Origin of the sequence: Stieleria magnilauensis (assembly GCA_007753675.1) — a bacterium.
Lineage (GTDB): Bacteria > Planctomycetota > Planctomycetia > Pirellulales > Pirellulaceae > Stieleria > Stieleria magnilauensis.
On sequence record CP036432.1, the window covers coordinates 395,408 to 453,078 of the forward strand.

The following is a 57,671-nucleotide window of genomic DNA, read 5'->3' on the forward strand; positions in this document are numbered from 1 at the left end:
GCTACCAGGATCTGGTCCTGGGGTTTGAAATTGTCACGACCGGCGAAGACGGCACACCGCAAACCAACACGAACTGGTACGCCGAACGCTCCTGGCCGGTTTTTCTGTTGAACGTCCTACGACATCTCGCCGGTGCGGCCGACGCGACCGCCGCACCGTCATTCTTGCCCGGCGACACGGTCCGGTTGCGAGTGGAGAGCCAGATCGAAGCGGTCGATATCTCCCGTGGCAGCGGGACTCCGGAATCGATCCGAACGGGAAACTCCGGCAGCGTGGAATTCGTTGATTCCGAGATGCCGGGGTCTTACCGGGTGACGGCGGGAGAGAAACTGGTGGACCTGTTCAGCATCAACTTGTTCAGCCGGCTGGAAAGTCAAATTCAACCGCGGGAGACGTTTGAACTGGGGTACGAGACCATTGAAACCGCCGGGATGATCGAGACCCGCAAGGAGTATTGGCGTTGGCTCTTGGGTGCCGTCTTGTTGATCCTGGCCGTCGAATGGTGGCTGTACAATCGACGCATCGCGTAGTGCGTCGCTGCCTCGAAGCTGGTGGCATCACCGGTAGGTGATGCTGTGCATCACACATCCGCCACGCCCAGCGTGCCTTAGCCCAACCGGTCGGTTGCGACGTGGTATTGGGGATCTTCGGACAGATTGACTTCGACCAGATCGCCCGCCTTGTCCAGCAATCCGCGGCATTCATCACTGAGATGGGTCAGGTGCAACCGCTTGCCGGCCGATTCATACTTTTCGGCCAACACGTTGATCGCTTCCAGACCGGATTGGTCATAGACCCGGGTGTAGTAGAAATCGATCACGACATCGTCGGGGTCCTTGTGGACATCGAACAGCTCTTTGAACGAAGTGGCCGAGGCGAAGAACAGCGGGCCGTGGAGTTGGTAGATCTTGCTGCCATACTCGTTGATTGTGGTTTCCGCACCGAGGTGGGTGGCGTGCGTCCAGGCGAACACACATGCCGACACGATCACGCCCAAGATGACGGCGGTTGCCAGGTCGTGCATGATGACGGTGTAGCCGGCGACCAACACCATGACGGCGAAGTCGGCCCGCGGAACACGGCGAAGCATCTTCAGCGATGCCCACTCGAACGTTCCGATGACGACCATGAACATCACGCCGACGAGGGCGGCCATCGGGATCTGTTCGATCCACGGGGCGAGAAACAGAATGAACGCCAGTAGGCAGATCGCCGCGGTGATCCCGCTCAGTCGGCCGCGTCCGCCGGAATTCACGTTGATCAGCGATTGGCCGATCATCGCACAACCGCCCATCCCGCCGAACAGACCACAAATAATATTGGCAGCGCCTTGGCCGACGCATTCACGGTTCCCACGGCCTCGCGTCTCCGTGATCTCATCGATCAACGTCAACGTCATCAGCGATTCGATCAATCCGACGCCCGCCAGAGTCAACGAGAACGGCAAGATGATCCACAGCGTTTCCATCGTCATCGGCGGAACGGTGTATTGCAAAAAGAACGGCATCGGCAGCCCACCGCTGATCGATGACTCTTCTTCGCTACCGGTCGGCTCGACTTCGGCAGCGTCGGTCGCAGGATCGCGAACGACAGGGCCGACGACTTCATCATTCTTGTAGCTGACCTGGCGGAATTCGGCCAGCAGCGCATCGGACGCAACATGAGTCGGATCGTTCTGTCGGGCCTCGGTGATCTGGCTGGCCTTGAAATTCGTTTTCAGCATGTCGCCGACCGTGGCGACCGCGTTGGGCGTGATTTCATCGCCAGAAATGACGCCGCTTCGGTTGATGGCGACCGACAAAAACGTCACTGACAGAATTGCCACCAGCGATGCCGGCAAGGCACGCGTCAGCTTGGGCAGCAGATAAATGATCAGCATCGTGATCACGACCAACCCGAGCATCACGTACAGCCGAGGCCCTGTCAGATAGACCAGATTTCCGGTCGACAGGTCCAGCGTTTTAAAGCTGCCCAGCTGAGCCATCCCGATCACAATCGCCAAGCCATTGACGAATCCCAGCATGACCGAATGTGGGACCATGCGAATCAATTTTCCCAGACGGGCGATGCCGACGGTGATTTGAAAGATGCCGCACAAGATGACGGCGGGAAACAGGTATTCCACGCCATGCATCGCGACCAAAGCCACCACCACGACGGCCATCGCGCCGGTGGCGCCGGAGATCATTCCCGGTCGTCCGCCGAATGCGGCCGTGATCAAGCCGATGAAAAATGCCGAATACAAACCGATCAGGGGGGAGACACCAGCAACAAAGGCAAATGCAACAGCCTCGGGGACCAGCGCCAACGCGACAGTCAAGCCGGAAAGAAGATCGTCTTTAGCGTTCGCAGTTCCGGCACGGAAAAAATTCAGCATTCAAGCAGTCAGGGCAGAGAAAGGGCGATCAAAAAAAGAAACAACCGCGAATCCTACTTTCCATCGCCACGCGGTCAAGAAAGGATGAAGCACAGCGCGCGTGTCCAAAAAATGACCGAATCATCACATTCGTTGGTGAGGTGAAAATCCGCCACCTACTCGCTACGCTAGGTCGGTGCCCGACGTCGCAAACAGCTCCCCCGTGCGACTCGACGCAACTAAAAAAGTGAAAAAATATTTCGACGCCCTCTTCAACCTCATTCAAATGCTCGCTCCCATGCGACCACGACCACCCCACCCGAACGTGATCGCAGCGCTGCCCCGGAAGGTTTGCCAGGTGTTCGATGCACGTCGCGGATGGCGCTGGGTCAATGCCATTTGCTTTGGCGCCAAACGGGGGGCTTTTGTTAGCGGCAGGGCGCGAGCCCTCCGGTCTTTTAAGGTCAAACCGGACGGCTCGCGCCGTTCCGCTAACGCATTCAATGCCAAAGTAAGTGGCATTGGGCGTTGGGCGGTGTGCATCATCGTGTTCGGCATCACATCGCCGTTCTGCCTGGCCGGCGTTCGTACGACCGACGATACCGCCAACGATCTGGTCCAAGCCTTGACCGCGTCCGGCCGCTTGAACGATGCCGAGTGGGTTTGCCGAAACCAGCTCGGTCGGCATCCCGAAGGCTTGCTGCTGCACGCCAAATGGTCGGCGCGGTTGGCCCATGTGCTTGCCGAACGGAACGCCGCCTCGATCTTCGACGGGAAGATTGCCGACCTTTCTCAGCGGATTGATCCCGCGATCGATTCGGCGTGTCAGCCGATCGTGGTGCTGCTTTCCAGTGATCCAGAGTCGCCGTCGGTCGTTTTTCTCCATGCCACCCAATTGGCCATTCGACAACGTATCTTGGGGGCGGCCATTGTTGCCGCGTCGGTCTCGCCCCCCGATCCAACCCTCACGAACGAGTTGTTGAGCAAGTTCTCGCGTTTGCAATACGACGTGAATGAACTGCAGGAAACGGCACGCGAAGAGTGGAGCAAGCGAACCGCCGAGTCCCCCCGTGGGACGCAGCCTTCGGTCCGAATTGCCGCGGATCAATACCAGCGACTACTGCAAGAACTGTCGCTTCAACGTGTTTCGATCGCGCTGCTGCAAAGCGAACTGTTCCCCAAAGATTCCGATGACTATCGAGCTGCCGCCGCCGATGCAGCGGTGGTGGCAGAGGACGCGATGCTGGCGTTACCCGATGGTTCCGAAGCCAAGCGTGTTGCCAGGGCGTTGCGTGCCGAGTCGCTGTTGCGTAGCGGCGATGTCGCGACCGCCGGCGAAATCATCACCGCCGCGGGGGCTTCGTCGGCGACAAACGATTCAGCGCGATGGACCGCGTTGCGGGTTCGTTTGGAACTCGCCAGGGGCGACACTTCAACCGCCCGCGCGATCTGTGATGCCTACTACCAATCCACAGGTTCAGAGGAGGCGGATCCGGAGCGTCTGGAGGTGGATTTTGCAAAATTGGATCTGTTGTTGGCGGACGCGAAAGACGATGGCGAAGTGGCCCGCTGGATCGATCAGATCGAGCGTCGCGGCGGCGCGTTTGCACGGCGACGAGCTGAATCGATTGCCATCGCCCTGCTTCGGTCCACCGCGTCGCCGACCGAGATGACTGACCGCCGCCGGCTCAGCCCCGCACTGATCGCCGCCCAAGGCGAAGACTGGTTGCGACGCAACGACCCGCGACAGGCGGCGGGGTTGCTGCGAGAAGCCGCGCTGGCCGAACCGGCTCCCGAAGCGGCGTTTCAATACGCAGCCAAGAGCGCCGCGGCGGCCATCGCAGCAAAGGATTCGCAGCAGGCGATTGAGGTGTTGCGGCAAACGGCTCGAAAGCATGCGGTCCACGACCACGCGTACCAATTGACGATGCAGGCGGCACTGTTGGCGTCGAAGCCGTTTGCCGGAGCCGACGATCCGAAACGCCGCCTGACGTTGCTGGAAGACCTGCTGAAAGAAGTCTCGCAAACCTGGCCGAGCAGCGAAGCGGCCATCAAGGCCAACGAATGGCTGTGCAGGATTTTGGTGCAATCAGGACGCGAGGAACAAGCCGCTCGCGACGCATTGGAACTGTTGACGCTCGGTCAACGCGTCGATCAAGTCGAACCCACGCTGACGTTATGGTTTGAATACCTGTCGGCGCTCGAACTGGACCAAGCCACCAACGAACTCGACTCGCTCGCGGCCACGCTGGGTGAACTCGCCGCCGAAAACGATGCGTTTGCGGATCCGGTGCATCGAGCGGCGATTCTGTTTTTCGATCGTCCGCAGATGGCGTTCGATACCACAACATTAACCGGCGCGGATCCGTCAACGGTATTCTTAAGACGGTTGGAACGATTCCGTGCCAGCGGCGGAGGTGGCGGGGGAACGATTGCGACCGACGGCGTGGACGAGACGATGCGATTGCGGGCACGCTGGCGACTTCAGCGCGACGCCATGCTCGACGCGGCGACACAACGCGCCATCGGATCCGTGTTACTGAGCTGGCCCGATTCATCCGAGTGGCAAACGGCAACGGCGCGGTTTTGGAACGCTCGGGATGAAGCCTCCATCACCGCGATCATGCGGCTATCACTCTCCGGCGACCCGACGAAGCCCCAGTCGTTGCGTCGCGGCATGCGATTGCTCGCCGGCAGCGATTCCCAAGCCGCCAAGCGTGCAGCGATCGAACTGGCCGACCGGCTGGCTGCGACGATGAAGATCGGGGAGAACGACTGGTATGAAGCAAAGCTGCAAGCGATCAAGTGGCTGGACCAGATCGGCGATCAGCAGCAAGCGCGCAAGCGAGCCCAATACGTGCTGCTGTTGCAACGCCCCGGCGAGGAAGCAACACGCAAGCGATTCGAAGCGTTTGCGAAAGACTGAGCACGTCACCAACCTGCGCTGGTGTGCAGGCTTCAGCCGCCCGTTTCGCTGCTCCGCAGCGACCGGGATGCGCCTGAAGGCTGGACACCAACATGTGCTGGTGTGCAGGCTTCAGCCGCTCCGTCTTGCTGCTTCGCAGCGCGTGGGGATGCGCCTGAAGGCTGGACACCAACGGTTGCTGGTGTGCAGGCTTGAGCCGCTCCGTCTTGCTGCTTCGCAGCGCGTGGGGATGCGCCTGAATGCTGGACACCAACGGTTGCTGGTGCGCAGGCTTTAGCCGCCCGTTTCGCTGCTTGGGATGTGAAAAGTATTGCTGATGCATTTCGCTCCCCACGGCGCCATGGGAACACTCACGGACGCCAACCACATCACAGTTTCACGCCAGCGGCGTGCCACATCAAAGCTTGGGGTCGCGCCCGCGCACCCCAAGATCCGGTCACATTCAGGCCGCCAACCCCAACGGGGTTGAACAGAACAACACGGTTCGCCCGAATCACCTCGCCATTTGCGCCGTCCGATCGCGCGGCGTCGATTGTTGAACCCCGCTGGGGTTCCTCTCCTTCTGTGCCACCACCCGGGGTGCGCTTCGCGACCCCGGGCTTTGTTGTGGCACCGCTCTGCGGTGTGGCGCCGTTGGCGCGAAGTGTATCTCCCGGCGAGGGTAATCGATTGACATCGACCGAATAGACGCGAGCTCCGCGCTGCTTTTCAAGTCAGTCATTCCTTTCACATCCCTCGCAGCGCGTGGGGATGCGCCTGAAGGCTGGACACCAACGTGTGCGACGTCATTCTCCAAGCTGCTTCCGCAATGCCTTCATTCCCCGATGCAACAGCCCCGCGACGGCGCCGGTCGATTTCCCCAGTTCCGCCGCCACTTCGCTTAACTTCATGCCTTCCAGGTAGTGCAGCCGAACGGCATCGGCCTGGGCTTCGGGAAGCTGGGCGATCGCTTGACTGATCTGAATCACGCTTTCGCCGAACGCGACGTTCTGGCTGGGGGTCGGAGCATCGCCGGCGAGAAGTCCTTCCAGACGCATCGACGAGGCGGCGAGTTTTTGCTCCATCGATTGTTCTCGGCGGATGTCGCGTTTGTCGCGGTGCAGGTCTCGATCCAGGTGGCACAGATGGTGCGCCAGGATCTGTCTCAGCCAAGCCAGCAATTCGCCTTCGGTGGACCCGCGAAACCCCTCGAATCCCTGCACGGCCTGCATCATCGCCTGTTGCACCATGTCGGAAGCCCCGATTTTTGCCTGGTAGGCCCGCCGCATCCGCGTCCGGGCGAGCATCCTCAGGTAGGGTTCGTATTGGGCGACGATCGCGGGGTCGGAAACGTCAATCGGACGAGAGGACGAGAGGGAGTCAGTCATTGGAAAATCCTTGCGTAGGCGGTGCCGACGGGGGATCTGCAGGGGCGTTGGCCTTTCTCACAAAGCGGGGATTGGCCTGCCCCGGCCGAGAATCGTCGGGCACCGATCAAATCTCGCGCCGACTTGAAAGGCAAATTCGGTTAAAACAACGGTTGCAAAGAAATCTTCGCAAATGCGTTTCCACACGGATGAGTACCCAATGGCGCGAGAAGCAGTCTACCAACAATCCGATCCCGCGGTCCCGGGTGATCTTCCGCCGGGAGATCCGCCGGTCGTCGCGTCGGCCAGCGCCGACGGCCCCGACGATCAGGAGAGAAAGCTGCGGCCGCGTCGGCTGGACGAAATGGTCGGCCAGCGCGATGTGATCGAGCGGCTGAAGATTGCGATCGATGCGGCCACCGGACGGGGCGAACCGCTCGGGCACATCCTGTTTGACGGCCCTCCAGGGTTGGGCAAAACGACCTTCGCGACGGTCATCCCCGCCGAAATGGGCACGACGGTGCAGATGGCCAACGGGGCCGGGCTGAGTGCCCCCAAGGATCTGCTCCCCTACCTGACCAACGTCTCGGAAAAGTCGGTGCTGTTCATCGACGAAATCCACCGGGTGCCCAAGGCGGTCGAAGAGTACCTGTACACGGCGATGGAGGATTTTCGGATCGACATCGTGCTCGGCGAAGGGGTCAACGCTCGAACGTTGAACTTTGAACTGCAGCCGTTCACCCTGATCGGCGCGACCACACGCGCCGGCATGCTCAGCGCGCCGCTGCGTGACCGATTCCAGATCCGCGAACACCTGGGCTGGTACAGCGACGACCAGCTCTGTGAACTGGTGATTCGAAACGCCAAAAAGCTGTCCGTCGAGATCGATCAGCCGGCCGCCGGAGAGATCGCTCGCCGAAGTCGTCGGACGCCGCGTTTGGCCAACAATCGATTGCACTGGGTTCGCGATTACGCCCAAATCAAAGCGAAAGGGTCCGTCACGATCGGTGTCGCCCGTGATTCGTTGGACATGATCGGGATCGACAAACTGGGACTGGATAAACAGGATCGAAACTATCTGGAAACCCTGATCCGCGTGTTCGGCGGTGGCCCCAGCGGGCTCGAAGCGATCGCCCACACGATGAACGTCAGCAGCGATACGTTGGAAGACGAAGTCGAACCGTTCCTGTTGCGTAGCGAATTGATCGTTCGAACGCGTCGCGGACGAATGGCGACCAGCAAGGCATTCGAGCACATGAAAATGGCCCCGCCGACCCTCTAAGTGGCGTAAGCTTCCCGCTTGCGATCTGCCAACGATGCTGAAAAAGGAACGTGCCGCGCTGGTGCAGCGGCGACTAGACGAACTCTACCCCGAAACGCCGATTCCGCTCGATCACGGCGATGCGTTCACGTTGCTCGTTGCCGTCTTGTTGAGCGCCCAATGCACCGACAAGAAAGTCAACGAGGTCACTCCGGGACTGTTTCGCGTCGCCGGAACCCCCGAAAAGATGGCGGCGTTGGGGCAAGAGAAGATCCTGGAGATCATTCGTCCGCTGGGGTTGTCCAAGCAAAAAGCCAAAAGTCTCGACGGTCTGTCCAAGATCCTGATCGAAAAACATGCCGGCCAGGTGCCGCAAACGTTCGAGCAGCTGGAGGCGTTGCCCGGCGTCGGTCACAAGACGGCCAGCGTGGTCATGGCCCAGGCGTTCGGGATTCCGGCCTTTCCCGTCGACACGCACATCCACCGCCTCGCCCAGCGCTGGGGACTCTCCAACGGCAAGAATGTGGTCCAAACCGAAACCGATCTGAAGAAATTGTTTCCCCGCGACTCGTGGAACAAGCTGCACCTGCAAATCATCTTCTATGGGAGAGAATTCTGTACCGCGCGGGGCTGTGACGGAACCAGATGCGACCTTTGCCGCGAGCTGTACCCGAACCGAAAAAAGCCGGTCGCGTTGAAAAAGCCGTGACGGCGGGCTCCTCCCCCCGACGGACTTGATCTGAACTGCCACTCGCCTTACACCTATAAACCTATCAAACAGATCTTTCCTCCGTCGACGCATCCAAACATGTCTTCCAATTGGCCCGCCGTCCAAGCCGTTCTCGACAACGCCGACGTCCCCGACATTGTGAAGGGATTGTTTCGGCAACATTACGAAAAACTTTGCTCGGGCACGGAAAGCTTCATCCGTGAAGCAGAAATCCAGCCGGTCTCGGATGTGGTCGACGCGGAAACACTTCCGCCAGCCATGCAAGACGCCGGTCGCGCACGACTCGATTCCGTTGCCGTGTTGAAACTCAACGGCGGACTGGGCACATCGATGGGCTTGGAAGGCCCCAAATCGTTGTTACCCGTGCGTGGCGAAGATTCCTTCCTCAGTTTTATCCTTCGCCAAGCCGAGTTGTTGTCGGTGCCGTTGGTGCTGATGAACAGTTTCTCGACCGCAGAGCAAACCGACGAAGCGATCGCGGCGTTGGGTGACCTTGATGTGGAAGTGATCTCGTTCCTGCAGCATCAGGTTCCCAAAATCGATGCACAGACACTCGAACCCGCCGTGTGGCCGGCCGATCCATCGATGCAGTGGTGCCCTCCCGGTCACGGAGACATTTACGCGGCATTGGTGACCAGTGGCACGCTTGAACGATTGCTCCAAGAAGGCCGGCGCTACTTGTTCGTCTCCAACGCGGACAACCTGGGCGCGACCTTGGACCTGAGCATCTTGGGACACTTCATCGAGAGCGGGAAATCGTTTTTGATGGAGGTCGCCGATCGCACGGCGGCGGACCGTAAAGGCGGTCACTTGGCGCGTCGCGGCGACGGTCAACTGTTGCTGCGTGAGAAAGCCCAATGCCACGGCGACGAAGAAGAACAGTTCCAGGACATCACCAAGCATCGCTACTTCAACACCAACAACCTGTGGATCGATCTAGCAGCTCTGTCGGAATTCCTTGAATCGAACGATGGCGTCGTCTCGCTGCCGACGATCACCAACCGAAAAACGGTCGACCCGAAGAATTCTGCGTCGACGCCGGTCTACCAGCTTGAAACCGCGATGGGCGCCGCGATCGAAGTGCTGCCGGAGACGGATGCCATTCGCGTTCCCCGATCGCGATTCGCCCCGGTCAAAACGACCGGTGACCTGATCGCCGTTCGCTCCGACGCCTATGAAGTCCGCGCGGACTATTCGGTGGGCTTGATCGAGCAGCGAAATGGCGTCCCGCCGAACGTCGCCCTGGACGATCGCTACTTCAAAAAAATCAGCGATCTGGATCAGCGATTTGAAGACACGCCGTCGCTGCGAGGCTGCGAGTCGTTGAACGTCAGTGGAAACCTGAAACTGTCCTCGGGCATCATCATCCAAGGCACAGCAAGTCTGGTCGGTGGAGAAACACCCGCGACGGTCCCCGCAGGAACCTACGAAGGCGAACAGACATTCGCCTGATGGCATGACTTACGCACCCCGTGGCGTACGCTCAATGCCACCTATTCTGGACCCTATCGGGTGGCGCGGTCCCAAAAACCCGGTTTTGGCACGATTTTTGCGCCTGGCAGGTAAGTTTACACTTACTGCCTTTCTGACTGGGAATCGCCATGGTCGACCCGACGACACTCGGTGCCGATGAAGAGTCTCGCTTTGGCAAAGCCAAAGCGTTGCTGGCTGAGCTTCTTGAATTACCCAAACTACAACGGGTCTTTGAAGATCACGATTGTGCCAACGCGCGGATGGTCTATACGCAGGCCCCGACCCTCTGGCTACTCGTTTTACAACGGCTCGAAGGAGGCATCTCACTAACCGATGCCGTCGCAGATTTGCTCAAAAATCATACGGATATTTTGCCTGACAATCGAAGGGTTCAAGAGAATCGCCTTTCCGAAAACAATTCGGCCTACAACGCCGCCAGAAAAAGGATTCCGCTCGCTGTCGTGGAAGAGTTTTCCCATCGAATCTGCGATCACCTTGCTTCCCGCGCTCCCAAAGCCTTTCTCGATCGACGTGTATTCATTATCGATGGGACGACGATCACGCTTCCTCCGACCGAAGCACTTCAGAAAGCGTTCCCGCCGGCGTCCAACCAACACGGAGAGACGGTTTGGCCTATTGCGAGATTGCTGGTCGCAAATGAAATGCAGACCGGGTGCGCGTTGTTGCCGCAAGTCGATCCGATGTACGGAGCGGACAACAAAAGTGAACTTGAGCAAGCCAAGCCGATTATTGAACGACTCCCGAAACGCTCGATCGTTCTGGCTGATAGCGGTTTTGGGATTTTTAATGTCGCCCACCACTGCCAATTACATCATCAAGACTTCGTGCTGCGGCTGACCAAACAGCGATTCAGGTCGTACCGCAAGTCGGCTACGTTGGTCGACCAAGGGGACGGGTACAAGACGTTTCACTTGATTTGGCGGCCGACACCGAAGGACCGCCGAACCAATCTCGATCTTAGTAAAGACACGTCTATCGAAGTCTTTCTCCACCAAATTGAACTTGAAAATGGAGACACGCTGGAGATCGTGACGAGCCTTGAGACGGACGCTCACTCGGCCGCTGCCCTGTACGTTCGTCGCTACGATGTGGAGTTCGATATCCGCGATGTCAAAGTGACGATGGACACAGAAAACATTCGCGCCAAGAGTGTCGACACGGTGATGAAGGAGCTAATGGGATCGATCATCGCTTATAATCTTGTCGCTCAGCTACGCAAACAAGCAGCGAAATTGATTCGAGTTGACCCTCGCGAGCTCAGCTTCACGGGAGTTTGGACGACGTTCAAGCATCATCTGCTACGTGAAAAGCTTACGACCCTGGAGGAATGGAGGCTGGCTTATCACGGCGCTTTGGTGAGCGCAGCGGGCCGCAAACTTCCCAATCGAAAATTGCCTCGCAGCTACCCACGCATAGCCCACCCGCGGCGCCAAAAGACAACGAAATTCCAGAAGTCACTTCGAAGAAAAAAACAGCAGCCCGATGATATACCACCCGAATGACCACAAAGTAGGTGGCATTGGGCGTACGCTTCCCAGTGGCGTAAGCTTCCAGCTTGCGACCCCCGTGCCGCCAGGCACGCCTACTAACCCCCCCTGCCGTCAGGCACGGCTATGTCTGCCCACGGGCCGTCAGGCAGAGCCTGACCTAACGCAAGCTGGAAGCGTACGCCACGGGGGAAGCTCTTACCACTAGTTGGCTTTGTCGACGAAGCCGTTGAGGGTGATTTCAGTGGTTCCCAGGCCGTGTTGGTAACGCGGGTAGAGCAGCTCCTCGGGTAACTTCAAATCATTGAACATGTCATAGGAGGACTGCGCCGATTTCTGCAGCTCCGCGCCGAGAGAGCCGCCTTCTTTGAAGGACACAAAGGACGGCACGCCACCGTACTGCGTTCCCCAGGCGTATTGGTCGCGGTAACGAATCTCCACTTTCTGGATCCACGGCGTGACGGTGTGTTCTTCGGTTTGACTGCCGCCGATGCGTCCGAACGAGGTCAATTGATAGGTGCGTTTTTCTGGTTTTCCCGGACCCGCCGAACCGCTCAAGATGACTTCGGAACTCGGGTCTTCGCGAAAACCGCGCGCCGCAGCGGCGCGTCGCAGCCCTTGTGCGATCCGGGAATCGCCGCTTGCTTCGATGCGAACGCCCAGTCCGGGTTTGAGCATCACGAGCGAGTTGGGATCGACTTTTTTCATCAATTCGATTGCGTCTTGGTGGGGCACCGTCGCGGTTCCGACCAGCGCGTGTGCCTGGCCGGAAACATTCGTGGTGGCGGCGACCAGCATCTGTCGCCCCAGCATCTGGCGATCTGCAATCGAGACGCCTTTGCCGACGTAGTTCCAGACGACCAGCTTCAGTCCCGTGCTGTAGATCTGGGAACCGGCGGAGATCCAACCGCCGGACAACAGGGTGATCGGTGTTCCCGGCCCGACCGCCAGACCGCCTTGTCGAAGCGTTTGGGGTTGGCCGCCGTCGAACAAATCCCAGATTGAAATTTCGCTGCCGCTGACCGTCAACAGGTGTCGGCCGTCTTGGCTGAAACCAACACCGCTGCCGTAGGTTCGCCCGCCACCGCGATAAGCCAATTGTCGGCCGCCATCGATTTCAAACACGCCAACGCCGCCGCTGTTGTCCATCACCGCAAAGAACTCGCCGCTGGGATGCAGGTAAAAACGATTCTCGTACACGCCGGAGATGGAGTACACGATTTCTCGCGTGGCAAAATCGTACAGAGAAACCGAGGCGTCGTTGCCCAGCAATAAACGACTGCCGCCGATCAGTTTGGCCATGTACTGCGAGCTTCGCCCGAACGACCCTTTCGATTCCGGGATCTCCCAACTGGCTTCCGCCCGTGCCGTGGTTTCGCCGACGCCGACACGATAGGTGCAGAATTGAATCGGTTGGCTCCAATACCCGCCGACCTGAACACTCAACAAGCGCGATTGCTCTGCCGAATAGTCAACGATCCGCTCGTCATCGAGAAACACGGGGCCTTCGACCACCGCTTTCGTTTTCGGGCTGGCCCAGTACAACCGCGTTTCGCCACCGCTGCGACTGCTGTTCTTGGAGAACGCGCCCACGGCAACCCACTGGTCTTCACCGCCGACGGGAATGGCCGCCGAAACGGAATCGCTTTTCGAGATTGCGAATCCGGTTCCACCGGTTCCGAAGACGGGTTGAGTCGTCGCGGAGGCGGAGATGACGAGTTGCTCTAAATCCGGCGCCTGGGCGGAAACTTCAAACTCCTGACGCGGCGATTGGAAATCAAAGTTTCTCGGTCGCGGCGTGATGATCGGCGTCTCGGCAAGCAGCCGACGCAAGGTCGGATTCAACTTGGCGATTTCGACGCGTGAGTCTGTGCCATCTTCCTTTCGAATCGTGACATGGGTTTCGTCGCGGCTGATGAACCGGGCGATCACGGTGAAGCTGCCGGATGCATCGGACCACTCGCGCCAGCGGCCTTCGCCATTGGGAAAACGAATGTCGGTCAGCTTGATTCGTTCGGTCAGATCGCGATTGTAGCGCTTGAACTGTGCCTCGACTTCGCCCGGAAGCACCTTGGTGACGACCGCGTCGTACCATTGGAACCAATACTTGACTTGAATCTGATCCCCCTCACGCACCGGGTTGGCGCCATCGAGTTTGTTTTCTTCGCCCGTGATCGGCGTCTTGGCCAACAGGCTGCGCAAATTCGGTGATAGAAGTTCGATGGGAATCGTGACGTCCGAACCGTCTTCCTTACGGATCGTGACCTTGTCTTGAGTGCGTGAAATGTAGCGTGCGACGACCTTGAATTTCTCGGAGGCATCCGTCCAAAGTCGCCAACGACCTTCGCCGTTTGGAAAGCGGATTTCCGCGAGGGGAAACGTACCTTCTTTCTTAAGCGTCCCGTAGTCGTAGGCCACTTCCACCTGTCCGGGCAGAACGCGCTTGACCACGCCGGGGTACCACTTGGAGAAGTACTGGATTTCGATTTGATCGCCGACGCGAACCGGATTGGCGCCGTCGATCATGTTTTCGTTTCCGGTCACCGGGACCTTGAGCACCTGCTTTCGCAGATCGGACGCAAGTTTGTCGATCGGAATCGTCAGTTCCGAACCGTCGGCCTTGCGGATCTTGACTTCGGTTTCGGTGCGCGAGACGTAGCGTGCTTCGACGCTGAACTTGCCGGAACTGTCTTTCCAGACCATCCACGCTCCTTCTCCGTTGGGAAAACGCGTGTCTTCCAATTTGAACTCGCCACTGGTCATCCGCCCGCCGCGATCGTATTCGACCGTGACGATGCCCGCGGAATAGGACTGCACGGTTGCGGGGTACCAAGTCCGAAACCACTGGACTTCGACCTCGTCACCGACGCGGACCGGTGTGATCGTGTCGGAGGGACGTTGGGCGTGCAGCGTCCCACCGGACAAGCAAAGCAGCAGGAAACAAAAGGACGCGTGCAGAGCAACCCTGGAACTGATCGGTCTCATCGGATGAAGCAGTGCGGTCGGGAGAGAATAGGGGGGATCGTTCGCTTCGAACCACCGGGGGTGATGGCACTAAGATAGCGGAATCAAGCCGATGGTTCCCTGACGCCGCCTGGCTAGCGGCAATTCTTTTGCCTTGTTCCCGGGCTGCTGCGTCCTGGCCGCCATCGGCGCGCCGGCAGAGTCGCCGCGGATGGCAAGCAGGATGCTTGCCCCACTCCATCATTCTGCTCCGAATCATCAGGGCAGGGTGACTGAGTAGAGAGGTAGGAAGATTTTGGAGGTAGGAAGATGGGCTAAATCGAAGGGATGGCGCGATTCATCCTATCCTGACCCAAAAAATCTGCTTACCGATTTTCTGCAGCGGCGAAAAACGGGACGCTTGAAACGAGGTCACAGACGGAGCTTCACGTTACCAGTCGGCCAGCGGGCCGGTGCTGCCGTCGGTCGCGTATTTGTACTGAGCGTTACAAAACGAGTCCGTCATGCCGGCAAGGTATTCGCCGACGACGGTTTCAATCGGATGTGATTCACAGCGGCGGCGAAATCGCAGCGGCAATCGTGAAGGATCGTGCCGCAACACTTCAAACATGTCCTGCAATCGATGATAGGCCGCACGGCGGACGGGAATCAGCCGCGGATGGCGGTACACCGCTTCGAACAAAAACGATTCCAACTCGGCCCGTTCCCGCGCCAACTGATCGCTGTGCCCCAGTCGCAATCCGGCATCGCGGACTTCCGAGACGCTTTGGCCCTGGAACTCCACGACGCGCTCGGTGGCTTCGCTTAAAAAGTCGGTCACTTGCAGATCGATCAGCTCGTGAACCAACAGCTGACGTTCTTCGCGAAGTCGATCGGTGCCATGTTTTTCACGAACCAATTCCATCGCACGTCGGACAATCGACAGCTCCATCAACTCGTGCATCGACAACAATCCCATTTGCAGGGCGTCGTCGACGTCGTGGGCGTCATAGGCCATCGAGTCCGCTGCGTCGACGAGTTGGACCTCCAGCAGCGGGCTACGGCCGACGGCGGCTTCTGCCTTGTGGGCCCGCACGTCTTGTCCGTCCAAAATCTCCCATGACAAATTCAGTCCCGGAAATTTTGCATAGCGCTGTTCAAGTTGCTCGACGATGACGAGGGCAAACCCGTTATGGGAGAACCCGCCGACCGGCTGCATGCATTCACTCAACGCGTCTTCGCCGCAATGTCCAAACGGCGGGTGCCCGATGTCATGGACCAGCGCCAGGGCCTCCGTCAGGTCTTCGTTGAGCCGCAGCACACGCGAGATCGTGCGTGCGATCGAGGCGACTTCGAAGGTATGGGTCAGCCGCGTGCGATGGTAGATCCCCATCTCGCCGGTGAACACCTGCATCTTTCCCGACAACCGCCGAAAGGCACTGCTGTGCAGAATTCGATCACGGTCCCGCGCGAAGGGGCCTCGATAGGGATGATCGGGTTCCGCATGCCGGCGCCCCCGAGTGTCTCGGCTGCGCATCGCGAAACTGGCGAGCAGCATGTGCTCGCGGTCGTCATATCGCCGAGTGTCCAGCATCGTTGGGATCAAGAAATTCCGTTCCAGTGGGCGCCGTTTCGCGTCTGGTTTTCCAGGGGGTTAACGGAGTGTAGGTCATCGCTAGAGCTGCAATCCTAGTGAACCGTGCAAATCTCGCCCACACCAATGTGTCGAGTCCCCGGAATCGCATGGTAACATAGAGGGTCTGAAGTCGAATTCCACCGTCCCTGAAGGACCTTCCGCTTGGATTTCCAGCCCTTTTCCGTCACCTGCGTGACCTGTTCTAGCCGGTTGCGCGTCAGCCGCCCGGAACTGGTCGGCAGCATCGTGAGCTGTCCCAAGTGCCAGTCGATGGTTCAGTTGGCGCCGCCGAAGACGGATCCGGCGGGCCCCGCTCCGATCGCGGTGGGAACCCATCTGGTTGACAGTGATGCCTTGACGGAGGACTCGATCGGCCAGGCGGACGGGCCGGATTCGGATGCACCGCCGACGCAACCCGCCAGCGGATTTGCCGAGCCGCCGCCAATCGTCACGTCGGATCCGACGCGCTCCCAGCCCTCTCGGGATCCCGCTACCTCCGCCGAACCGGCCGCTTCGCAACCTGTCGCGCCGCCACCGGATTGGCACAGTCAAAAAAATGCCCGGTCGCGGCGCATCGCGATGCTGGTCGCCGTCGTTCTGGCGAGCGTGGTTTCCGCGTCCGTCCTGTTCGCCGTCTTCCGCCGCAGCCGATCCGGAACCGCACAAACACAAACCCAGGCACAAACCCAGACGCCCGACGCCGCCGTGGCCGAAGCGGAAGCGAGCCCGTCGCAATCGACGCCTGACGGGACAGCATCGGCAGACGACACCGACGACGGGAGCAGCGACGGTGACGCGGATGTCGATGAAACCGCAGAGGCGCCGACCGTGTCCGTCGTTGACGAACCGCCGGGCAACCCCGGCGATGCAGTGGCGGAGGTGGCTCCGGTCAACAGCACGCCGTCGATCGAAAACGCCGCCCCGCCGAGTGACCTGTTGACCGACAGTCCGCTGCTGTCGGCCAGCCCGTTGGACGGGATGGCCCCGCTGCCCGCTGCACCCCTGCAGACGCCCCCGCTCGGTGACGCTCCTGATCCGACCGACGAGACCGGCACGCTGACGGAATTGCCCAAAGAACTTCAGGGGCTGCTCAACGGGCTCGGCGGAATCGGTCGGCCGCAATTCACCGAAACGCAACCGGCCCCGGAAACCATCGACGAAATCCAATTGGATCGTGCCGCCGAGGTGGACGTTGATTTGGAAGTCGCACTGGATCCGAGAGATGAAGCAAACATGCGACAAGCCCTCGGCCTGACCGTGGCGATGCAGACTTCCGATCCGAACGGTTATCCGCTGAACGATTTGATGTTGCTGCTCAGCCAACTCAGCGGCGTGCCGATCGAAGTCGAATGGGTCTCCTTTGACATCGTCGGCATCCCGATCAACTCGCGCGTCCCGCTGCCCAAGGGATGGCCAACGGTGGAAGACATTTTGACGGCGGTGTGCGCGGCGACCGATTGCACGTTCGACAAGAAAGCCCGCACGATCACGCTGCGTCCGACCGACGAAAAATTCAATCAAGCCGTCGCCGATTTGTTGGATCTGAGTGATCTGGCGCCTGAAAGTGATTCCGCCGTCACCGTCGCCCGCGCATTGCTGGGACAGACCGAGGGGGATCCTGCCAAGGTGACGATTCCGATCGAAGGTGGGCCGGCCCAATTGGCGGTGTTTGTTTGTGAGGCGATCCGACGGGCACGCGGCGCCCCGGGCAAACTGCCCGATGCGATTTTTGCCAGATGGGGCGGGACGTATGACGATCAAGTCAACGCGTGGCCGAAGCTACAAGCCGGTGTCTCGGGCCCGCCGCGAATCCAAGCAGCGACCTTCGCTGCCCTGGTTCGGCAAATCGCAAAACTCAACGGCGCGACCTGCTATGTCAACTGGCAGGACGCCGCACGTCGCGATCTGAACCCGACCGACAAGCGGATGCCGCGAACCGGCGAAGGGGTTTCCGCTGCCGCTACGATGAAACAGCTACTTGAGCCCGAAGACATGCTGGCGCGCGTGGTCGATGCCGAACATTGGTGGATCGGATCGGACGCATCGCTCGATCGGTTTCCCGTCGTGATTTGGTTTGACGATGCCGCGGGTGCCCAAGAGACGCAGCAGCGCGTGGGCATGGTGCTGCAAGGTGCCGCGGTGAACGAGCAGATCATCGGTGCGGTGGCGGTCGATCCGAAAAGCCAAAAATGTGTCGCCATCTTGCCCCGTTTTCTGCTGCGGCAATTACCCCGCATGCTCGACAACGCGCTGTAGCAAACGACGATCGGGCGCGAAGTGAATCGTCGGTCGGATTGACATCCGCCCTGGCGGGGCTCGCCGACAACTGGACATTTCTTAAATGCGGCCCACCGAAACGTGGTGTAGATTCCGATAACGCGGGTTCGCATTGTTGTCGCGGCCGTGAACCGAGCCCCCGGTAAAGCTTCCCGGTACGACTTCCCAGTACAATTTTTTTGTGCGACCTTTTGTACGACGTTGAATTGAGATGAAAATCCTCGCCCCCTTGGCCGTGTTGTCATTCGCAAGTTTGATTTATTTGGCGGCGTCGTCCGATTTCAACCTCACCATGCGTTCCGATTCGTCAAGTGCTGTGGACGGATCGGGAATGGAAATCGAGCAGTCGGCCGCGGACGCATCAGGACAGGACGCTTTCGATCCGAATTCGGCTTCGGGTTCGGCCCCGCAGTTGGTGCTGATGAAATTCGGTGCCCCGTGGTGCCCGCCCTGCCGGATGATCGACAAAGAGCTTCGCAAGCTGGGGCGGACCAGTCTGCCGGTTGAAATCCGCAAGATCAACGTCGACGAGCGACCCGAGATGGCTGAACGGTATGGCGTCAACAGCATTCCGCGATTGATCTTGCTGCAAGACGGTCGCAAGATCGGCGACGCGGTGGGCTACCAATCGGCCGACGAACTGGCCGAATGGATCAACGAGAACGCTTCGCCAGAAGCCCTGGCGGGGAAAAAGCGAACGTCCAAATCATCGGTGGTTCAGGCCAACCCGTTCTTCGAGTGATCTCCCTCGCCCGGATTCATGATCCGGAATTGCAGAGCCCCGTCGTCGGTGAGAGCGTCCCGCATTGGACGTCGCCGTGCCGCTTCTCCGGATTTTGCCGATCGGCGACGCGAGAGAGCGTAAATGCGGCCAGATTCGAACCGCTCGCGTTTGAATCGAGTAGACAGACCCGAACCTGACGTGGACAATGGGTAGATTGTTGGGTTGCCGAATTCCACGTCACGCTTTTCGTTCGTTGCCTCCATGCCGATTCAAATCAAATGCCAGTGCGGGAAAGCTCTCGCGGTAAAAGATCAATTCGCAGGTAAAGCGGTCAAATGTCCCGCTTGTGGGCAGGGGATCAAGGTTCCGGCGGCGTCTGCCCAAAAAGTCGCCGCTCCAAACGTCGCTGCCTCAAACATCACTGCGCCGTCGGCCCAGGCGGTCGGTACGACCGCGGCCGGCAATCCGATGAACGACTTGTTCGACGAGGAAGGGTTCGGCACCAACATCGCCGCGGTCTGCCCATCCTGTGGGGCGGCCATGGGGGCCGACGCGATCCTGTGCACCAAGTGTGGTTTCAACAAAACCACCGGTGAATCGGTGCGAGGTCACCTGACACCCGGCGTCGATATCTCGACCGGGACGCTGGCACTGCAGAAAGCTGCCGAAGACATGCGGCGTGCGGACAAGATGCAAAAGGACATGACCGAGCGCGCCGGAATGCCTTGGTGGATGCTCGGCTTGATCCTGTTCATTCTGTGCAGTGCGACGGGATTGGCGGTGATGGCCGTCATGTCGGCCAATCGCACGACGGGGCAAGACAACTTCAACCCGATGCAGACCTTTCTGCAACTGGCCGGATCGGCCTGTGCTCTGGTGGCCTTTGGCGCCTTGGTCAAGCTGATCGTCGAAGGGTTCAAGGAGGACAAGAAAGTCGGTTTCCTGTGTTGCACCATTGTCTATTTGATCTACTTCGTGTTCCAAAAACCGAAGTCGCGGATCGGTGCGTTTTTGGTCATGGTCATCCTTGGCGGGATCGCCGGCGCCCTGTTTGCCAAGAGCCAACAGGTGTAGCGGCATGCGGTGCATGCCCCCGCAACGCCGGATGCAACGTTTTCGGGCTGGACGACGCCACGGATTCTGCAGCACGAGACGTCGTGCCATCGGCGGTGTGTAGATTCCAGCGCCCTGGGGAAGGTAAACTAGAAGTCTATCGCAGCTCAATTTTCGGGTAGTGGACGAGGCGACGAGTCCCCTGTAGCCGGGTAGTGGACGAGGCGACGAGTCCCCTGTAGCCGGGTAGTGGACGAGGCGACGAGTCCTCTGTGTCAGCATGTGGACGAGGCGACGAGTCCCCTGTAGCCGGGTAGTGGACGAGGCGACGAGTCCTCTGTAGCCGGCATGTGGACGAGGCGACGAGTCCTCTGTAGCCGGGTAGTGGACGAGGCGACGAGTCCTCTGTAGCCGGGTAGTGGACGAGGCGACGAGTCCTCTGTAGCCGGCATGTGGCAAGGACTCGTCGCCTCGTCCACGACCGCCTCCCCGAAAACCAAGGTGCGGCGGAATACGAGGTGCGAATCGAGATTCGGACTCTGATTCGCCTCGCTGTCTCCCAGTCCAACGCTCCAGTCCAACGCCCCAGTCCCACACCGACCGAGATCTATCGCTATGTTGTTAAAACTTCGAAACCGGACAACGGCAGTCTTGTTGGCTGCGCTCGCGCTGCCCGCCCTCGGCGTTCTCGCTGACGGGGCCTCCGCCCAGCAAACTCGCCCCAACGTCGTGATCGTGATCACGGACGATCAAGGTTATGGCGATCTGTCGTGCCATGGGAACCCGGTCCTCCAAACGCCCAACCTGGATCAACTGCATCGCGATTCCGTGCGGCTGACCGACTATCACGTCGCACCGACTTGTTCGCCGACACGCTGCGCGTTTCTGACCGGTCACTGGACCAATCGCACCGGCGTCTGGCACACGATCATGGGCCGCTCGATGTTGCGCGAAAACGAAGTCACCATGGGAGACGTTTTTTCTGCGGCTGGTTACGAGACCGGGATGTTCGGTAAGTGGCACTTGGGTGACAACTATCCCTACCGCCCGGAAGACCGCGGCTTTAGCGAAGTGATGCGGCACGGCGGCGGCGGTGTCGGCCAGACTCCCGATCATTGGGACAACGCCTACTTCGACGGATCCTACTGGCACAACAGCAAGGTGACTCCGGTCCAAGGCTTTTGCACCGATGTCTTCTTTGATTATGCCGAACAGTTCATTCGTGATTCGCATTCGGCCGACAAACCCTTTTTGGCCTACATCGCCACCAACGCGCCGCACGGCCCGATGCACTCCCCCGAAAAGTACAGCGAGCCGTATGCCAACCTGGGCACGGGGCTGGCAAACTTCTACGGCATGATCGCCAACATCGACGAGAACGTGGGACAGCTGCTCGGGCTCTTGGAAGATCTGAAGATTGCCGACAACACGATCTTCATTTACACCACCGACAACGGCACTTCCTCGGGCGCCAAGGTGTTCAACGCCGGGATGCGTGGCAAGAAAGGCAGCCATTATGACGGCGGGCACCGCGTGCCGCTGTTCATTCGCTGGCCCGACGCCAATCTGGTCGGCGGACGCGACGTCGACACGCTGACCGGCTATGTCGATGTTCTGCCGACGCTGATTTCGATGTGCCGTGTCGCTCCGCCCCAAGGCGTTCGGTTCGACGGCGTCGATATCTCTCCGCTGATCTTTGATCGAGCGACCGATTGGCCCGATCGGATTCTGGTCACCGATTCCCAACGCGTCAAAGATCCGATCAAGTGGAAAAGCTCGGCCGTGATGACCGACCGCTGGCGATTGTGCAACGGAAAGGAACTGTTCGACATCGACGCCGACCCCGGGCAAGAAAACGACGTGGCGTCGGAGCACCCAGATGTCGTCGAGCGATTGCGAAATTTTTATGAAAACTGGTGGGCGGAACTGGAGCCGACGTTCGACCAATCCACGGCGATCTACCTGGGCCACCCCGCCGACAATCCGGCCCGGTTGACCAGCCACGATTGGATCACCACGCGGATGACACCCTGGAATCAAAGCCAGGTGCGGGCGGCGATGAACGGCCCGGCCAACACCGGGTTCTGGAACGTCAAGATCACCGAGGGCGGCAAGTACGTGGTTCGGTTGCGTCGTTGGCCCGAGGAGGTCGATCGGCCGATCGCCAGCCCGCTGCCACCGGGACCGCCGGTGCCTGGGCAAAAAGCATTTCGGGAAACGCCCGGCAAGCCCGTCGCGGCAGCCAAAGCCACACTAAAAATCGGTGGCGTCGAAAAGTCCGCGGCGGTGCCTGAAGGTGCAAAAGAAGTCGTGTTCGAGATGGACCTGGAACCCGAGACGACGACGATGACCGCAACCTTTGAAACCGATTCCGGAGAAGTCTTCGGCGCCTATTTCGCCTACGTCGAAAAAATCTAGGGGCCTAAGCGGTTGATGAATGAGTGAGCCGTGACGCGTAAGCGGCCGGGCCTTGGGCGCAACGCCCGGGGCCTTACGGCCGGCGGCTCACTAACCGTGTCGATTTTCTAAATAAGATCGACAAACCATGGCGACTTCCAACTGCTCGTCGCGGACATTGCCGGCTGCGCGCACGAAAAAATCGGCAGCCGCTGGGCTGCCGATTCGTGGGACTCGCGTCCGAGTGGGATTAGGCGTCCGATTCGTCGAGGTTGCCGCAAGATAGGCTGGATGCCTATTCCGAGAGCAAACCCTAACGACGAGTCTTTTTGACTTTCGCGCCGCCCTGACGGACTTTGAATTTCGGATTGCTCTTGCAAATCACGTAGACCCGACCACGACGTTTGACGACTTGGCAATCGGGGTGGCGATACTTCAGTGCGCCAATGCTGCTGACAACTTTCATCGGAATCTCTCACCGGGTGGCGCTCGAAGTCGAACGCTGGTAATCTGTGTCTATGCCCCGGAGCCTCTCCCCGGGTTCTCGCGATCAATGGTCGCTTTGAGGGTCGCGGAGTATAACGACACGAGATCACGGTGTACAGCGACCTTCGGACAGCGACCTTCATGCACTCTCCCGATGGAATATTCATCCCTTCTGGTGAGGGGTGGTTTTCCCGATTGGGAAGGCCAATCGGCCAGGGAGGGGCTAGCGAGGCGAGCAGAGGGGCGATGGGCTGTCAGCTGTGTCTTTCGGAATCGATTTCTCCGTCCCACCCTCTTTGATTGACCACTCATGACACGATTTGCTTACTTTGATTGCTTTAGCGGGATCAGCGGCGACATGACGCTGGGGGCGCTGATCGATTTGGGGGCCGATGCTGCGGCGATCGAGGCGGCGATTCGATCGATGGGGTTGCCGGATCTGTCGATCACGACCAGCGACGTCAAAAAGTGCGGGTTCCGTGCCGTCTCGGTTCAAATCAACCATCCGCCCGAGCACGCCCACCGGCATTTGCACCACATCACGGACATGATCGATTCGGCCGGCGAAATCGACCAGGCGGCCAAATCGTTGGCCAAGCGAATCTTCGGCCACGTCGCGGTTGCGGAAGCCAAGGTGCACGGGACGACGCTGGAAAAAGTCCACTTCCACGAGGTCGGGGCCATCGATTCGATCGCCGACATCGTCGGGGCTGCCGTGGGGATCACAAGTTTGGGCATCACCTCGGCAATGGCATCGCCGGTTCCGACGGGAACCGGATCGATCAAAATCGATCATGGGCTGGTGGCGGTCCCGGCACCGGCGACGGCGGAAATCCTGGCTGGAATCCCGATCGCGTCTTGCTCGATCGCCAAAGAGTTGACCACGCCGACCGGCGCCGCGATCCTCAAAGAGTTGTGCACCGAATTTGGGCCGATTCCTTCCATGATCGTCGACTCGATCGGTTACGGCGCCGGCACCATGGATCTGCCCGACCAAGCCAATATGCTCCGCGTCCTGCTCGGTCGGCGTCAAGCCAATGAAGCGTCCAGCGGGCACGCCCACACCCATCACGATCAGGTGGTGGTGCTGGAGACGAATCTGGATGACGCGACCGGCGAGCAGATCGCTGATTGTGCCAACCGGTTGATGGACGCCGGGGCGCTCGATGTCACCCAAACGCCCTGCACAATGAAAAAAGGCCGAAGCGGCGTGATTCTGTCGGTGATGACACGCCCGGACAACCTCGCGAAACTGGAAGAGTTGATCTTTCAGCACACCCCCTCGATCGGCATTCGACGCTACGTCGCCGACCGCGACACGTTGCCGCGGCAGTCGATCACGATCGACACCTCGTTGGGACCGATTCAGGCAAAATCAGTCACGCTGCCGAGCGGAAAAAAACGCGTCAAAGTCGAAGACGACGATGCACGGCGTTTGGCCGATGAGCATTCATTATCGACGATGGAGGTCCGTCAACTCGCCGAAGCTGCTTTGCCGGGGGGCTGAAATTGGCCTTCAAGCTATACTTCTGCAAAACGACTTTTCTTGTCTTCCTGAATTCAACGGATGGGCCATCTGCCGATGCCACTGACGACAGATTCTGAATACGCCGATGACACAGGGGTGTCCGCCCGAAAGGGGGGCGAGGAACGGGGGCCTCACGCGGCCGCCCGGGTCGGCGATCAAAGTGGCTACGATGTGATCAACTCCGCCGCTTCACCGCATGAATTTTCCAGACCCAAACGCTGGGATCTGTTCCTGCTGTACAACGTCGCGATCCCCATCCTGTTGATACTCGCCGGTGTCCTGATCGTTCGCACGTTGGGCGTTGCCGAAGCGAAACCTGTCCCTCCACCGGACACGTCGCCGACCGCCGTGCTTCGATCGTTGCCGGCCACCCGCGTCGAACGTGTCCGCTCGCTCGCCGAAACCGGTCAACAACTCGAACTGGTGATCGATGGGACCGTCGTGCCCTTTCGCGAGGCGCGTGTGGCATCGGAAGTCGCCGGAACGGTGATCGAAAAATCTGCCAACTGCGAAGCCGGTTCGATCGTCACGCTAGGTGAAAACCTGATGCGAATCGATCCGCAGGACTACGAGCTGGAAGTCGAACAGTTGAAGAATCAACGGGATCGCGAATACCGAGCGATCAGCGAAAACGATCAAGAAATCGCCAACACGCAGCGCTCGATCGAAATCGCTCGCCAAGACGTCAAATTGCAACAGAAAGAAGTCGATCGTCAAACCGCCCTGAAAACATTCGCCAGCCCGGCGGAGGTCGACAAAGCCAAAAGCGCGTTGCTGCAAGCCAGTCAACAACTCGTCACTCTGGAAAACCAACTCGACCTGCTGCGTTCGCGGCGTCTGCGATTGGAGGCCGCCGAACAACTCGCTGCGACACAACTGCGTGCGGCCGAGATCAATTTGAAACGCTGCACCATCGTTGCCCCGATCAGCGGCGTGATCGTCAGTGAGCAAGCCGACGTCAATTCCTTTGTCAATCGCGGCACCACGCTGGTGACGATCGAGGACACGGAAAAAGTGGAAGTCGCCGCCAGCATGCGAATGGATCAACTGCACTGGGTGCTGGACCAGAAACGGGGACTGGATCAGAAACAAACCAGCCAGACGGCCGGATACGATTTGCCGGCGACCGAAGCGATCATCGAATACGAAGTCGCGGGACGGCAAGGAACCGTGCATCGCTGGAACGGCACCCTGGTCTCCTACGACGGGATCGGCATCGATCCCAACACCCGCACCGTGCCGGTTCGTTTGCTGGTCGATGACCCGACGCACTACATCGATGAGAAGGGTCGGGAACAAGTGGCCGATCGCACCAATGCGTTGTTGCGTGGCATGTTCGTCCGAGTCCGCTTGCAACTGCGTCCCCAATCCGAACTGGTCGTGATTCCCGCCAAAGCCCTTCGCCCCGGCAACCGCGTCTGGAAATTTAAGGCAGACGAGTCGGTGCTGACCGCGCAGATCGCTGCAGCGAAGAAAGCGGCCCAATCGGTTCCGCCGACCGTGGCTGCCAAGTCAACGACTGACGTGGACGCTCCGGCATCCGACGAAGCATCAGATGATCCACAGGAGCAGCCGTTCGACCCCGCCGCCTGGAAAGCGGGATTGGTCCAATACTCGCAAACCGTCTATCCGGTCGACTCCCTGCGGCTACGAGACGCCCGGGTGCTCGACCCGAACTTGGCGCCGTCGCTGCAATCGCCCGATCGTGTTTGGGTCTGCGAAGCGGATTCGTCGGACTTGGCCGTCGGTGACTATGTGGTCGTTTCGCCGCTCGATTCGATTCCGCCAGAAGGGCTGCCTGCGCGAGCCGAGATTCAAGAATGAAGCGACTGATCACGTGGGCCATCACCAACGCGCCCGGTATGAATGTCTTGATGATGGCGCTGATGATCATCGGGGCGCTCTCGTTGGTTCAAATGCGCCGAGAGGTGTTTCCGGAATTTGAACTCGAGGTCGTCATGGTGACGGTGCCTTATCCGGGAGCGACTCCGAAGGATAGCGAAGAAGCGATCTGCCAAAAGGTGGAAGAGGCGATTCGCTCGATCAACGGGATCAAGAAAGTCACCTCGATCGCCAGAGAAGGCGGTGCGTACGTGCTCGCCGAACTGCGATCGGACGTGAAGAATGTCCAAAAGGTGATGTCGGAAATCGATCGTGAAGTCGATCGCATTCCCAGCTTTCCGGAGTTGGCCGAAGATCCGCAAATCCAGCAGATCACGTTCCGCGACGCCGCCATCCGCATCGGGATCATCGGCCCCCAAGACCGTTCGCAGGAAGCGGAACTGAAGCTGCGGGAAATCGCCGAAGGCATCCGAGACGACGTGTTGATGCTGCCGACCGTCTCGTCCTCGTCCATCATGGGCACGCGGCCATACCAGATCGATGTGGAAATCCCCGAGTCGACGCTCCGCAGCCATGACCTCACGTTGACCCAGGTCGCCGACATTCTACGCGCCCACAACGTGGAACTTCCCGGCGGACAATTGAAAACCGAAGGCCAGGAGATCTTGCTGCGGGCGAAAAACAAAGGCCGCGTCGGCGAGGAGATCAAACGCTTGCCGATCGTCACCCGTGCCGACGGGGTCGTGTTGACTGTCGACGACCTGGGCAACGTGAAAGATGAATTCGAAGATTCCACGATGGTCGGTGAAATCAACGGCGAACCGGCGATGGTGGTCAACGTCGAACGATCCAAAAGCGAAGACTTGTTGGCGATGGTCAACGATGTCCGTGCTTACGTGGCCGACAAGACGTTGCCGGCGGGGTACCGCTTTGAGATTTGGAGTGACACCAGCACGGAGGTCCGCGGGCGATTGGACCTATTGCGACGCAACGGCTTGCAAGGGTTGCTGCTCGTGTTTCTGGTGCTGACGTTGTTCCTGGAGATGCGATTGGCGTTTTGGGTCGCGCTCGGGATTCCCGTTTCCATCTTGGGCGCCGGAGCGGCGCTGGCCCTGGGCGACCAGACCCTGAACATGTTGTCGCTGTTCAGCTTTCTTGTCGCGCTGGGGATTGTGGTGGACGATGCGATCGTGATCGGCGAGAACATTTACGCGCACCGCCAGATGGGCAAGTCGCGCAAACAGGCTGCGATCGACGGCACCATGGAAGTGTTCCCCTCCGTCACCGCATCGGTCATGACCACGGTCATCGCCTTCGCACCAATGTTTTTCGTGTCGGGGGTGATGGGGAAATTCATGGCCGTGATCCCCTTTGCCGTGATCGCGATGCTGGTGATTTCATTGTGGGAAAGCATTTTCGTGCTGCCGAGTCACCTCGCGCATTCGCACACCGGATTTTTTCGCGTGCTGGAAATTGTCACCTACCCGCTGCGACCGCTGGGATTGCTCTTGGCGTGGCTGGGCGAACGCTTCGCCGCCGGATTGAATTTTGTCTGCAATCGCCTCTACGTGCCCGCACTCCGGTTCAGCTTGCATTATCCGATGATCCCGATCGCCGTCTCGATCATGATGGCGTTGGGAACGTGGGGGATGATTCGCGGCGGAATCGTCCCCTCGATCTTGTTTCCCAAATCGGACAACAACTTCTTACAGGCCATCATCGTGTTTCCCGACGGAACCCCCGCGATCGAAACCGATCGGGCGACGCGGGAGATGGAACGTGCCCTGCGCCGAGTCAGCCAACGCGTCGCCGAGGCACGTGCGGCGGAAGAAGGCATCGACATCAAAACCCTTTATCCGGGCAGCAACGACGTGATCGCCGGTCCCGTCCGGCTGACGTATCGCGAAGTCGGAAATACGACCAACACGCAAAACCCTGCCGGCGGCGGCGGTTCGGGAAGCAGCGTCGGGCAGATCTTTGCGGAACTGCACGACACCAACATCCGAAACATCCACAGCAAGGATCTACTCGCGATGTGGCGGGCCGAGGCCGGTGAGTTTGCCGGGGTGGAAAGCGTGACGTACGGCAGCGTCGGCGTCGGTCCGGGCGGCAAAGCGATCGAGTTCAAACTGCTGGCCGACAGCGACGATGAAGATCAATTGCTTGAGGCCACCGACGCGGTCAAAGCCCGCTTGGCCACCTATGACGGGGTGTTCGACATCGCCGATGACAACACGCCGGGGAAATGGGAGTTCCAATTTCGCGTCAAAGATACCGCGCTGGCGACGGGAATCACGCCGACCGATTTGGGCAACACGGTTCGCAACACGTATTTCGGCGCCGAAGCGATGCGTTTACAACGCGGGCGGCACGAAGTCAAGTTGATGGTCCGCTATCCGCAAGAAGAACGTCGCTCGCTGGTGAACTTTCGCGAGATTCGTGTCCGCGACCCCGCCGGAAACGAGCACCCGATCGAAGAACTTGCCGAAGTCACGCTCAAACGAGGCTTTTCGGAGATCAATCGAGTCGACCAGCAGCGTTCGGTCACCGTCAGTGCGGACTTGGATTGGAAAACCGCCAACTCCTCATTGATCATCGCGGACTTGCAGGCGAACTACTTGCCCGAGATGGCGAAGCAGTTTCCGGGGGTTCAAGTGCGTTGGGAAGGCCAAGCGGAACAGAGTCGCGAGTCGGTCGGCAGTCTGATGGTGGGTTTTGGAATCGCCATCATCGCGATGTACGTGTTGCTCGTGTTGCAATTCCGCTCGTACGTCCAGCCAATCTTGATCCTGATGATCGTGCCCTTTGGGATGATCGGAGCGGTCTGGGGACACGCGATCCTGGGGCTTCCGCTGACGCTGTTCAGTATGTTCGGGTTGGTTGCGTTGTCGGGAGTCGTCATCAATGACTCGATCGTGCTGATCGATTTCATCAACGTACGGGTCCGCGAAGGCCATCCGCCGATGGAAGCGCTCGCCGATGCTGGCCAACGTCGCTTCCGGCCGATCTTGCTGACCAGTCTGACGACGATCGCGGGGTTGATCCCCTTGATGCTCGAACGTTCGTTCCAGGCCCAATTGTTGATCCCGATGGCCGCCTCGTTGGCGTTCGGGCTGAGTCTGGCGACCTTCTTGGTGCTGTTCCTCGTTCCGGTGTTCTACGCGCTCTATTTGCGAGCCTACAACGCGGCAGCGGCGCTGTTGCATCACCTGCACATCACCCGAGAAAAGAACCCCGACCCGCTCGATTTCCCCACCGAATCCAGTCCCACCGTGGGGTAAGCATCCTGCTTGCCAAACCAACGTGGGGCATGCATCGGGCTTGCCTTTGCCCGGTTCCACCTCCACCGGCGGAGTGTCCTTCGCCGCCTTTTCTGGGGGCCTGGGGCAAACGGGCGGTGTTTTGGGAGTCCATTTCGGGAGGGGCGGCCAATCCAATTTCCCTTGCCGGGTAACATTTCATGCCATTTATCGCCCCGGCGCGGAAACTGCGACAAATTTTCCACCGCGAACCTGCCAAAGTCTGGCCGACTCCTATTCAGCAGATGGAAATCAGTTGCTAAACTTCCGCTCAGACGCAAGTCACTACCCCGTGGTGTAATTGGCAACACTACTGATTTTGGTTCAGTCATTCAAGGTTCAAGTCCTTGCGGGGTAGCTATCGAACAACGCCAGCAGCGTTTTTCCGAAGATTCCGCCGTACCCTTCACCGTGCGGCAATGGCTGACAAGCCTTGGCAGGCGTGGTCTGCCGTATCTCTTGCCGTACTTTTTTGGCAACCGGCAAATTTGTGGTCCGCTCGACCTTTGCCCGCTCGAATGACTCCTGCATCGCCATCGCGTAGTGCCGGTTTGCGACATCAGGCGAATTTCCGAGCCAGCTAGTCACGTCCTTCGCTGGATATTTGGCCAGTAGTTCCGTTTCGCGGGTCGCGCGGAGGTTCTGCATCAGCTTCGGCCAGACTTCCAGGCCGGATTTCGCCACAATTTTTGCGAACGTGGTGAGAATATTCGCTTCATGGTCATATCGGGTCTGCACGAACTCCGCGTCAGGATCGGCGTGCTGGCGAGCGCGGAGCAAGTGAGGCATCAGTTCTGGGAAAATCGGACAGGACCTCATAGGGGGAGTCTTGTTGCTCCTGATCGTCATCCGCTCGTTCTCGATGTCGATGTCCGCCCATCGCTGGATTCTCGCTTCATGGCTTCGCAGGCCACCGTATCGAGCTAGGGCAAGAATGATGCGCCAATCCTCGCAGGGGGCGTTCTGTATGCATTTCTCAATCCATTTAGCGGGGACCATGAAAAGCCGTTCGTCGTTTCCGCCGACAGCCGATGCTTCTCCCTCGAACGGATTGCGTGAGATAAGTTCGTGCTTGACTGCCGCGCCGAAGAATTGCTTGGTTCGACCAATGCGCCGTCGAACGGTATTTTTGGCAAGCCCGACCTTGTACTTCTTTCGCTCGTTCCCCTTCGTTTCTAACCACTTGCGGAAGTCTTCTGCATCGCCAGCGGTGAACGTGTCGATTCGCTTGTCATCACCGAACCGTCGGCAAATACTCCGCGCGGTGATTTCCAGTTGTTCGATCGTGCCATCTTTGGCGGAGTGATTCTTGACGTAGTTGTCTGTCCAGTCTTTTATCGTCGGGGCGCTCGTCGCGTGTGCATCGTCGTCTGCCGGTTCGGCGGGTGTCCTTGGGGCCGTCAAGCCGTGCTTGACCAACTTGGAGTGGAACGTATCAGGAAGGCTTGCCACCCACTCCGCAACGTCCCTGTCCGGTTCCGCACCCAAGACGATGCGGCTTGCAAGATGGTCGACCTTTGCCGCGATGCCTTCCGCGACCCGTTTATTTTTTTCGCTGCGAGGGAGGTAGATGCTTCGGCGTTTGCCGTTGGCGTCCTGATACTGGATCTCGAACGTGCCGCTCTTTCGTTTGTAAACTGTCGCCACGGTAGTGTCCTTCGAAGTGGTTGTGATGTCCGCCATCGTGACGAATAAGGAGGCAACGCTTTGCGTGCATCGCCTTTAGGTGGATCAACTGGGGCACTTGGATCAGCTGCTAGCGGTCCTCGCTAGACTCCTGTTCTTCTCGCTTCGGTTGTCTTTGTCCATGCATATTGGGTCCGCGACGAGTACTTTTCACGCCCTCTGGAATAATGAATGAGGGCCTTCCCCGTCGCTCCCCCCATCCGCCAACATCTGACAGAAAGTAAGTTGCTTTGTGGCCATTCTCAACTAGCCACTGGGCAAACTGCTTTCCTCTTTCGGTTAGCGAAACTTGGTCCCTGAGGTCGATTCCAAGTAATCCGGCGTCTGGCAGTTTTTCGCATAATTCTCCAATTGAGAAACCGCCCTGGCCTCCTGATTCGTCGCGGTTGAAGTACTCGTACTTTATGCCCTTGTCCAAATATCGATGGCCCCGAACCATTTTGGCATCGTTCTCAAGCATCCAGATTAGAAACTGCTCGGCAGCGTTATCGAGCAAATCGTGAATGATTTGGAACTGTGTCTCATCGTCAATACTAGCGACGATTTTCGGCGTGCGTTTGCCAAGTCGTTGGACCGCCTCTTTGAGAAGGGTCGAGGCTGCACCAAGCGATGATTGCACATTGCCATTGTTATGCATTTGATAAGTAGCCGGTGTGACCCCAGCCAAGTCAGTCGGCAACTTCGGGGCGTTCTCCCTGTCATACACCATGAATGTTCGATCTCGCCCTAGTGCGCCAATACACAGGCCTAGCTCAAGCAGTACGTTGTCGCGCGGAGATTCAGTGGTTTCTCCCCTCACTGTGATGACGTCATCCGGTCGGATGACTAGCGCCGCAAAGTCAAAATCATCCAACCTCTCAACGAGCGATTCGAGAGTGCCTCTACTAAGTCCAAAAACGCCTTGCGACCAGATTGTGACCTCGCAATGGTAGTCCAAGTTTTGCTGTATCGCTTCCGCGACTTCCAGTCCTTCCGATGAGGAACCGATAAACATTGACGGTCGGGGCTTTGACATTATTACTCCATGTTTTGCTTTCGATTTTGGCCTCGGGATTTTCAGTTGTATCGAGCCAGCATCGGAGAAGCAACAACCGGACAACCGCCACCGTGCTCGATCTCTCTTGCCTGCACGGCTGCCTCTTTCTGCGTGAAGTGACCGACGAAGCAACAGACGCCACCCTCTGCCGTCCAAACGGACCAACGCCGATTGCTTAGCTTGTCGGCATCGATCGCGACAGACGACGCGCCAGGGCCGACGATTGCCAAGACAGCCTCATTGTCGAAGTCGTCGAAGGCCAGTTGCCGAAGCGCCGTATTAAGATCCCGGTGAAGCTCGGGATACGGACTGTGCTTGTCAGGCTCGGAAGTGACATCGACCAAACGATAGCTTGCGGCGTCTCTCTCGATCGTGATAGTCGAGTCTCTTGTTTCTGTAATCATGCTTTGGGCTTCTTCGATTCGGTGTTGAGAAAGAACGACAAGCAAAACATTGAAGCGAACCGAGCGAGGCGACGCATCCCTGCGCGGCGTCTCTCCCTGTTTTTTGCCGATCTTTTCCCATGTATTTCGCGTTTTAGCCATCGCCAGTCCGACGCAGAAATTAGCAGTCAGAAACAAGACTGGTCGGGGCTGATTCGTCGACCACCAAGCTATCTCCCTCGGGTCGCGTTTGCCACTGCCTGTGCGGCTGACGGATCATTGCGACGGTTTGCCGGATCGGTGTTGCCTGCGGTGTCCTCAGCCGCGCCAGCGGTGCGGCTCGATAGGTCGATCAATTGTTCCAGTAGCGCGTTAGTACGTTCCAACCCTTCGATGCCAGAAACAAGCTTCAGCAATTCCTGAGGCTTCGCCGTAGCCTTGGACGACAAGGAAGCCTCCGCGCTGTCGCGTCTCTGATCGTCGCCACCGTTCCGGCGCGATAGCTCAAGCTCGAGCGCCGCAACCGTCCGTGCCGTTTGGCCAAGCGTCGACCGCTCTTGACTCGTCACGCTGCCGTCGCTGCGGAAGCTTCGAAACTGCGTTGCAAACGTCTTGTTGAGTCCCTGCGTCGCTTGCTCGATCTCCCCTGCCGGAAATTGGCTTAGATCGCCGAAAAGTTTCTGATTGGCTTCGATTGCTTTTTGGAACGTCGATGCCTCTTGCTGATCCTTGGCGGTTACTTCGGACTGCATCTTGTCGACCATACGAAACGCGGGGATGCCCATTGCAGGGGCAGGGCCTGCCGCCTCTCGCTTCTTGAAGTATTTGAGGCGTTGGCCTTGCAAGAACTCTTGCGCGCCGATGATCTGTTGCAAGTCGCCTCCCTCGAATCCGTCACGCTCAATCGAGCCATCGAATCCGAAAAATGACGTTATCGGATTCGGTCGGTAGCCATTAGCAAGCAACCGCCCCGATTCGCCGTGCGTGTCCTCGGTCGCCTTGATTGCCTGGTTGACGATGTCGAGCGATGCTTGCGCCGTCGCCTTGCTTGTCAATTCGAGCGTAGCAAGCTCCCCCGCTGATTCGCCCGATGCGCTTGCTCTGGCAATGTTCATCGGTGTCGTCGGCTGTACCGATGCCTGTTGCGCGATCAGGTTTGCGGCATAGCTTCCCGCTGCCTTTCCCTTCATTTGTCCCGTGATGTCTTGCCGGGTTCGCATCACGTCTTGGAATACGCTGCCCCCGCGAAGTAGGTCATCGATGACGCCCTTGAACGTGGCGTCACCAAAAGCCCCCGCCGACTCCTTGAACTGATCCTGTAGTTTCAGTCGGTGGATAGTCTGCAATCGCGACAGCGGCGTCCCTGGGGCCTTCGTGAAGTCCGCTCCGCTCTTGGCTTGAAGTGATGCGATTTCCGCCGACAGCTTGCCGACGGTTTCGCTGTCGCCGCTGTCCTTCGCGGCTTTCAGTTCCGACCGCTTCTTTTCGATGATCGCGGGACGCGCTGCCTGCTCTGCGATCTTGCCGTCGAAAAACTCGTCAAGCTTGCCGACCATTTGTGCGGCAAACGTGCTCGACCGATCGCCCTTGTCGTCGCCGGTCTTTTGCGATGCTGCGCCCGCGATAGCCATAGCATCGAATGCGCCCACGGCTTCGGCAATCTTCCCGCCATCCGAAGCCAGCGCGCCAGCGGCAAGCGCTCTCGGCGCTGTCGCGGCGAACTGTCCCAAGTCTGTAACGCCGCTCCCCTTCATGCCCGCGATGACGCCCGACGCGACATTGCGAACGGCGTTTGCATCGTCTTGCTGCCCCGATGCCTTGAGCGCACCCGCAACCGCTTTCGCAAACTCGCTGATCGATTCCGGCGATAGCTGATTAAGCTCCGCCGATGTCCGCATCACTTCACGGATCACGTCGGGACTGCTGACGCCAGACGAGACGACGACGCCCGCCGCTTCGACCAATTCCTTGACGCCCGCAAGGCCCGTTCCCGTGTCGCTTGCGATCGTGCGCGGTGCTGCGTCGATCAAGTCTTTCTGAATGCTGGGAGACATCCCGGTGAGGTTCTGAAGCGCTCCGGCTTGGATGGTCGCAAGGTCGCGGTTAGCGCTCTTGGCATCGGCCCGCAATTGGGCCTGTCGTTCAAGTGACTTGTTGAACTCATCGACCGCGACCCGCGCAGCCTGCGATAGCACCATCGTTCCGCCGAGTGCTGCGGTTACTTTCGTCGCGAAGGTGCCCCAAGATTTCGTCGACTGCTTAGCGGCTGCCGTCAGGCTGTTTTGGATCTTCGCGGCTTCTGCGCCGACCCTTCCGCCGATGCCGTTAAGCGGCGTCATGATTCGCTTCATGGCTGCTTCGCTTACCTTGCCCGCGATCGCCATTTCTCGTTTGATGTCGTCGGCTGCTTTCTCCCCTTCGTCGCCAAGCCTGCGGAGACTCGTCAGAGGTCCCTTGAACTCCGCTTCGACCTTGTCGAGCGATTCCTTGAAGCTTCGCTCGATCGCGTCGGCCTGCCGCTCTCCCTCGGGGCCAAGCTTCCGAAGCTTGGCAATCATGACGTCCATTGACTTCGCGCCTTCGGTGCCAAGGCTTGCAAGCTCTCGACCGGCTTCGTCGACTGCCTGTTGCGCTGCCGGTCCAAGGTTGCTAATGTTTCGTACGATTGAATCGACGTTGCGACGGTTAGACTTCGCGGCTGCTGTCATCGCGGCTGCGTCGGCTGTTTTCTTTAGCTTCTGTCGCATGCGCTCAAGCTGTGCTTCAGTCATGTTCGACGTTTTGGCTAGCGCGTCAATCGTGTCGTCGATCCGTTCGAACTCCGACCGCGCAAGGCCCGCGTCCTTGGTCATACTTTTGAACTCATCGCGGACAGCCTTCGGCATGCCCGCAAGGTTGCGTCCTGCCTTCGCGACGGTGTTGTTTAGTTCGGCAACGGTTTTGCCGATGTCGCCGACTGCGGTCGATGCCATCTCTGAAGATCGGCGTGCGTGTTCGCCGAATGCGCCGATAGACTTAGTCAGCTTGTCTTGAGACTCTTGCGACTTGCGAAACGAATCGACAAGGTCTTTTTCGTCGCCGGTCAATTTCACTACTACGTTGTCTGCCACTGGGGATTCCTGATTTGACGGAGAGGGGAGAGAGTGTGCGTTGCGTTATCGTCGAATGTGCTTTTTGATCGACGCCGCGAAAACGCCGCCGAGTTCTTTGTGTTCGTGCGGCGTCACGCGGCTGAATTCACTCCGCATATCGATCTGGGTATATGCGGATCGACGGCGAAAGCCTTTAGCCTGGGGATACGTGACTTTCACCTCACCGATGCCATCGCCATCGGTCAGGATGCTTGAGATAACATCCGTCTTGACGGTCTCGGTCGACCGCTTGGTTTTGCCCGTGTAGACGAGGGGGTCCGTGTGGCCAAACATCCGAAGCTTTCGAGCGGTGTACGACTTCTTGAAGACGTCGGACGTTCGAGATTCCAGTTCCCCGGCACGCGGCAAGAATCCTGCCAGTCGGGCGTGCTCTTGGGTGAAGCGACGGTCCTTCATTTTTTCGTGGAAGTGATCGCCGGTTTCCCGGTAGGATGCCGTCACGGCAAGCCCTACTCTCTCTCTCATTTGCTGGACGGGGTCGCCGCTGAGGGTTGCTTTCGGTCGCGTCATAATGTCTGCCTGCTTGGGGATTAAGTGGCGTGAAGTGGTCGGGACAGGGTCGATTCTGGACCCCTCCCTTATGGGTGGGGAGTATTGGTGGTGGTGAGGGTGTCGCAAAATGAGACGGCAGCGAGTCCGCCGCGATGACTTGCCCCGCGCGCTAGGCCACCCCCCTCAGGAGGACCCGTCGACTTACTGAGAGAATGTGCATCGCATCAATGCAATGCATGTGTTTTGTTCATGCCTCTTTTTTCACTACTTCACTGCCTCTTTGCCTGACGAGCATCAACAACAACACACCCCCGTATAAATACGGGGGTGGTGTCATTGATGCTCAGTCAGAGGCTAGCTGGTTGCTGTTATTGCCGCCGATCCCGTTTGTGGTCCAGAGTTGCAGGGGATCGATGCCGCTTGGTCATGGTCAGCATTTAAGAGGTAGGCGTCGCGTTCCCTACCCGCTCTGATCGTACTTGTCTCGCGGGCCTTCCCGTCGTCAATAAGGGATTGCAATGCTCTTGCTTGACACTCAGACCGAACCCCGATCTCGTTCTTGGTTTTGGGTTCGGTTGCTGACAGCTTCCCGAGAAGCTTCTGACACGCTCTGTCAGTCACTTCGATCTTTCGGCCTGCCTTCTTCTCCGCCGATAGTTCGCGGTCGGCACGCTTGACCTCGGACGGATTAGAAACGTTTGTTTGCCAGTGTCGACCCTCTGACAGAAGCCCTTCGGAAATATCAACACCATGAAGGCCGGACTGCCCGGCACTGCCACCGATTGTCAGCCAAAAATGATGCTCGCCCGAAAGGTCGTACGGACGTCTGCGATTGACCAAGAACCATTGCCTTGCAAATTCCTTGTGCCCTGCCCATGCGAGGTCTGACAACATCGCGGGGCGATGCATGCCGCCGCCCTTCGGATCGATCGATTTTGTGTGATGAACCAAGAGCATCGTCGCGCCGTGGGACCGACAGACGCTGTTTAGATTCCCAAGCCGCTCGCCCTGGGTCATCATATTTTCAGCGCCGTCTCCCGACAGCGACAGGTAGACAGGATCGATGAACAGGACATCGGTATCAAACTCGTCAAGCTGGTTGCCAAGCCATTCAAGATTGGAAGCATTGCTGAACCGCACTGTCTCGCTAATGACTCGAAGCGAACCCGGCTGAGGCTTGACGTCCCGCGCTTCGAATATCCTGCGGAACAGATCGTCAAGCGTATGGCCTCCCGACTCGCCCGAAAGGAACAGGACGTTCGACCGAGTCGTAACATCGAATGTCCCAAGAAAGCGACTACCGGTTGAGAGACTTGCTGCCAAGTCGGCCGCGATTGATGTCTTGAGACACTTCTCGGGTCCTGCAATGTATCCTGGTTGCCCTCTCGCGAGGATTCCGGTAATCAGCCAGTCGATCGGCTCGGGCTCGCGCGAGAGACGCTCTGCAACGCAGACGGCAGCCGGAAGCGATCTCGGGACTGGAAGCCTCCCGGTAGCCCGCTCTAGAAGGCGTGAGAACTGACGCTCGTTGCTGTAGTCGTATTGTTCCAGCACAGCCGGGATTCCGATGCGCTCAAGTTCACTGCAAACGGATTGCCATGCCTCCATCTGTTTCTCGCTCAAATACTCCGGCATCAGAACACATCCCGCGTCTACAAGGATCGCGGCAAGACTGCTTGCTGTATCCCTGCTGTACCCTCGGAGATGCGAATGGCTGAAGCTCTTAAGATTGTCGCTGTAGACCGCGACGCGATGCCCTTGTTCATGTATCCTGGCACCCTTAGCCAAGTCGGTTGTTACGATCCACGCCTCGCCCGCACTGGGAACGATTGGCTGCTCGCCATCATAGGGAAGCGCGGTAAGGCAGCCTCTCTCGCCAGGCTTTGGCCAGTCGTACTTTTCCATTGACGAGGAAAACCCCTGGGTCGTTCCGTTCGCCTCACTACCGGGTCTGAATATCTGGGTTCCGTCACATGCGTCGCCCATCGTTTCTCGCGCAATTGTTGCGTCCATTGTTTCTGCTTTCCTCGTGCTTGCCTGGATTTGTAGGAATGTTGCACGCAAGCCCTGTTTCGTACGAATCAGAGCCCGCGCGCGACTTCGAAACTGAGGCAGTCTCGAAGCCTGCTGTCGGTTCATTCCGCGTCTGAGGCTGCTGTCGTCTTGGGACTCAGGGGCGATCGTCTGTTGCCAAGCGATATGTCATGCAATTGTGCGTCGACGTACGCTCGCAAGCTGGGCCAGTTTGCCTCGATTAACAGTTCCTTTTGTCGCAGGCCCTCAAATAGCAGCGCGGTTTCCAGGCCACCCGAAAAGTCTGAGACAGATCCTGCCCATTCGCGTACGTCCTTGGCATCAAGTAGTGCGGTTCGCGTGCTGGTTCGATTCATGGTCGTTTTCATTCGGTTCTAAAGATTCGTGAAGTAAGTCCCGCCGCCCACATTGACGGCAGGACAAAAAGGAGAAGTCGCGGCATCAGGCGACGACGTGTGTCGGGATACTTTTCTTGACAGGGCGTGCAGGGACCGGGAGCGAATCGATCGCCGCTCTCGCCTGACCGGCTTTCCCAGTCAGCGCCCGATCCTCTTGCTCAAGCAAAAGAATTTTGTCCTGCGCGTCCTCGACTGCCCGCTGAGACACCCGGTATTCGGCAAGCAGTTTGGCTGTTACCTGGTTCATGGACTTCGCTTGGTCGAGGGCTGGTTTCGTACGATACACTTTCGCGGCTAGCTCCCCTGCGCCATCGTGCGTCCCGCGATCATCGCGAGTAAGCTTCCGAAGGTCGCGAAGCCGCTCCCTTACCCCGTCCTGCTTGGCGTTCAGTTCGCTGATCTGGTTTTCCAGTTCCTCGCGACGGATCGATGTTGCGTAGTCTTTGAGGGATTCGTCAAGTCGCTCTTCACGGCTCTTGCGGTTGTCTGGGTACGCTTCGAAGTGGGAAGTGATCGCGGCCAGATCGGCTTTCCTTCCGTGGTGAAGGTCGGCAATCGCTTTGTCCTTGCGACGTTCGCTTTCCTCCTTCTCGGACTGGGCTGTCGCTTTAGCCTCACGGTCAAGCTGATCGTCTGACTTGAGCATGTTCTTGAGGTCTTGGGTAATCGACATAAGGTTCCTGCGTTGGGGTTGTGCAGCGATGGCTGCGGTGAAGTGATGCCCTGCCAGAAAGGCCAAGGCGATAGAGTGAAGACCGCATCCCTGCGGAGGAAGATTCCAGTGCCCTTGCAGCGTGCAGAGGGGACGTTGCCGACATTACCGTCGGCGTGATTCAAACGGGACCGGCGCGACGCGCATCATGGCGTCAGCTTTCCAGTCCCGCCGTTGTGAGTCCCCTTGCCGGTTGGTCGCTTTGGGGTGTGGACGTCCCGTGCGACGACAGACCGGCAAGAGGTGACGTTATGCAGTCGTTGGTGTGGGGCACCCTGCCTGGACCCACTCGTCTAAATTCTCGCTGTCCCATCGGGTGAGGACGCCCAACTTGACCGGGCGCGGCATTTTCCCGTCGCCAGCAAGCCGGTAGACAGTGCGCTCGGAGCACCCTAGCCGCTCTGCGACTTTAGTGACCGAAAGAAGTTTTGACGTGGGGCCTGACTTGCTCATTGCGGGCGTCTCCTTTTTTGCAGGTAAAGAGCGATTGATGTCTCACAACCCCACCATCCCATATGCAGTGATGGATTCAATGCAGAAAAAAACTGCGTTCGCTGCTATGCCGTGCGTTCCTGTCTTACGTAGCCAGACACTGGCATTACTTGACTGCCAGAGTCCGACGTTCCCACTGACCTCAGGGTATCGAGCCCTAAGACAATCAGGTGCCCGTCAGATTTTCGACAATGTCGCGAAGCTCCCCCGGCGTCAAACGTGAGGCGATCTGTCCAGTGATGACCGCCAAGTCTTGTGTCGATTGTGCCGTACATTCTTCGCTCGCGCCGGATAGCCCCGCGTTTACCGCACTCGGGTCTGTCCTAGCGGGGTAGCTCAAAAGGCCCTCTGCACTCAGCAGGGGGCCTTTTTCGTTGGGCAGAGTTGATGGATGTCCGGGGCGACCGAAGCTGGACCAAGTTGGAGCCTGGGACGATGGCGGGAAAGTCAGATTCCAGCCTGCCATCATTCTGCCCCGTATCATTCTGCCTTCTCTCTTTCAGCGGCGTCCGGTCGGAGGCTGGAGGTAGGAAGATTTTGGAGGTCGGAAGATTTTGTTTCTCCCCGTCAGTGCCCTTGAGTGCAGACGTCTTGGTGTGCCGAGTCCTGTTCCGCGTCGGAGATTGGTCAAAACATTGGGTGGTCAAAAATGATGGGGACCTGGGAGTTGTTGCTGCGAGCTGGCCCATCTTCAGTCAACGTACCTGTTTACGCCAATTTTCGAGCAGTTCTCGGTCTTTGCCGAGCGTTTGCTCGTTGGCGCCAACCGAGTCGAATTCCGCCTGGATTTCCAACGCCCGCGTCATGGCGGCGATTGCGTCCGCCCAACGTGCGTCACGTGCGAGTGCAAGCGACTTGTTGCGGTAGAGCCAAAACCATTGGCCTGCATACGCTTGGCGGGAAAGTGCTGGATCGGCTGCTGATTCCGCATCTTCGAGCAGTTCGGCTTCTTCGCGGTAAGCGTCGACAGCACCCTGATTCTCTTGAAATTGAAAGTTCAGCAAATCACCCAACAAATGGTGAATGTGGCTTCCTTGCACGATCGCTGCGGTCGAACGTGGCGGCTGATGCTGAAGGCTATTGGACAGCGCGGCCAAGAGCAGCCGTTGCGCCTCGACATCTTTGACACGGCTCAATTCCTGATTGAGCTGCAACGCATCTTCAAGAAGGTGTTCAACGGCGTCTTCGGTGGAGTCGAAGAATGGACGTCCGCCGATGCGGTCAAGTTGCTCGGTCAGGTCGCGAACGCGGCGATGCACCCGATCACGATCGATCGAGTCACTTTCAATCCATTGAATCAACTGGTTGCACTTGTAACGCCACTGACGGGGGTGGACGCGATCTCGTCTCTGTCGACCGACACGAAGCATCGCGCTGACCGCATCGATCGGACGGACTGATGCGATTGGACTGGCAGGCTTGGGCGTGATCTCGTCGCTGGGAAACCCGCTTTCGACCAGTTTTTCTCGGACCGCAACCAAATCCCAAACCCCGATGTCGCCGCCGTCCAATCCATAGGCGACTTGGCGACCATCGCGGCTCCAGGTCGCCGACGTGATCGCGTTGTTCCAGTCGGGCAGCTGAACAACGGGTTGGAAATCCGCAGTCCGAATCAGCTGTCGAGCACAAAAGATCTGCCGTCTATCCGGTGAAAGCAAGACTGGCGGCTGCAAGTGACGGCCTTGCGTGCGGACCACTTCGTTCGTGTTCAGATTCCAAAGGTGCGCGTCATCGGCAACGAAAAGCAAGCGAGTCTCATCAAGAAATACAAGCGAGTCGGGACCGATCCGGCGTTCCGTCTTCAGGACGCGGGGGGCGCCGGGCCGTCCGACAGCGTCGACCACGATAGCGTCATTCGAAGCGAAGGCGATTCGACGCCCCGAAGGACTGAGCGTCGCAGGTTTGCGAGCGTCCGGATGGATCTGCAACGGTTCCAATTCCCAACGCATCTGTTTCGGAGGAGATGTGGATTCGGCCGCTGCTCCGGCGGCGGCTTTCGAGTGGACGTGCCAGGCGTGAGACTGGCCGGCGAAGTTGCCGACTGCCAACAACGTCTCGCCCGAATCGGAGAAGAGGATTCGCGAGGGAGTTGCATCACAATCACCCTCGGCAACCAGCACTCCGGTCCCAACATCCCACAGTTGCAATCGACCATTCCAGGCGGCCAGCAGTGCTCCGTCGGGGCTGAAGGTGGATGCCGAGCCGACGAACTCAAACGCGAGTTCGCCGGTTTCCACATTCCAGACCTTGGTTTCGTTCCCGCCGTAGTAGCGTCCCGTCGAAAGTAAGAGTTGTCCATCGGGACTCAGGCAAACCGTCTCGACAATCCGGTCGTGAGCGCTGATACGCGTTCTTTGGTCACCCTGCAACGCTGCGACGCGAGGTCGGCGATCACCGATCCAAACGGCGTTTCGTCCGTCGGAAGAAAGACCCACTGATGAACGATCGTTGTCGGCAGCGAACGAGACAATCGGCTGACCGTAGCGGGCTGAAAGCCAAACCGTTTCGGTGGGGGTGCGAACGAGGACGTCGCCATCGCTGCCGACGAAAGAAACGACGGTGCATCTGCCCAATTCGTCGTGTTTTGCGATCCGCTCGCCGCTACCGACCGCAAACACTTCGACACCGAAATAGCCGCCGCACGCGACAAATCTGCCGCTGGGACTGATCCTCACATTCTGCAGGGCACCGACACTTGCGTTGATCGATTGGACAAGTCGATCGGTGTGCAGGTCATAGACCTGAAGGTCGTCGTCGATCGATTTCTCATCAAGCCACGAACGCCCCAAGGCCAGGAAGTCGTTGTTCAGGTCGAATCGCGGCGACACAGGAATGGCGGTTTGCCGAACGGAAAATCCACGCGACGGATCGAATGATGCAATCGAAAAATGGATCTCAGCAAGCCCATCGAGTCGACGCTGCGGATCTGAGATCGCTGCGCCGGACCCTCGCGTGTGCCAGACATTCGGATCAAGAAAATGTGATGATTCCGATTCGAGCCCAACGATGTGTCGAGCATCCGGCGACACATCGATACCGAAAAAGCTCTCCGGTCGATTCGGCGGATTCAATGGCTCGGCCGGCGAGTACGATCGTCCATCCCAGACCCAATGGCTGATTTCGGATCCTCCTTGGCCGATCGCCCGCACGTACCGTGTCGCCCCATCGCCGAACGGGAGATCGACATCAATTCTGGTGATGGGAATCGACATCACTTGAGCTTCGAAAACTTTCGTTTCGCTTTCCAAATCAAACGCGACCAGCACCCCGTTCTCCGATCCGACGATCAAATGATTGCGCTGGCGGCAAACATTGGCGGTTGTGATTTCCGCGTCTACTTCCTCTAGGACGACGGGCTCTCGTGCGCCGACGTGCCCGAGGCTATTGACCAGCAGTTGTCGCAACTGTCGAAGATCTTTCGCATCGGTGTCGAGTGACTTCGCCTCGGCAACCAACTGTTCGATCCGCTGCCCATAGCCGACGGGCCGCACCTGACTGAGGTATTCAGCTTCATTGGCAAGCGCACGATACAGCGATCGAACGGTTTGTCCACGCGAACGCTTGAGATCGATCAGGGAGCGATTGAGCTGGCTTTGGTACCAGACGCTTCCGGCAACCAGCGTGAATGCGGCGAGCAAACAACAGCAGGTGAGGGCAGCTACAGTGGGATGGCGTCGCGACCACTTCCAAACGGTTTCGACGATGCCAACAGGTCTCGCCCGGATCGGATTTCCGTCGATAAATCGTTGCAAGTCGGATTCAAGCGATGCGGCGTCGCGATAGCGGCGATCCGGATCCTTCTGCAGGCACTTGATACAAATCGTATTCAAATCGATCGGGATGGCGGGATTGAGTTGCCGCGGCGCGACCGGATCGCGATCCACGACCAGACGCACTGTTTCGGCAGCATTGTGTCCTTGAAAGGGCGGGCGTGCAGTCAACATGCAATAGAGCGTCGCCCCGATCGAATAGACATCGGCCCTCTCATCGGCACCACTTGCCCCGCCGGAGGCCTGTTCAGGCGCCATGTAACTGGGCGTGCCGAGCACCTGCTCCGTCGCGGTCAAATCACTTGCGCTGTCCCGTCGGCGTGCCAACCCGAAATCTGTAATCCGCGGCCGTTGGTTCTGATCGAGCAAGATATTGGCCGGCTTGATGTCTCGATGAACGACGCCCCGCTGGTGCGCGTAGGCGACTGCGGCAGCCACTTGCCGAGCGATCGCAGCGGCGGTCTGAGGTTTTAGCGGTTCCTTGGAAATGCGTTGGGCCAAACTTTCGCCCTCAATCAGTCCCATCGTAAAGAACGGTTGCCCAACGTGCTCGCCGACTTCGTAAACGGGGACGATGCCCGGGTGATCCAGCGCGGCCGCCGCTTCGGCCTCGATGCGAAACCGACTCCGCTCTTCGGCGTAGGCAAACGGCCCTGCCAGCATCATCTTGAGCGCCACGACTCGATTGAGTGATCGATCGCGGGCGCGGAAGACGACGCCCATGCCTCCGCGCCCAACTTGACCGAGGATTTCGTAGGAACCGATCTGATCGGGGACGCTGGTTGTGACGTCACCATGCGGTTGGGACGGGGGATTCGATTGCGCTGCGTCCCCGTCCGAGTGGTCCTGTGGCTGGGCCGATCGGACTCGGTTGATCAGTCCCAGGACCCGCTTTGCCGCGTCGAAGTCAGCCGAACCCATGGCGGCTTGGGTGTCATCATCGCCGTTGGGAGTTTCGCCGGCGAGTTGCTGATCCACGCGTTCCAAATGCAACGCGAATTGATCGTCGATGTCTCGTCGTTCGCGTTCAATCATCTTGTCGATCCATCTCCTTCTGCAACCGAACGATCGCCCGCGACCAAAGTTTTCTTGCCGCGTCGGCAGACCGCTGGGTGCGTTGGCCGATTTCGACGAAAGACAATCGTTGCCAGTTTCGCAGCTTGATGACTTCGCGTTCGACTTCACTGAGTGTTTCGATTGCCCGATGCAGTTGCTTCTCCTGTTCTTTCAACGCGGCCGCTGTGGAGGGCGAATCACCGAGGTCGACGAACTTGCTTGCTTGGTTGCCGACACTTTCGTCTGGCATGGGGAGCTCCAGGTTGACGTTCCGTTTCGCCGCTCGATAGTGTCGATTGGTTTGCTTCAAATCCTTGAGTAGGATCCCGCGCAACCAGGCCAAAAGTTCTTCTCTGGATTCCCCGTTGAAATCGGCGATACAGCGCTGCGCCGAAAGCATCGAATTCTGGACGACGTCTGAGGCGCCAACCTTTGCCGCAATGTCCGAATTCATCTCTGCATTGGCGATTGCCATCAGATAGGGTTGCGAAAGTCGGATCAATTGACTCATCGCCTGCTGGGAGCCCGACTTTGCGGCTCGCAGCAGCAGGATGAACTCTTCACCGGCATCGGGGGATTGCGAGTTTGCAGGGTCGAGATCGCTCTGTTCGGGATCATCCATCGAGCACGGTGTACTGGGTTAGAGCGCAGTTGTCACGTCGGTCACGTCCTATTCTGCACATCGTCGAGAAAAAAATCAAAATTCTCTGTCCGTTTCTTGCTTCGCCTGCACATCGCGTCTTGGGGAACCCCCGACAAAGCGAACGCCTTTGGCGTCTATGACCGTGATGCATCGGATTTCGCTTTGCGTCTTCCAGTTCGCGATACCTGACGAAGAAACGCAGATGATGAATCGATCGCATGAGCTCGGCGACGGGAAATACCGCCGAAAACCAGTAAAATCACTGAGACACCACCGCCGATGTGTTTCCAGACGCAACCTCTTGGTGGAGCAATTGGAGTCTCGACGTCTGCTGGCCGTTGACTACGGCGACGCTCCCGACGCGAGCGATCTCTCCGGGGCGGGGGACTACGCGACGAGATCGCAGAGCGATGGAGCGGCACACGAAATTGTGCCCGGCCTCTTTCTCGGCCGGTGGGTCGACGGCGATTCTGGAACGGCGCAGGGATCGGGCGCGAAGGCTGACGACCACTCAACCGTGCTCGCGGATCTCACGGCCGACTTCGTTGCCGCCGTCGATCCTGCGGCCATGACTGCTGGTGACTCCATCGATTCAGACGCCGCAGGCGGGGGCACTTGGCAATACTTGGTCAGCGAGTCGATCGATCCGAGTAGCGGCTCCGCCAATCTGCAACGGCTCGCGTGGGACACAACGCTCAACGCGTTCGAAGATCCTGCATTCGATCACACCGATGGTTCAAATGGCGACTTCATGGGTTTTCCCAGCGGCGATGAACTCGCGTTTCACCCCCGCATTGCCGCAGCGAGCCACCGGTTGGTTGCACGCTGGGTCGCCGGTTCGACCGATGCGGGACAGATTGCCATCGAAGGTCGGGTACGCAAGAGTGACATCGCTGCTGGTGACGGCACGCGCCTATTGGTCTACGCCGATTCGGTCTTGGTCTTCGACGACGTGATTGAAGGCGAAGATGGTCGTGGATTCACTTTCACGTTGCCCGAGGTTGACGTGGCTGAAGGTTCGATCGTCGACTTCGTGATCGACGCCAATTCAAGCTCTAACTCTGATTCGACGCGTTTAAGCGCAACCATCACTCGCGGTGACGACGAAGACGGTGTCGTCGGTGGAAACTTGGAAGACTTCGACTTATTGCCCGGCCGACAGCCGGAGATCCAAGTCGTTGCGACCAACCTCACCGACAAGCCGGCGCTGCTGGCCGGTTGGATCGACTTCAACCAGGACGGCGTTTTTGACGACGCCGTCGAGCGAGCGGTCGCCGATGTCCCGATCGGCTCGGATGCCGCGACCGTGACGCTGGTGTTTCCCGAGCCTCCAGAAAACTCGGTCTTCACCACCTACGCCAGGCTGCGACTCAGCTCCGACACCGACTTCGTCGCCGATCCCCATTCGGATGGTTTGGTCGACAGCGGTGAAGTCGAAGATTACCGAATCGGAAGGCCATCACGCGTCTGGGTCGGTCAGGGCAACAACCACAGCGTCTTTAACGGAGCAAACTGGGCGATTCGAGATGCCGATGGAACGGTAACGCCATCGAGCCGGCCGCCGAGATTTTATGAAAATGTCGTCGTTTCGGAGCAATACGCCGGGGAAACTCTGCTGATCGAGACGGACCGCAGCGATCGGTTTCGCGTCCGTTCCATGCGGAGCGCCGCCGATCTGCAAGTACAGCAGAAAGGTCTCTTGCAAATCAATCAAGATTCCCGGATCGCCGGACTCACTCTTGACGGGGTGCGCACCGATTTTGGTGACTCGTTGCAGGCACCGTCCGGGACTCGACTGACCATCGACGGCGACTTGAGATGGAACCAAGCCCAAATCAACTCGATCAACTTGCAGGTGATGGGGAATCTTTTGATCGATAGCGATCGGGAACATGCATTGATCCGTAGCGCGATCAACGTCTACGGAGATGCATCTATCTGGTCCGGCGGTGACATCAATGCGAGCAGTTCGACCATTCGGAATCATGGAACGCTGACGACGACGTCCAATGCCGACAGCCTGCCGCCGGGAGCCTTCAACCCGCCCGCAACGATCGTCAACGAATCGGGAGCGACTTGGATTCATGATGCTCCGCCCGCCGCCGATGATGAAGCGGATCTTTTCGGGCGATTCTACAATCACGGGACATTGCAGCTCGATTCGGGCAAGCTTGCGATCGGAGATTGTTGCACTCCGCTGACGCACACCGGGCACTTCAATTTGCTTCCCGGTACGGAACTCACGTTGCGAAGCAAATTCACTCTGGATTCCAAATCTTCGGTGCGATCGGAAGCAGGCAGCGTGCTGGTCATCGAGACCAGTAACAACACGATTCGTGGGGCGATGGATGTCGACGGCACGCTGCTGATCGAAGGCGGCGTCGATTTTGATACGGCAGTTTCGCTTGCAAACCTGACCATAAACGGCGGTTCCATCGTTGCCTCCGACCCAGTCAACGTCACCGAGCACTTCCAGTTCCTCGGCGGCACGCTGGGCGGTGGAACGATCACGAGTGAGAAACTATTGACCCTGGGCAGCTTATCGGGCGACGACGGGCTGACGATCCGTTCCAACTTGATCAATGAAGGTCGGGCTGATTGGCAGGGTCAGAGCATTCATTTTGACAACGGTTCGATTGTGAACAGGGGCGTGTTTGTCGACGCGTCGGGCGGGAATCTCATCACCCCCGTGTTTAAGAGCGGGAACGTTGAGAACCACGGCCGTTGGACAATCGACGATTCGGTCGGTTCGTCGGGCGTGGCGACTCGCAAAGCGGATTTCGTCAATCATGGCGACTTCATGGTGGCGGGACAGAATGTGGAATTCTACCGCTTTGACCAGGAATCTGGAACGTTGCAGTTGGCCAATGGCGCGTTCGGGGTTGTCGGTGGCGACCTGAACCTACGCGGCGGTCAACTCGTCGGCGACGGACAAATCAATGGTTCCGTTTTGCAATCGGGCGGCACGATCAGTCCTGGGATGTCGCCCGGCATCCTGGGCATCAGCGGAGACTTGATTGTTACTGAGGGGGACTATCTGGTCCAGATCGGTGGCCCGGCGACAGATGAAAATGGTGACGATGCGGCTGGGCTCCATTTTGACCGCGTCACCGTCGGAGGAAACTCGCAGCTCGATCGAATCCGCGTCGAACTACTCGGCGACTACCAGCCGACGCTTTCGAGTCGGTATTTGGTGCTGCAGGCTAGCGGTGTCTCTGGGCCGGCAAGCGACAATGCGTCGGACGTTGGCATGACGATACCGGGCAGCGACTCGGTGGTCGAACTGGTCGTCACCACGTTGATCAACAGCCCGCCGATCGCAGATGCCGGCGGTCCCTACAGCGGCGTCGAAGGAACGCAATTCATACTCGACGCAACCAATAGCTTCTCTGCGAAGCAGTCGTCCGAGACGCTCGAGTACCACTGGGATCTCGATTACGACGGCGCGACATTTGATCCGCAATCCTTTGGCGCGACTTTGCCGGTGACGTTCTATGACGATGTGGATCCACCGCGCACCATCGCCGTCCGGGTCACCGATACAGATGGTGACGTTGACATCGCATCGACCACGTTTTCGATTGCCAATGTTGCACCCGACATGCGTGGAGCCTTTGGTGTGCCAAGGCTCTCGATCGAAATCGACGATGATTATGTCGCCACGCTTGTCGGACAATTCGAGGATCCCGGCCACGACACGCAAGCGGTTTTGATCGATTGGGGCGATGGCTTTCCACCGACGGAGCTCGCGCTCTCCGACGTTGAACGAGACTTCTCAGCGAACAGGACCTATCCGATCCCCGATTCGGCGACAAACTATTTGATTACCGTGACAGTGACCGACAAGGATGGCGGTAGCGACACGGGGCAGATCGGGCTGGAAGTACGGGAACCACTGTCGGAAATTCGCGGGATCAAATTTGACGACGCCAACGGAAACGGAATCCAAGATACTGACGAATTAGGGCTGCCTGGTTGGACCATCGAATTGTTCGATCCGACCGCGGGACAGATCCTTCAAACCGCTGTCACAGATGCTAGCGGTGCGTACGTCTTCGAGGAAGTTGCGTTGGGGGCCTACCAGCTACGCGAGACGCAGCAATTCGGATGGCATCAAACCTTTCCTGTCAATCCACTCGATCGCATCAGTACAGCCGCGGACGGAACCGAATCGGACGGCCAAAGCGATTCGCCATCGATTTCCGCGGATGGCCGGTTCATCGCATTTTCTTCTTTAGCATCCAACTTGGTTGCCGACGATGCCAACCGATTGCGTGACATCTTCGTCAAAGACACGGCGACCGGTGCGATCGAGCGCGTCTCGCTGTCGGTCAATGGCGATCAGCCCGACGGCGCAAGTTACACCCCATCGATCAGCGGCGACGGCAATATTGTTGTTTACCGCTCTGTCGCACAAAACTTGGTACAAGACGACCGCAACGTCGCCAGTGACATCTTCGCGTACGATCGTCGCACCGGCGTGACTCGGCGTGTGAGTGCAAACTTGGATCTGGACGAAGGCAATGAGGATAGCTTTGCACCGTCCATCAGCGGCAATGGTCGGTTCGTTGCGTTCGAGTCGACGGCGTCGAACCTGGTTGCCGGAGACACCAACGGAGTCGCCGACATCTTTGTGACCGATTTGCACACGGGGCTTACCAAACGCGTCAGCATCGCGAGCAACGGATCTCAATCGAATCGGGGAAGCTTTCAACCCAGTCTCAGTGACGACGGTCGATACGTCGTCTTTTCGTCGGGTGCACAGACGCTTGACGATCGTGACCGTGACTTGAATCTTGACATCTATGTCTACGATCGAGCACGAAACGCGCTGACGATCGCAAGTCGCGGTGCTGGTGGGCAAGCCGCAAACGGAGACAGTTTCGCGCCCGCCATCAGCGGTGATGGACAAGTCGTCTCATTTGCGACCACCGCAACCAATCTGTTGCCCGGCGACACAAACGGGCAGATCGATGTCTACGTTTCGGATTGGACCGACGGCAGGCTCCGTCGCGTCACGCACGGAAACGGGCCGAGCAGCGGGGCAAGTCTGAACGCTGACGGTACGAACGTGTTGTTCACCTCGTACGCGAGTGATTTGGTTTCAAGCGATACGAACAACGGGCCGGACGTCTTTTTTCACGATCGAACACTCGATGTCACCAAGCGGGTTGGACAGTCGCTGATCGAAGAGGCCGACCACTTCGCTCTGCATGCAGTGCTCAGTCAAGATGCCAGCGTGATCGCGATGGCATCTGACGGCAGCAACCTGATTGCGAACGACGCAAACGCGCGACGCGATCTTTTCACTCAGCGATTGACCGGGTCCTACGCAGTGAAGGTCGATTCGATTGGTGTAATCGACGGACTCGATTTCGGAAATCAGTTTCGGTTGGCTTCTATCTCGGGGCAAAAGTTCGCCGACGAAAACGGCAACGGCGTTCGGGACGTGGACGCCGAAACCGGTGCATTCGTCGAGCCGGGGCTGGATGGATGGACCATTCAGGCCGTTAACAGTCGGACCGGTGAGTCCTTTCTGACGGTCACGTCCAGCGTCGACCTGGACGGAAACGGAGTCATCGATCCGATCAGCGAGCAAGGGCTGTACGAGTTTTCGGCTTTGCCGCCCGGCGGATACGAAGTGTTTGAACGACTCGAGGACGGCTGGATCCCTTCATCGCCGCGTCTTCAACTTCCCGTGCCGTTGCAGTTTCGTGCACCGATCTCCAATGACCCACCACCCTTCGGTCCGGCCAACGACCCTCGACTTTCTGTCCCCGCAAGCAGGCTTTTGCGGACACAGCGCGTTCGAACACCCGTCACACGGATTCCGGCGGTCGCCGAAGGGCAAAGTGAGCAATTGCCGATCCTCTATGTCAAAGGCTTTAACGACGATGGTTCGGGGTGGGGAGAAACAGGATTGTACTTCCAAAACCTCGCCGACATCACCGACGGCCAAAGTTACGCGAAGGGTTCCGCGGGTATCGAGACTTACGGAATTCAATTCTGGTCAACCGACTTCGGAGATCCCAATCTTGACCCGGAGAATGACTCCTTCGATCGCAGTGGTGCGGTGGTCCAAACACTCGACGATTTAGCCGATCCCAACAACGTTCTGCGAAAACCGTCTGCCCAAGAATTCATACTCAATAGCCTTAGCGAGATATTTGCCGGGCTTTTTGATCCGGAGAATTGGGTGCTGGAGTGCCCCGATCTTCTTGATGTGACGTCGTGCCATATTCCGGCGTTGTCGTACGATTTTGCCGAAGCCCGCTCGAGTTACAACGTCAACGGATTGGCTCGTTACCACGCCGAAGACCTGTTGGAGTTACTGCAAGATCAGCTCGGTCGCGTCGGCCCTTTGAGTGGCGAGTCGCAAGTCAACTTTTTGACCCACAGCGCCGGTGGACTCGACACTCGCGCGGCGCTGGCGCTCCTGCAAGCGACCGGTGACCCGGCGCTGCAGCAGGCGGTTTCCAACGTCGTTTACACGGCACCTCCGTTTGGCGGCAGCACCGGAGCTGAAATGTTGAACGCGTTTTATGAAAACGACACGCTCGGAGCGACGCTACTCGATCCTTGGGTGACGGAATACTTGACCGATGCTTACTGGGGACCGTTTGAGTCCCTCGCGCGGCTGTTTATCGCCGAGCCGATTGTCGCGTCCGTCTACCAGGCGATCGACCTGTTCTCGGGAAGCTACGACACGCTTGCCGAAAAGATCGCCGCGGTCCCAGATGCCGAAGCGGTCTCGCTTGCCATCGACCAGACGATCGACGAATTGGATGGTTTCATCAAGAACGTCACGGCACATCTTCCCAGCGGATCGTTCGGGCTTGCAGAAATTGACGAATTCCTGAGCACCGATTCGAACAGCTTTGATCCGCTGTTTCGAGGTTCTATCACCAATGAATTGATCGTTCCGATCGTCAGGCAAGTCTTGACAGCGGCGATGGGCCTGCCCGGACAACCGAAATTGCGGGACGACCTGCGGCCGTACGAAGCCATCCACGATAATCTTGAGCAGTTCGACGCGAACTTGCAGATTCCCCAGTTCGTTGTGTGGGGCGAAGGCGGGTTCTTGCGATTTCTCGCGGGAGACGCCGCCCCGAATACCCCCGTTCCGATCAATCAAGGCCCACCGCTGGAACTGGCCGCTGCGGACCCGAGATCCCTTCACGCGTACGGCAACGAAGACCGTCAGGGGCTTGATTTCAGTCAGATCGACACTCAGCCGGGGGACGGCAATTTGTCTCGGACCAGCGCGCTCTTTTTGACCGATCTGGCCGGCGGCTACATGAAAGCTTTGGCGGGTTTCTCAAGACACACTCACGGAACGATCCCGACGGATCTGTTCACTTCCGAATCCAATATTCAAGGCTCGTTTCTGCAGCAAGACGACGACAATCAAGCGTCGCTGGGCGAGGTGATCGTTGAAACGCTTCTCACTCCAGTCACGTCACTCGCCGTCACGGAAGAAACAGTTGTAGTCGATCCTGATGCACGAATCTATCGATTGAATGGCGACGCGGAGATCAGCTTTGAATCGGAAGAAAAAATCTTTCTGGACGAATTCAACCGCGTCTTTTCCGTTCGCCCGTCCGGTGTCGAATACCGCGTCGCTGCCGAAGATCAAATCGACCATGCGGATTGGATACTGGTTGATCCAAATCAATTCTCGCGTCGCGCGGTTTCCCTTTCCAGCGGCCTGGGGATCGCCGACGAACAACCGTTTACGCTGCAGTGGCGTTCACTCAATCAGCACGGCGGCCGCGAAGCCATACGCAGTGCGACATTCATCATCGACACCAACGCACCGAGTCTGCAGTATGTAGATGTCTTTGATGCTGAGTCACCCGATGACGGCAGCCAGATCTACTTTAATGGTCGGCCGCTGATCAGCAATACGTTCCAGTCGCGGCGATTCGATGGACCGGCAACGTTCTCCAAGCCCATCGATTGGTACATCAATCTCGACCGGGGAAAGCAGATTCACCTGGAGTTTGATTCACCAACGAATTTTGAATACGCGTGGAATGACCCGAATCTGTCCAGCCCCAGCACATCGGTCCAGGGCGACCCCGCGGCAGGCATCATCGAGTTGTTCGTTCGCCGCAATGAAGCTGGCTCCGTGCCGGTCCTGGGCATCGGGCTCACCTACTTGGAAGAGGGGACCCAGGTGCTTTATTACCGCACCAGCGATGCCAATGGAAACCAATCGGCCATCCAGTCAATCGAATTCTTTGTCGATGCGTCGCCCCCGCAGTTGCAGTTCAGCGTGGCGAACAATCAGATTGTTGGGCCACAAACGCCGATCACCTTCCTAGCAACGGACGTTGGCGTGGGGATTTCCGAAGCGCGAGTCACTCTTCCCGGCGTGGGCAACTTGGGCTCCGGTGCGAGCTTTTCCCTTTCTGAAACGGCCTTTGCCAGTCAGATTAACTCCGGCGAAAGCGTCAGTTTGAACGGGCTCGCAGAAGATTTGGTGGGCAATCAACAATCGACGACGTTCTCCCTCGTCTACGATTATCTCGGCCCTTCAACCGAAATCGAATCCATTTCGGTGGGAACACGTCTTGCTGATGGTCGAATCATCACGACCGTTCCTGAGGTGACCGTGGTGTTTCGGGTCGACGATGATGCCGCGGGATTGGACGAGGCGAGTTTATCGTGGAGCGTTGGTGCGGCCGGAAATGGGGCGCTGTCCACTGGAACCCCGAGACCGCTCGGTGACGGTCGTTATGAGGTGAAGGTTCCATTGGCGATCGGTGAAAATCATTTACAGTTGCGGGCGACCGATAACGTCGGCAACCCAAGCTTTACCATACAAACGTTGTTGCGATCGCCCAGCCACCGTCTGGAACTGGATCGAGGCGATCGGGTCTCGGGCGTCGACTTTGGAAACACACGATTTGGATCGATCAGCGGATTCATTTTTAACGACGCAACCGGTGACCTGCGCTACGACTATCCCGATGACCCGCCATTGGAAAACGTCGCAGTCTATGTCGATCGAAATTCAAATGGCCGCTTTGATGCTGGCGAAGCAATGGTATTCAGCGATGTGGAGGGTCGATACCAATTCAATCACTTGCCGCCGCGGACCTACGACATCCGTGTGATGGTTCCCGCAGGTTACGAACTCGTCTCTCCCCCCGACGGACTGCAATCGGTGTCACTTGGCATCCAGGATTCTGTCGACCACCTTTCGTTCGGTTTCGAGTTTTTGGGGGCGACCATCGCGGGCAGAGTGTTTGACGATGCCAACGGCAATGGCGAACTCGACGCCGGCGAGTCTCCTATCTCGGGCTTCGGTGTGAACTTGAGCGTTGGGGCGATGACTTCCAACCGTGACTTTGTGACAGCCACAGATGCCGACGGGCATTTTTCATTCTCTGGTCTACAGCCTGGCGACTACACCGTCCTGATTAACGAACCGGCGCAGTACGAATCCACGACCGACACGAGCCGAGTCGTGAGCATCGCCGAGGGCCAAGTCGACGACAAGACTTTCTTTGGTCTTTTCGAAACGACATCTGTCAGCGGATCGGTGTTTGAAGACCTGAACAAGGATGGCAATCGAGACGCGGGCGAACCGATGCTAAGCGATTTCGTCGTCGAAGTCGACTATCACAGCGACGGTTCGATCGACCAGACGATGCAATCAACGGAATCTGGATTCGACTTTTTCGGCTTACCGTTCGGGCAACACGTCGTTTCGCTCGTCCTACCGGAGGGCTTCACTCAGTCTCAGTTTGTTGACGGAGGTGATTATTCGATCGCGATTGAAAGTGGCACCCAACTGGTCGACCTGGATTTCGGCGTCATCGACCGGCGTGGTGTCGTCACAGGGACGAAATTTGAAGACCGGAACGGCAACGCGGTTCACGACCCAGCCGAGCCGGGGCTTGCCGGCTGGACCATCTATGCCGACATCAATGACAACAAGGTGTTGGACCCCGACGAGCCAACAACAACGACATCCTCCGATGGATCGTACGAGCTAAGACTGCCCGTGGGCGACTATGTGATTCGCGAGGTGCCGCAAGCGGGTTGGAATCAGACATTCCCCGTCGCGGTGGATTATCAGTCGATCGCGATCTCCAATTTTGTCAAAGGTAACTTGTCGCTGTCCGGGCCGTACATCGTTTGGGGTGAGAGCACTTCACCCGGGGGACGCTTGCGGCGATTCGACGGCAACAATGTGGTGGACATTGTTGTGATCGAAGATGAAGGGATCACATCATTCGACGTCACCCGCGATGGGACTGTTTCTTGGGCGTTGGATCCCGATCGCTTCGATAACGACAGCGACGAGAACGACATCTATCAAAACGTCTCAGGAACGGTGCGGCGATTGACACGAAACGGTGTCGAAGACGGCGATCTGCTGACCGACGGAGATCATCTGATCTACAAGAGCGGAAACAATTTGTTTTTGAATGACGGTGAGAAGACCATCGTCTTGTCGCAAACTGCTGGGATTGCGGCTGCCGATGGCGGCAGCGTCGTCTTCAATGCGATCGACATCGCGGCCAATCGCATCGGACTTTACCACTACAACGGCGAACTGATACGAGAGATTTCCGACGCGGCGAGTGAGTTCGTCTTCGAGATCGACGTCCATGGCAGCTACACCGCCTGGGTCCAGTACGATTCCGCTAGCCAGTGGTATTCGGTGTGGAGAGACGACGGCCAAGGTGCACAGCAAATCGACACCGGACCAGAAACCGCAACTGAAGTGCAGGTTGACGCATCCGGTAACGTCGCGTGGCTTCGTTGGTTTGACGAGGACAATGCGGAGGTGATTTTTCATGCTGGCGGTGCGCTGTCCACATTGACGAGCGACGGGTCGAGAAAACTAGACCTGTCGCTCGATGCCGGGGTGGCCGCGTGGTCGCGTTCGACCGTCGAGAGCTCGAGGGTGTTCATCTACGATGGACGCGAGATCCTTGAGCCCGGATTTAGCTTTTGCTATGGACCGGTCGTGGAGGAAGGTCGCGTTGCGTTCTTCGCATCCGACATCGGGACGTTGACGACCACGGACGTCTACGTCACGGACGTGCGGAGCTATCACGCGGTCTCGATCGATGTGGGACAATCGGTCAGCGAGATCGATTTCGGCAATCGCGCCGAAACAGCCACACTTTCCGGCAGTGTCTTTGCGGATCTTGATGGGGATGGCGTTCAAGATCCGGGTGAAGGCCCTCTGAACCGCGCGGACATTGAACTGCTTTTGCTTCCCAGCCGCCAAGTGCTCGATACGGTGTCAACCGATGAATCAGGGCAGTTTGAGTTTGCCGTCGAACATGGGGTGGAGTACCTGGTTCGAGTTTCGGTGGGGCCCGGGGAAGAAGTGACTTTTCCGGAAAATCGAATTTATACTTTGACGCCGACTGCCGGTAGCACAAACGTCTTGACGTTCGCCGTCACGACCAACGCTTCGACCGATAGCGATGGGATACCAGATTCGGTCGAAGATGGTGCGCCGTTCGGAGGTGATGGAAACAATGATGGCGTCCCAGACCGTCAGCAACCCCATGTCGCGTCCTTGCCAAACGCCGAGGATGATACCTATGTGACGATTGTCGCGCCGGAAGGCACCGAGCTGGTCGCGGTGACCGCGTTTGACGACCACCCGGAACCTGACAAAATACCGTCAGACGCAAAGTTCCCGGTCGGATTCATCAGTTTTGAACTACACGGTATCGAGATAGGAGAAACGGTCGATGTCAGACTCGTGTTGCATAACAACTCGTTGATTTCGAATTATTACAAGTACGGACCGACTCCGGATGATACCGATCCCCACTACTATCGCTTCACGCGAACTTCGAAATGGGGAATTCAATCGTTGTCGCCTGGGGAAGTCGTGCTGCGGTTCACCGATGGTAGGACCGGAGACGACGATTTGACAGAGAATGGCGTGATCGTTGATCCCGGTGCCCCGCTGTTGATCACGTCAGGGCGCGTGCAAAACCCGATCGACCCCTTCGACGTCAACAACGACGGCGAGACATCGCCATTGGATG

29 protein-coding genes and 1 tRNA gene (2 of these 30 running past the window's edge) are annotated in these 57,671 nt (G+C 58.3%); 15 read left to right on the forward strand and 15 right to left on the reverse strand.

Annotated features, from left to right (window positions below):
• Window positions 1-530, forward strand: the 3' end of a protein-coding gene (locus tag TBK1r_RS01550) for a vWA domain-containing protein (RefSeq protein WP_145207211.1). Its footprint begins 1,474 nt before the window's first position; 530 of the gene's 2,004 nt are visible here — the last part of the coding sequence; its start codon lies beyond the left edge, outside the window; it ends in the stop codon at window positions 528-530.
• Between the two features lie 77 nt (window positions 531-607).
• Here the strand turns inward: TBK1r_RS01550 and TBK1r_RS01555 are convergent, their stop codons facing one another.
• Window positions 608-2,377, reverse strand: a complete 1,770-nt coding sequence (locus TBK1r_RS01555) for a SulP family inorganic anion transporter (RefSeq protein ID WP_145207212.1) — start codon at window positions 2,375-2,377, stop codon at window positions 608-610.
• A gap of 526 nt (window positions 2,378-2,903) precedes the next feature.
• On the opposite strand from TBK1r_RS01555, the gene TBK1r_RS01560 reads away from it, so the two are divergent.
• Entirely contained in the window at window positions 2,904-5,282 is a 2,379-nt protein-coding gene (locus TBK1r_RS01560; RefSeq protein WP_145207213.1) for a hypothetical protein, read from the forward strand.
• A gap of 785 nt (window positions 5,283-6,067) precedes the next feature.
• Here TBK1r_RS01560 and TBK1r_RS01565 read toward each other — a convergent pair.
• Window positions 6,068-6,649 (reverse strand): sigma-70 family RNA polymerase sigma factor, encoded by a 582-nt coding sequence (locus TBK1r_RS01565; RefSeq protein WP_145207214.1) that lies wholly within the window; start codon window positions 6,647-6,649, stop codon window positions 6,068-6,070.
• Between the two features lie 199 nt (window positions 6,650-6,848).
• Between TBK1r_RS01565 and ruvB the strand changes: the two genes are divergently transcribed.
• The 4 genes from ruvB to TBK1r_RS01585 all read left to right on the forward strand — a co-directional run bounded on the left by ruvB (window position 6,849) and on the right by TBK1r_RS01585 (window position 11,615).
• A complete protein-coding gene (gene ruvB / locus TBK1r_RS01570; protein WP_145207215.1) occupies window positions 6,849-7,910 on the forward strand; it encodes a Holliday junction branch migration DNA helicase RuvB in 1,062 nt (353 codons plus the stop codon).
• 34 nt (window positions 7,911-7,944) lie between these two features.
• Complete coding sequence (gene nth, locus TBK1r_RS01575) at window positions 7,945-8,598, forward strand: endonuclease III (RefSeq protein WP_145207216.1); 654 nt, start codon at window positions 7,945-7,947, stop codon at window positions 8,596-8,598.
• A 99-nt stretch (window positions 8,599-8,697) separates the two neighbouring features.
• Entirely contained in the window at window positions 8,698-10,071 is a 1,374-nt protein-coding gene (locus TBK1r_RS01580; RefSeq protein ID WP_145207217.1) for a UTP--glucose-1-phosphate uridylyltransferase, read from the forward strand.
• Window positions 10,072-10,220: 149 nt separating this feature from the next.
• Window positions 10,221-11,615 carry an IS4 family transposase gene (locus TBK1r_RS01585; protein ID WP_145207138.1) on the forward strand — a complete coding sequence of 465 codons (1,395 nt, stop codon included), beginning with the start codon at window positions 10,221-10,223 and terminating at the stop codon, window positions 11,613-11,615.
• A gap of 189 nt (window positions 11,616-11,804) precedes the next feature.
• Here TBK1r_RS01585 and TBK1r_RS01590 read toward each other — a convergent pair whose 3' ends face one another.
• Window positions 11,805-14,585: an SHD1 domain-containing protein gene (locus tag TBK1r_RS01590; protein WP_145207218.1), complete on the reverse strand. Its 2,781-nt coding sequence runs from the start codon at window positions 14,583-14,585 to the stop codon at window positions 11,805-11,807.
• A 409-nt stretch (window positions 14,586-14,994) separates the two neighbouring features.
• Window positions 14,995-16,137 (reverse strand): dGTP triphosphohydrolase, encoded by a 1,143-nt coding sequence (dgt, locus tag TBK1r_RS01595; protein WP_145207219.1) that lies wholly within the window; start codon window positions 16,135-16,137, stop codon window positions 14,995-14,997.
• A gap of 204 nt (window positions 16,138-16,341) precedes the next feature.
• Between dgt and TBK1r_RS01600 the strand changes: the two genes are divergently transcribed.
• From TBK1r_RS01600 to TBK1r_RS01615, 4 genes are all read left to right on the forward strand, one after another.
• Complete coding sequence (locus TBK1r_RS01600; protein WP_145207220.1) at window positions 16,342-18,435, forward strand: hypothetical protein; 2,094 nt, start codon at window positions 16,342-16,344, stop codon at window positions 18,433-18,435.
• 232 nt (window positions 18,436-18,667) lie between these two features.
• Window positions 18,668-19,198, forward strand: a complete 531-nt coding sequence (locus TBK1r_RS01605; protein ID WP_419580858.1) for a thioredoxin family protein — start codon at window positions 18,668-18,670, stop codon at window positions 19,196-19,198.
• Window positions 19,199-19,441: 243 nt separating this feature from the next.
• A complete protein-coding gene (locus TBK1r_RS01610; RefSeq protein ID WP_145207221.1) occupies window positions 19,442-20,254 on the forward strand; it encodes a hypothetical protein in 813 nt (270 codons plus the stop codon).
• Between the two features lie 594 nt (window positions 20,255-20,848).
• A complete protein-coding gene (locus TBK1r_RS01615; protein ID WP_145207222.1) occupies window positions 20,849-22,651 on the forward strand; it encodes an arylsulfatase in 1,803 nt (600 codons plus the stop codon).
• 292 nt (window positions 22,652-22,943) lie between these two features.
• Here TBK1r_RS01615 and ykgO read toward each other — a convergent pair whose 3' ends face one another.
• Complete coding sequence (gene ykgO / locus TBK1r_RS01620) at window positions 22,944-23,096, reverse strand: type B 50S ribosomal protein L36 (RefSeq protein ID WP_094417406.1); 153 nt, start codon at window positions 23,094-23,096, stop codon at window positions 22,944-22,946.
• A gap of 330 nt (window positions 23,097-23,426) precedes the next feature.
• On the opposite strand from ykgO, the gene larC reads away from it, so the two are divergent.
• From larC to TBK1r_RS01640, 4 genes are all read left to right on the forward strand, one after another.
• Window positions 23,427-24,623, forward strand: a complete 1,197-nt coding sequence (gene larC, locus TBK1r_RS01625) for a nickel pincer cofactor biosynthesis protein LarC (protein WP_145207223.1) — start codon at window positions 23,427-23,429, stop codon at window positions 24,621-24,623.
• 75 nt (window positions 24,624-24,698) lie between these two features.
• Window positions 24,699-26,468: an efflux RND transporter periplasmic adaptor subunit gene (locus tag TBK1r_RS01630; RefSeq protein ID WP_419580859.1), complete on the forward strand. Its 1,770-nt coding sequence runs from the start codon at window positions 24,699-24,701 to the stop codon at window positions 26,466-26,468.
• Window positions 26,465-29,767, forward strand: a complete 3,303-nt coding sequence (locus TBK1r_RS01635; protein ID WP_145207225.1) for an efflux RND transporter permease subunit — start codon at window positions 26,465-26,467, stop codon at window positions 29,765-29,767. Before TBK1r_RS01630 ends, TBK1r_RS01635 begins: the two co-directional genes overlap by 4 nt.
• A gap of 304 nt (window positions 29,768-30,071) precedes the next feature.
• A tRNA-Gln gene (locus TBK1r_RS01640) sits at window positions 30,072-30,143 on the forward strand.
• Here TBK1r_RS01640 and TBK1r_RS01645 read toward each other — a convergent pair.
• From TBK1r_RS01645 to TBK1r_RS01690, 10 genes are all read right to left on the reverse strand, one after another.
• Window positions 30,125-31,432, reverse strand: coding sequence for a tyrosine-type recombinase/integrase (locus TBK1r_RS01645; protein ID WP_145207226.1), 1,308 nt, complete (start codon window positions 31,430-31,432; stop codon window positions 30,125-30,127). The two genes, TBK1r_RS01640 and TBK1r_RS01645, sit on opposite strands and share 19 nt — an antisense overlap.
• Window positions 31,433-31,541: 109 nt before the next feature.
• Complete coding sequence (locus TBK1r_RS01650; RefSeq protein ID WP_419580860.1) at window positions 31,542-32,465, reverse strand: TIR domain-containing protein; 924 nt, start codon at window positions 32,463-32,465, stop codon at window positions 31,542-31,544.
• A gap of 62 nt (window positions 32,466-32,527) precedes the next feature.
• Window positions 32,528-32,911 (reverse strand): hypothetical protein, encoded by a 384-nt coding sequence (locus TBK1r_RS01655; RefSeq protein WP_145207228.1) that lies wholly within the window; start codon window positions 32,909-32,911, stop codon window positions 32,528-32,530.
• A 209-nt stretch (window positions 32,912-33,120) separates the two neighbouring features.
• Window positions 33,121-36,000 (reverse strand): hypothetical protein, encoded by a 2,880-nt coding sequence (locus TBK1r_RS01660; protein WP_145207229.1) that lies wholly within the window; start codon window positions 35,998-36,000, stop codon window positions 33,121-33,123.
• 45 nt (window positions 36,001-36,045) lie between these two features.
• Entirely contained in the window at window positions 36,046-36,552 is a 507-nt protein-coding gene (locus tag TBK1r_RS01665) for a hypothetical protein (protein WP_145207230.1), read from the reverse strand.
• 336 nt (window positions 36,553-36,888) lie between these two features.
• On the reverse strand, window positions 36,889-38,547 hold the full coding sequence (locus TBK1r_RS01670) for an AAA family ATPase (RefSeq protein WP_419580861.1): 1,659 nt from the start codon (window positions 38,545-38,547) through the stop codon (window positions 36,889-36,891).
• 462 nt (window positions 38,548-39,009) lie between these two features.
• A complete protein-coding gene (locus TBK1r_RS01675; protein WP_145207232.1) occupies window positions 39,010-39,639 on the reverse strand; it encodes a hypothetical protein in 630 nt (209 codons plus the stop codon).
• 288 nt (window positions 39,640-39,927) lie between these two features.
• Window positions 39,928-40,131: a helix-turn-helix transcriptional regulator gene (locus TBK1r_RS01680; RefSeq protein ID WP_145207233.1), complete on the reverse strand. Its 204-nt coding sequence runs from the start codon at window positions 40,129-40,131 to the stop codon at window positions 39,928-39,930.
• 734 nt (window positions 40,132-40,865) lie between these two features.
• Window positions 40,866-44,975, reverse strand: a complete 4,110-nt coding sequence (locus tag TBK1r_RS01685) for a WD40 repeat domain-containing serine/threonine protein kinase (protein WP_145207234.1) — start codon at window positions 44,973-44,975, stop codon at window positions 40,866-40,868.
• Window positions 44,968-45,618 carry a sigma-70 family RNA polymerase sigma factor gene (locus tag TBK1r_RS01690; RefSeq protein ID WP_145207235.1) on the reverse strand — a complete coding sequence of 217 codons (651 nt, stop codon included), beginning with the start codon at window positions 45,616-45,618 and terminating at the stop codon, window positions 44,968-44,970. The genes TBK1r_RS01685 and TBK1r_RS01690 overlap by 8 nt, the downstream gene beginning before the upstream one ends.
• Window positions 45,619-45,841: 223 nt before the next feature.
• Here TBK1r_RS01690 and TBK1r_RS01695 point away from each other — a divergent pair, with 223 nt between their 5' ends.
• Window positions 45,842-57,671, forward strand: the 5' portion of a protein-coding gene (locus TBK1r_RS01695) for an SdrD B-like domain-containing protein (RefSeq protein ID WP_419580862.1). 305 nt of this gene lie beyond the right edge of the window; only the first 11,830 of its 12,135 coding nucleotides appear in the window; its start codon is at window positions 45,842-45,844; the stop codon falls past the right edge of the window.

Bases quoted from the DNA above. Each gene is read 5' to 3' on its own strand.
- TBK1r_RS01555 (WP_145207212.1), bottom strand. From the start codon at position 2,377: ATGCTGAATTTTTTCCGTGCCGGAACTGCGAACGCTAAAGACGATCTT.
- TBK1r_RS01565 (WP_145207214.1), bottom strand. From the start codon at position 6,649: ATGACTGACTCCCTCTCGTCCTCTCGTCCGATTGACGTTTCCGACCCC.
- ruvB (WP_145207215.1), top strand. From the start codon at position 6,849: ATGGCGCGAGAAGCAGTCTACCAACAATCCGATCCCGCGGTCCCGGGT.
- nth (WP_145207216.1), top strand. From the start codon at position 7,945: ATGCTGAAAAAGGAACGTGCCGCGCTGGTGCAGCGGCGACTAGACGAA.
- TBK1r_RS01580 (WP_145207217.1), top strand. From the start codon at position 8,698: ATGTCTTCCAATTGGCCCGCCGTCCAAGCCGTTCTCGACAACGCCGAC.
- TBK1r_RS01585 (WP_145207138.1), top strand. From the start codon at position 10,221: ATGGTCGACCCGACGACACTCGGTGCCGATGAAGAGTCTCGCTTTGGC.
- TBK1r_RS01590 (WP_145207218.1), bottom strand. From the start codon at position 14,585: ATGAGACCGATCAGTTCCAGGGTTGCTCTGCACGCGTCCTTTTGTTTC.
- dgt (WP_145207219.1), bottom strand. From the start codon at position 16,137: ATGCTGGACACTCGGCGATATGACGACCGCGAGCACATGCTGCTCGCC.
- TBK1r_RS01605 (WP_419580858.1), top strand. From the start codon at position 18,668: ATGAAAATCCTCGCCCCCTTGGCCGTGTTGTCATTCGCAAGTTTGATT.
- TBK1r_RS01610 (WP_145207221.1), top strand. From the start codon at position 19,442: ATGCCGATTCAAATCAAATGCCAGTGCGGGAAAGCTCTCGCGGTAAAA.
- TBK1r_RS01615 (WP_145207222.1), top strand. From the start codon at position 20,849: ATGTTGTTAAAACTTCGAAACCGGACAACGGCAGTCTTGTTGGCTGCG.
- ykgO (WP_094417406.1), bottom strand. From the start codon at position 23,096: ATGAAAGTTGTCAGCAGCATTGGCGCACTGAAGTATCGCCACCCCGAT.
- larC (WP_145207223.1), top strand. From the start codon at position 23,427: ATGACACGATTTGCTTACTTTGATTGCTTTAGCGGGATCAGCGGCGAC.
- TBK1r_RS01630 (WP_419580859.1), top strand. From the start codon at position 24,699: ATGCCACTGACGACAGATTCTGAATACGCCGATGACACAGGGGTGTCC.
- TBK1r_RS01635 (WP_145207225.1), top strand. From the start codon at position 26,465: ATGAAGCGACTGATCACGTGGGCCATCACCAACGCGCCCGGTATGAAT.
- TBK1r_RS01650 (WP_419580860.1), bottom strand. From the start codon at position 32,465: ATGTTTATCGGTTCCTCATCGGAAGGACTGGAAGTCGCGGAAGCGATA.
- TBK1r_RS01655 (WP_145207228.1), bottom strand. From the start codon at position 32,911: ATGATTACAGAAACAAGAGACTCGACTATCACGATCGAGAGAGACGCC.
- TBK1r_RS01665 (WP_145207230.1), bottom strand. From the start codon at position 36,552: ATGACGCGACCGAAAGCAACCCTCAGCGGCGACCCCGTCCAGCAAATG.
- TBK1r_RS01670 (WP_419580861.1), bottom strand. From the start codon at position 38,547: ATGGACGCAACAATTGCGCGAGAAACGATGGGCGACGCATGTGACGGA.
- TBK1r_RS01675 (WP_145207232.1), bottom strand. From the start codon at position 39,639: ATGTCGATTACCCAAGACCTCAAGAACATGCTCAAGTCAGACGATCAG.
- TBK1r_RS01680 (WP_145207233.1), bottom strand. From the start codon at position 40,131: ATGAGCAAGTCAGGCCCCACGTCAAAACTTCTTTCGGTCACTAAAGTC.
- TBK1r_RS01685 (WP_145207234.1), bottom strand. From the start codon at position 44,975: ATGATTGAACGCGAACGACGAGACATCGACGATCAATTCGCGTTGCAT.
- TBK1r_RS01690 (WP_145207235.1), bottom strand. From the start codon at position 45,618: ATGGATGATCCCGAACAGAGCGATCTCGACCCTGCAAACTCGCAATCC.